Consider the following 57,671-nt stretch of genomic DNA (forward strand, 5'->3'; position numbering starts at 1 on the left):
TAAATATTTGTTAATGCTCTCATTAGTTATATTTACATAATGATTAATCTTTGATTTTAACATCCTAAAAACCTCCAAATAATTTATAGTTATTTGGAGGTTTTCACATCTAATTCATTCCGATAATTAAAGCTATTCAAAACATATTTTTTCCGTTCAATCGAAACTTCTGTATAAATCTGTGTCGTCACAATACTGGAATGCCCCAAAAGTTCCTGAACCTCTCGAATATTTGCGCCATTATTCAATAACTCAGTGGCAAAGGTATGCCGTAAGTAATGAGGAGTTGCGTGGGTATCAATGTTTGCTAAGTCAATATATTTTGCAAAAATATTCTCAATTCCGTAAATAGACAATCGTTCACCATATTTATTCAGAAAAAAGCTTTGATCGCTAGGATGAAATTGCTCACGGATGGCTAAGTAAGTTAGTAAAGCTTGGCGCGTTTCTGTGCTTGAAAGGTAAATCATGCGTTCTTTCCGATTTTTACCGTAAATCAGCAGGGAGTTTTCAATTTGATCGTAGTCGGATAAATTGATCGAACTAGCTTCGCTGATTCGAATACCTGTCGAAATCAGCAACTCCAACAAGGCAATATCACGAATGCAGTTTCTTTTTTGATACAGGCTGGTCCTAGAATCGGACAAACGTTGGTACATATAATTAAGCAACTGATTGATTTCTCTGATTTTTAATGTTCGCGGCATCTTTTTTGGTATGATGTAACTCGCTCGATAGTGTTCAAATTCGATATCAGGTTCAATTTGCTTTTTTGTGACTAAAAATTTATAAAACATTCGATAAGTAATCATTTTTCGTTTTAGGCTTGTTGGCTTTAATTGTGCGTTTTGGTGCAGTTGCTCCATTAATTCTAAGATCCCTTGAGTTAAATCAACCTTATGTTCACAACAATGTTCTTGCAAGGTTGTTAAGTCTGATTGATAGGCTTTGATTGTTCGTAATGATACGTTATGATAGTTTTTCTTATAGGTTAAAAATTGTTGGATCTCTTTATTCATTCTGTCTCCCCTTTTCCCATTAGAATTAAAGTATAACTTGTTTTGATTTAAAAAGGCTGTTTATTTTTGTTGGGAGACAGGTTGTCTTGAAGTATATCAACTCTTATAATTAAGAGAAAGATGAACGTATTGAGAGGGGAGAAAAAGTTGAAAAAGGGATTAATTGCGTTAGCAAGTCTATTAGTTATTGGGGGTATAGGCTTTGCTTTATATGTAAAAACTGAAGGTTCTAAAGATGTAGCACTGAAACAATCAGAATCTACAGATTATATATAAAGAAAAATAACGGAAAATTTTCTGGTGAGGACGGTCGTTTTGTTCAAAATAAGGCAGAAAATAGGACAAATTTTAGAATTAAATAAAAAGAAGTCAATAGATGATAGACTAAATTTTTTCACTTGTTACACTAAATATGGTCGCTTTTCCTCTTGCGGTACAAAGCAAGCAAAGGAGGTGCGAAGCATGTTTGATTTGCAAACAACAATTGTAGCTCCGATCATCGTTGGGATAGTTTTAGCACTATTCAAACATTGGCTTGATCATCGGAAGCGTTAGAAAGCGACTACAAGCCAAAAATAACCCCCATCACTCCATGAAAGTGATGGGGGTTTTGGTGCAAGCACACCTGATTTGCATCTACAGTTAGCTTAGCTTATAGAGAAGTACGAGTCAAGGATAAGAAATAGAAAATTTGGTTTTGTCAGATAGTTCTTTAAAAGGAGACAATTTTGAGAAGTTGTTATAACTATTGAAAAAAGGACTTTAGTATTTTAGTAACAATGTTAAACTGCTTTCTCTTTTGCGATATGAAGGATGTTAGAGATGCGTAAATATTATTTTTCTACAATTTTATCATTATATCTATTGTCAAAGGTGGGGCACAAAATAATGGTAATAGCAGGTACTCTAAACTTACCAGCCTAAATTTTAGGCTGGTATGCTCATTTAAATATTAAAAACACAAAAATTTCAATCCACACATAGAGATGTGACGTATATATTAAGACTGTTATAGTATAACAAATAAAAGTTTTATTGTACATATTGAAAATTATTTATATTTGTGGTAAAATAATTTTATTGTTCTTTTGAGTTTTAAATATATATAAAGTTTCTTAGTTAAGGAGAGTATGATGGAATATAAAATGTTATTAGAAAAACTGTTGTTGTTGGTGCTTATCGCTGTGACTATTTTGTTTTTGATACATAAACTATGGAATGCTAAGATTGATGGAGCTGTTCTCGTAGTAATTTTTTTGAGTTTTTTAATAGCTTTGTACTTTCGAAAATCAAAAAGATAACTATCTCGAAAAAGGGGTAGTTCTTTTTATTTAAAATGTTATAATTAATTCATACTATTAGACTGGAAATAAGGTGGTAAAGTATGTATATCGCTCACATCAGAAAATCAGATAATAAAAAACAGTTATTAAAAGATCATCTCATCGAAAGTGCTGTTTTAAGCAGAAGCTGGGGCAAAACAATCGGATTAGAAAAGACCTGTTATTTAGCAGGACTACTTCACGATCTAGGAAAGTATAGTGACGAATTTCAAGTGTATCTAAAACAAGCAGTTATTGATCCTACAAGTGTCAGAAAAGGAAGTGTCGATCACTCCACTGCAGGGGGGAAATTATTATTCGACCTTTGTCATAAGGAGCCGCACGATCCATTTTCCATGATCCTTGCTGAATTAGTTGGCAATGCAATTATTTCTCACCATAGCAGTCGTGGGCTACAAGATTTCTTTACACCAGAAGGCGAAGCAAAATCTGATTATTTAGAACGAGTAGTCAAAAAAGAAATCAAGGAATACGATACGATAAAACAACGTTTTTTTGAAGAAGTAATGACAGAAGAAGAATTTAGCGTTGCAATTAAACAAGCAGTAGAGGAAATGAAAGGGCTTTATTTGACGGGTGGGAAAATGTCGATGAAGCTAAATACGACGTTTTTCCTATTAAAGGTTGTTTATAGCTGCTTATTAGATGCTGATCGAACCAATACAATGCTTTTTGAGGAACATCGTGAATATAAGCAGATCCAAAATAAGGAATTATTGGAACGATATTGTCATCTCCTAGAAGCAAAAGTTAATTCATTTAAGGCTGATACACCAATCAATGAACTTCGAGCACAACTGTCAAATCAATGTAAAGCCTTTGCTCAAAGAGAAACAGGTATTTATTCACTTTCGATACCAACCGGCGGCGGAAAAACGCTGGCTTCTCTTAGGTTTGGCTTAAATCATGCGATCAAACATGGAAAAGAACGTGTGATTTATGTAGTTCCCTATACAACAATCATCGAACAGAATGCTGCAACAGTAAAAGAAATACTGCAAGATAGCGAAAATATTCTTGAACATCATTCCAATGTTTTCAGTGAAGCAATCTACACAAAAGAGCAAGAAGAAATCGAGCGTAAACAAGCGTTACTTAAAGATAATTGGGAAGCGCCAGTGATTTTTACCACAATGGTTCAATTTTTAAATACCATTTACAGCAAAGGAACGAGAAATCCGCGTCGTTTTCACCATTTAATGAATGCTGTCATTGTGTTTGATGAAACGCAGGGAGTACCAACAAATTGTACCTATCTTTTCAATGAGTGCCTTAATTTTCTGAAGAACTATGGGCAGACAACGAGCGTTTTATGCACCGCTACTCAACCGTCATTAGAATACGTAGGACGAAAACTGGAAAAAGCTGAAGACGGCGAAATGATAGCCGATTTAACCACAATAGAACAGCAGTTTAAACGAGTAGCAGTTATCGACAAAACGATTCTCGAAACTTGGTCTTTAGAAGCTATAGCGGAATTTGGGCAAGATATTTTAGCAGAAAAAGCTAATTTGCTGATCATTCTGAATACCAAAACGGCTGTCCGCCGCTTGTATCGATACCTAGTAGAACAAACAGAGGATGTTCAACTATATCATTTGAGTACCTCCATGTGTGCGGCTCATCGAAAAAGATTATTGAAAGAAATTAAAGAAAAGCTGAAAAACAAGGAGCGTATTCTTTGTATCACGACTCAGTTGATAGAAGCAGGAGTTGATATTAGTTTTCAAGCTGTGATTCGTTCTGTTGCTGGTTTAGACTCAATCGCTCAGGCTGCAGGTCGTTGTAATCGAAATGGTGAAGCTGAACAGCAAGCTGTCTATTTAGTCAATCCGTCACCTGAACTCGAAAGCTTAACGAAACTACCTGAAATTGCACAAGGAAAAGAAATTACGATGCAGCTGCTTAAAGAACGGCAAGCAGGAGAGATAGAAGCGGCTGATTTATTGTCTCATCAGAGTCAAGAAATGTATTTTCAGCGTTATTATAAATGTTTTGAACATATCTTAGGCTATCCAGTAAAAGGGGAACCACTGATTCTTTTCGACTTACTTGGCAAAAATACGCAAGCTGTCGACCACTTTAAACGAGCTCGTGGCAAGCTTCCAACATTAGCATTCAAAAGTAGCCCAAAAACAATTGCAGAATATTTTAAGGTGATTGATAGTCCAGCCACATCTGTTTTAGTTCCTTACGATCAAGGCGCAGAATTGATTGCAGATCTTAATGGAGAATTAAAACCAGAAGAATATGCACCAATCTTAAAAAAGGCGCAACAATATATGGTCAATTTATTTAGCTATGAAAAGGATGAGCTTCAAAAAAGCGGCGCGATATATCCTTTGCTGAACGGAGAGGTTTTAGCGTTGAGTCAAAATGCCTATTCCAAAGAATTTGGCGTTGATTTATCAGCACTATCAGAAAATGATGCATTACTATTTTAAATAAAAGGAGGAAAAAGCAGTGAAATGGAAAAATCAGCTCTCGTTTAAAGTTTACGGCGATTATGGTTTGTTTACCGACCCGTTGACAAAAATGGGGGGAGAAAAGATGACGTATCAGGTACCAACCTATCAAGCGTTAAAGGGAATTACTGAATCGATTTATTGGAAACCATCGATTATGTACTATATCGATGAGGTTCGAATCATGCATTCGATTCAAATGGAATCAAAAGGGATTCGTCCGATGAAATATAACGATAGTAGTGCTAGTGATTTAGCCTATTATACGTATTTGAAAAATCCTTGTTATGAGGTCAAAGTTCATTTTGAGTTTAACCCATATCGTCCAGATTTAAAAGGGGATTGGAATGAAGATAAGCATTTTCAAATTTTAAAAAGAGCCATCAAAGCTGGCGGTCGGCGGGATATTTTTTTAGGCACGAGAGAATGCCAGGGATATGTTGAGCCGGTAAAATTTGGTGAAGCAGCAGGTCACTATGATGATTACGAAGGTGAACTGCATTTTGGTACGATGGTTCACGGTTTGTCTTATCCAGATGAAACAGGGAAAAATGAACTAACTGCTCGTTTATGGCAGCCAGTCATGGAAAAAGGCATCATCAAATTTATTCGTCCGGAGGAATGCACATTTGTTCGACCTTTGCGACCAATGCAGCCTAAAGCTTTTGAACAATCAAGCTTTGAATCTGTCGAAGATTTGTTTGATTCACTAGAGTTGGAGGAACGATTATGAGTTGGTTAGGTGAACTATATAAAACCTATGAAGAAAATGCAGACTTAGCAGGAAAAATCCAGCGGACAAATACTGGAAAAGACGTCGTTTTATTGCCTGTCTCTCATGCTTATCAAAATGCTCAAATCGAAGTTGCGGTAACACCTGATGGGGCGTTTTATTCAGCAAAAGTGATTCCTAAAGAAGAAGCTCCAACGGTTATTCCTGTGACAATCAATTCAGCTGGAAGGACGAGTAAACCTAGTCCTCATGGTCTACATGACGGACTTCAATATGTAGCAGGTGATTATGAAGCATATGGCGGTGTATATAAAAAGGATAATGCGTATCATCAATACATCGAGCAACTTTCAAAGTGGTGTCACTCACCCTATGCTCATCCTTTGGTTCAAAGTATATTAGCTTATCTTGAAAAGGGAACACTGATCGAAGATTTAGTACGAGAGAAAATCATGGTTGAAAAAGATCATGTCCTTATTCCAAAGTGGACAAAAGAACTGGAAGCAGAAGTTGGAGAGAAGCCATTACTTTTCAATGTGTTGAGCGGTGATCAAACAACAGCTTTTATTCGATTTTCGATTCATGAAGCGGGAAAAGAAGCGCGGCCGCTTTGGGGTGACCTTGAAGTGATCGACTCATTTATCAACTATTATAGTGGTGAATTGCCAGAGTCAGGGCTTGATTATGTCACAGGAAAAGTTTTGCCGTTGACCGAAAATCATCCATCAAAAGTTCGTTATGGTGGTGATATGGCAAAAATTATTTCTGGAAATGATACAGTAAATTTTACCTATCGTGGTCGTTTTACAGATAAAAACCAAGTGGCTTCAATCAGTTATGAAGCATCTCAAAAAGGACACAACGCGTTAAAATGGCTGATTGCCAAACAAGGCTATACTATTGACGGACGAGTATTTTTAACCTGGGGAAATGCAGAAATCCCTAGCCCGGAAGAGTCAAGCTACGATATCTTTGCGGATTTTTACGCTGAAGATGAAGAAGCCGATAATTTAGCAACAACAGACACTACTCATCAGCAGTTTTCAGCATTATTTACGAAAGCATTGAAAGGTTATAGTGCAAAACTTGCCTATCACGAACCCATTCACATCATGATTTTAGATGCAGCTACACCAGGGAGAATGGGCATCTTGTACGAGCGTTCGATTGAAAAAGAACTGTACTTTAGCAAAATCGAAAAATGGCATCAAACTTGTTTTTGGCGACACACCTATGGAATGAAAAATAAACAGCGTTATACTTTTTGGGGTGCGCCTTCTTTACGAGATATTGCAGAAGCAGCTTATGGATCAAGAGCAAACGATACTTTAGTAAAAAATACGATCCATGAATTATTTCCTTGTGTTGTGGATGGCAAAAAAATTCCGTTAACTATTGTTAGAAGTCTACTACAACGAGCATCCAATCCGGTTAGTATGGAAAATTGGGAATGGCAAAAAACATTAACTATCGCCTGTGCGGTGATGAAAAAACATTTTCACTATAAAGAGGAGGAAAGAAATGTGGCATTAGATAAAAGAGAAACTGACCGCAATTACTTATTTGGACGAATGTTGGCGGTGGCGGATGTTTTAGAAGAAAGAGCGTTGTATAAAGCGGGGATTAAAAGAAGTACTAATGCTATTCGTTATATGAATGCTTTTAGTTCACACCCAGAAACAACGTGGAAAATTATTCAAGCAAACTTAGTTCCGTATCAAGCAAGATTAAGAGGACAAGGCAGTTATTATCAACTGTTGTTGGATGAGATCGGATCGACGTTTAAAATCGATGAATACTCAGACAAAGCATTAAATGGAAAGTATTTGTTAGGCTACTATAGTCAACGAGCAGAACTAAATAAAAAACCAGAAGAGAAAATGGAGGACTAAAACATGACAACTTTAACACACAAAATCGATTTTAAAGTAATTACTTCAGTGACAAATGCTAATCCTAATGGTGATCCCTTAAACGGAAATCGTCCGCGCCAAAATTTTGATGGGTATGGAGAAATTTCTGATGTGGCAATTAAACGTAAACTTCGTAATCGCCTGCAAGATATGGGCGAACGAGTTTTTGTACAATCAGATGATCGTGCAGATGATGGACTGAAAAGTTTGAAAGATCGTGTAGATTCAGTAGAAGAATTGAAAAAAATTGCTGGAGATAAAAAGAAAGCAGATGTTACTCGCTTTAGTGAAATCGCCTGTGAGACTTGGATCGATACGCGTAGCTTTGGGCAAGTATTTGCTTTTAAAGGGTTAGAATTATCAGTGGGTGTGCGTGGACCTGTCTCTATTCAGACAGCAGTCAGTGTTGATCCAATCGATATTAATAGCATGCAAATCACTAAAAGTGTTAATTCGGTCAGTGAAGGCGGAGGGAAAAGCTCAGACACCATGGGAACCAAACATTTCGTTGATTTCGGACTCTATGTATTCAACGGTAGTATCAACGTTCAACTTGCTGAAAAAACTGGTTTTACGGTGGAAGATGCTGACAAGATCAAAGAAGCACTTATTACTTTATTTGAAAACGACGCTTCTTCTGCACGACCAGACGGCAGTATGACTGTCGAAAAAGTATACTGGTGGGAACATCCAACCAAAATGGGAAAAGCATCTTCAGCGAAAGTGCATCGTTCTGTAAAAATCGAAAAAATTCCAGAAGTGGATCGGGCAAAATCATTCGATGATTATAAAGTAACGATCGAGCCTTTAGAAGGGATTGAATTTACTGAAATCGATGGCTTGTAGCATGTATGATGAACAAGATTATCTAATGATTTCTGGTATTCAGCATTTTCTCTTTTGTCGCCGGCAGTGGGCGCTGATTCATATTGAACAGCAGTGGCAAGAAAATGTGTTAACGCTGGAAGGGCAATATCTCCATGAAAAAGCGGATCAGCCGATGATCCGTGAAAAGCGGCACGATCGGTTGATCGTTCGAGGCTTACCCATTCATTCGCCAACTTATGGTTTGTCTGGAATTTGTGATGTGGTTGAGTTTATTCAAGATCCAAACGGCGTTACTTTAGCTGGTGAAACAGGTACTTTTCTACCTGTTCCAGTGGAATATAAGCATGGAAAACCGAAGCAGGAACTTAGTGATATTCTACAACTGACTGCTCAAGCTGTTTGCTTAGAAGAGATGTTGGTTTGCGATGTACCAAAAGGGTATTTATATTATCATGGAACAAAGCGGCGAGAAGAAATTGAAATCACAACTTCTTTACGAAACGAGTTAAAAACAAAAGTCGCTGAAATGCATCAGTATTGGGAAAGACGTTACACACCAAAAGTTAAAACTGGTAATTTTTGTAAAAAGTGCTCGTTACAAAATATTTGTCTGCCTAAACTAATGAATGTTCAAACAGTCAAAGGCTATTTGGATCGGAGGTTACGTGAATGAGAAAATTATTGAACACCTTGTTTGTGACAACCCCAGATACTTATTTAGCCTTAGATGGAGAGAACATCGTCATTTTAAAAGATGATGCAAAATTAGGACGAGTGCCTCTCCACAATTTGGAAGGTATCGTTACTTCAGGTTATTTAGGCGCAAGCCCTGCGTTGATGCGTAAGTGTGGAGAAAAAAATATTAGTTTGACCTTTTTGACTTCTAGTGGGAAATTCGGCAGTCGTGTAACAGGCGGAACGACAGGAAACGTCACATTAAGGAAAAAACAATACCGAATTTCTGATAACGAGGTGGAAAGTGTAGCAATCGCTCGTCACTTTATCATCGGTAAGTTGTATAATCAACGGTGGATGCTGGAGCGAATCACGAGAGATAATCCTATGAGGGTAAATGTAGAGCAATTTAAACAAATTTCCGGAGAGTTGAAAAAATATATCGAAGAAGTTCGACAAGTAGAAGATTTAGAGCTTCTAAGAGGCATTGAAGGCCAAGCTGCCAATCGTTATTTTCTATTATTCGATCAGATGATCTTACAGCAAAAAACGGATTTTGGTTTTTATGGGCGAAATCGCAGACCGCCTTTGGATAATGTCAATGCATTGTTGTCTTTAGCGTATACTTTGCTGGCACAAGAATGTGCAGCGGCTCTTGAAACAGTAGGCTTAGATCCTTATGTGGGATTTATGCATCAAGATCGTCCAGGAAGAACTTCGCTGGCTCTTGATTTAATGGAAGAACTCCGGGGGCTTTATGCGGATCGTTTCGTTCTGACATTGATCAATAAAAAGATTGTTACAGCGAAAGACTTCGTCAAAAAAGAAAGTGGAGCGGTACTTTTGACAGATGAAGGTAGAAGAACGTTTTTCCAAAACTGGCAAGAGAAAAAACAAGAGCAGATTCAACATCCGTTTTTAGGCGAGAAAATCAACTGGGGGTTAGTACCTTATGTACAGGCATTATTGCTTAGTCGTTATTTGAGAGAAGATTTGGATGGGTATCCGCCATTTTTATGGAAGTAGGTGAGAAGCATCTTAGTATTGATTACCTATGATGTTGCAACAAGTTCTGAAAATGGTCCGCGCCGTTTGCGTAAAGTAGCGAAAAAATGTCAGGACTATGGTCAACGAGTGCAAAATTCTGTTTTTGAATGTGTTGTGGATGCGACAGAATTGACGAAACTAAAAAAAGAACTCATTGATTTGATCGATGAAGAAGTAGATAGTCTGCGAATTTATCGTTTAGGAAACAACTATCAAAATAAAATCGAACATATTGGCGCAAAGGAAAGCTTTGATGTAGAAGCACCGTTAATCTTTTAAAGATAAATTTGGTGCGAACCCCAAGTGCACATGAAAACACTGGGGGATTCGCACCAAATTTAGGGTAGTTTTAACGCTTAATCAAGCTTTTTTCTAATTGAAATTTAATGTAGTGGTATAATATACTAGTAATTAGGTGAAATAGTTAAGAAATGTATAGTTAATTTGACTAATTTCACAGTCTAGCTCTGTTTAGAGCTAGTGGATTGAAATTGACGTTACTGTAGAGAACGATGAAACATTATTGTCTAGCTCTGTTTAGAGCTAGTGGATTGAAATTCTAAAAACTTTAAATAAAAATCCAGTGTAAGCCCGTCTAGCTCTGTTTAGAGCTAGTGGATTGAAATCAACTACAAAGCGTGAACTAGCTTTACTAGCAGTCTAGCTCTGTTTAGAGCTAGTGGATTGAAATTTAATTTCGAATGACACATTACAACTCGGAGCTCGGTCTAGCTCTGTTTAGAGCTAGTGGATTGAAATTTTACGGGAGGGAAAGACCAAAAATTATAAATTGTCTAGCTCTGTTTAGAGCTAGTGGATTGAAATATTTATTTCTCCTCCTCCACTGGCTCAATCCCCATCGTCTAGCTCTGTTTAGAGCTAGTGGATTGAAATTTATTATTTTAACAGTGGTGTGCAGTGCGATTATAGTCTAGCTCTGTTTAGAGCTAGTGGATTGAAATTCCTAGTCTAGAATATGAGAAATGCTATCTGCATGTCTAGCTCTGTTTAGAGCTAGTGGATTGAAATGCATCAACTCCATAACCACCATACCTAGCGATTATGTCTAGCTCTGTTTAGAGCTAGTGGATTGAAATCAAATATAAGACTTCGCAAGTCCTGTGACATAATGTCTAGCTCTGTTTAGAGCTAGTGGATTGAAATTAGTCTAGTTGGCTTGTTAGGTGGTCCAGTGGTCGTGTCTAGCTCTGTTTAGAGCTAGTGGATTGAAATGCGAATGCCAATCTTTTTAAACTTTAATAGGAGGGTCTAGCTCTGTTTAGAGCTAGTGGATTGAAATTTTAGTTGATTTTTGATAATTTGATCAGTGTCTAGTCTAGCTCTGTTTAGAGCTAGTGGATTGAAATTTTAGTTGATTTTTGATAATTTGATCAGTGTCTAGTCTAGCTCTGTTTAGAGCTAGTGGATTGAAATTTTAGTTGATTTTTGATAATTTGATCAGTGTCTAGTCTAGCTCTGTTTAGAGCTAGTGGATTGAAATTTTAGTTGATTTTTGATAATTTGATCAGTGTCTAGTCTAGCTCTGTTTAGAGCTAGTGGATTGAAATTTTAATAGTCACAAAATTAAAATAAAGACAAATGTCTAGCTCTGTTTAGAGCTAGTGGATTGAAATCCAGTGCCAGCAGTACTGGCTATAATTACGGCGTGTCTAGCTCTATTTAGAGCTAGTGGATTGAAATAGGTGGTGTACGTATGGCGTACGTCAATCTGGAGTCTAGCTCTGTTTAAAGCTAGTAAATTGATTCGATGGTTCTAATCACTTCTACCACTTTTTATATTAATTAAATTTCAAACAAAACAGGAGAATCAAATGCGTTATTTATGGTTATCTATAATCTTCTTGGTCTTACTTTCTTTTCATCGAGGATGGTATGTTCTTTTAAATAAAAAAATGAAAACTAATTATTTTTTAGTGAAAATCATCTTATCTAGCTTTTTAGCCTGTTTGGCTGTTATTCTTTTTGTGATGCTTTTATTCGGCAGTTTTATTGCCCTCTATATTCAGGACATAAATATGTTGGCAGGAATAATATACGGAATCACGTTATTGAGTTTGAAAATCTATTTACTATATATCATTTTATCCGTTTTAGTGTGCAGCCTTGTAGAAATGAAAAATAAGAGAAAAACTACAAGAAGCAACAAGTAGTTATTGTGGCTGGTACATTGATGATGTAGCCAGCTTCTTCTTATCTGCCAGCATTAAAATGAAGATTTTTTCATGATGATTTGATTGACCTCTTCTAAAATACTGGGTACTCTATAAAAAAGGTGGTGGGAAAATGAATGATATAGTCATTTTATTAGTTGAAGATGAAGCAAGCTTAGCGAATTTTATTTCAGAAGAGCTTCGTTTTGAGGGATATGAGGTTTTACATGCTGCTGATGGTGAGCAGGCATTGACCTTGTATGAAGAAAATCAAGAAAGAATCACGATGCTTTTATTAGACTGGATGCTGCCCAAGTATGATGGAATCACCGTTGCGCGAAGAATTAGACGAACAAGTCAAGTGCCAATCATTATGATGACAGCAAGAGATCAGTTGACGGATAAAGTGGTTGGCTTAGATGCTGGAACAGATGATTACATTACGAAACCTTTTGAAATAGAAGAGTTATTAGCACGGATTCGAGTGGTGATCCGACGTGCATCTCAATTACAGCAACAGCCAATGGTGTATAGCTACGGTGATCTGACCTTAGATTTAACAAAACGAGTAGTAGAGCGCTTTGACGAGGTCATTCAATTGACTCAAAAAGAATTTGAACTTTTAGCTGAACTGATCAAACGCCCAGAAGAAGTCTTGACACGTGATGAACTGCTTAATGCGGTATGGGGCTATGATTATTTTGGCCAAACGAATGTTGTCGATGTATATATCCGTTCCCTTCGAAATAAAATGGATTATGAAGCAGAGTCACGCTTGATCCAAACGGTTCGTGGTGTGGGGTATGTGTTGAGGAAAAGCCATGAAAAAAATTAAAGCAGCATTTCAGGAAAGAAAAAATACGACTCAGTTTCAACTAACTGCTCGCTTTATTGGGTTACTTGTTTCTGCGGTCTTTATCTTGAGTTTTTTGATTATGGGCATTACGATTGCAGAGCTTTATGAGTCAACAGAAGAGCAGTCTGTTTTGTTGGAAGAGTCGCTAAAAAATACTGAGGCGGATGATGCAGCGCAGTGGGAACAAGTCCTTAGCAATTATGCCTCTAAAGACAATTCCCCTTACCTCGTTCGCGTAGCATTGAAATCAGGTACGGTTATTCATTCTTCAGGAGAGGCTGAGGAGCTTTATGAGGAATTTCCTCGTTTAAAGCAATTATTCTTTTTAGATCGGGTATTATGGACAAGTGATATGGAGCCTTTTTATTATAGAAGCTTTGAAAAGGGAAATGCTCAAGTAACGATCCTCGTTGATATGGAGGACCAGTTTGAGGTGATTGGCAGAATTTTTTCTTTCACCCTGTTACTGACCATCGTCGTTATTGGAATTGGTTCATTTATGACATATCGCTTTTCTAAAAAGCTGACTGGCTCGTTAGCTGTGATGAATGAAGAGATTACAAAGCTGGAAGGCTCTGGCGAGGAGCAGGTTTTAACTGTTCCGAAAACACCGCAGGAAGTGCGTAATATTTCGCGATCCTTTAATCAACTATTGGACAGACAACGTTTATCGTTGAAACGTGAACAGCAGTTTGTGACAGATGCTTCTCATGAACTAAGGACACCACTTGCAGCGATTCGCGGTCATGTTAATCTAATCAAGCGACGTGGGGAAAAACATCCGGAAGTGATTCCGACCTCTCTTGCGTATATCGATAAAGAATCGAAACGGATGGAATTGTTAGTGGAACAATTACTGACTTTAGGACGGTTGGAAACCTTGGCAGAGGCTGAAGCATTCGATTTATCCTTATTGATCCAACAAACACTTGATGAATTAAGTGTAATGATGAATCAAGAGTTAAACGTTCAAATCAAAGCAGGGATCATGATTAAGGGTCAAAAGGAACATTTTTATCAGATTACTCGCAATTTGGTTGAAAATGCCATGAAATATACAGAAACGAGTGGAACGATCACAGTATCGTTAGATTCAAATGAACATCAGCTGGTATTTAGTGTAGAAGATTCTGGTGTGGGCATTCCAGATGAAGATAAAGCGAAAGTTTTTGAACGGTTTTATCGTGTGGATCAATCACGTTCGAGTGAGATTGCCGGTACTGGAATTGGTTTAGCAATCGTCAAGGGGTTAGTGGAACACTATCATGGCACGATTACGATCACAGATGCTCAGCCAAAGGGAACATGTTTTACAGTTTCTTTTTCTAAGAAAATTGAAAATGAAGATTTCTTCATTTAGCTTTCACGTTGATTTATTTTTTTTAGCACAACGACCTGATAAGATACTAATATAAAGAAAAACAAAAAAAGTGAATTGAGAGGAATGAATGATATGAATAAAAAGGTTATGATCGCAACAGTAGGTTTAGGGGTTCTTTTAGCAGGATGCACCAGCAATAATAAAACATTAGAAAGCAATGGTCAAAGTAAAACGAGTACGGAGGTTAGCCAAACAATCACATTTGATTCAAGTACAGCTGAATCAAGCACAACAACGGTTAACTCGAATGGCAATCAAGTACAAGTTAAGGTCACTCTTGAAGAAGCGATCAAAGCGTATCAAGAAGCTTACCCAGACACGGTGATAACATCTTTGGATTTAGACCCTTCTTTTGGTACGTATTATTATGAAATAAAAGGAGTCGATGATTCTAAAGAATACGAAGTCAAAATCAATGCTGAAACGAAAGAGTTGAAAAAAGAGCGAGAAGAAACATTAGATCGTGATGAACAAAATGGTGTGGAAAAGGAAAATGAAGCACTAGATTTAACTAAGCTTAAATCACTAGATGATATCTCGAAAATTGCTGTGGATAACGTAGGTGAAGGACAGGCAGTTGAATGGTCATTAGAAAAAGAACTGTCAACGACTTACTGGGAAGTGAAAGTTCAATCTGGTAAACAGGAAGTTTCTGTTAAAATCAATGCCCAAACAGGTGTTGTATTGGAAAAAGAATTGGATGACTAATTCAATAGTGTAAAATTTGAAAGAATGTAAGAAAGCTTTTCTATGTTTTCTTATGTTCTTTTTTTATAATCTGTTTTTTGTTATACTATTTTTTGAAATTGGAACCTTATCACTCGTTTTATTTGAAGAAATTCTATACAATTAAGAAGAAAATAAGTTAATTATCTATGGAGGGATCAAAATGAATAATGTTATGGAACAATTAAGAAAATATGCGCTTTTAAGAGGAATTGTTTATATTATTTTTGGGTTATTGATTTTGTTTGATCCAAGAAGTGTGTTTCAATTAGCAGTATATTTTATTTCTGCTTATATTGCTCTGATGGGCGTACTCAATTTGTACGACGGATTTAAGGTGAAAAAAGCAACAGGAACGTACGGTATGAGTTTTCTTGGCGGGATCATCCTATTAGTGCTTGCAGGAATCATTCTTGTTTTTGCGAAAGGGATCGTAAGTATTTTGCCGATTTTCTTGGGCTTAGTGATCGTTATCATCGGTGCCAGTCGTGCAATGCAGGCTGTGAATTTACGAAGCTATGTGAATGTTAATTGGTTGCCAATGTTGATTTACAGTGGCATATTGATCGTTGCTGGTTTGGTTTTGATTTTTAATCCTTTCAGCAGTCTATTAGTACTTTTCCAATTATTCGGCGGTATTCTGGTCTTCATGGGGATCGGGGAAATCGTAGCCTTTTTCCAATTACGCAACATTGATTAGAATGGATATGAAGCTAAGAAAAAGATGATTACTTCTATTCAGATGCTAGGTAACTAAAGTTTAACTCTTAGAGTTAGACCTTGGTTACCTCTTTTTACATTATTATTCATTGAAACAGTGAAAAAAATGGAAGGGCGAAGTTGGAACATTAAGATGTTTTCTTACATGAAAATAACATATAATTTTACTATATTTTAAAGGAAAGAGGCTGTTTTATGAAACATGAGATGATTTCTCCGAATGAACACTATCCGTTTAAGCTTTTTTCATTTACTTCGAGGAATCCAGATCGTTTGATTAGTACGCATTGGCATGAAAGTGCAGAGCTTTTATATTGTTTAAAAGGAAATTTAGAAGTGCGTTTTCCTCAAGTAACGTATCTTTTAGAGCCGGGGGATACGTTGTTTATTAATTCAAATATGATTCATTCGTCTAGAAGTCCATTGCCTAATGAGGTATTTGTGATGCAATTTCCACTTCATTTTTTACAGGAAATGACTCAAGAACAGTATAATGAGCACTTTTTATTTAATCTAATTCCGTTAAAGCAAAAGGATCACCGAATCCAACAAATGCTAGATCAGATTTTTGATGATTATCAGAAAGATACGCTAGCGGCAAATCTTTTGGTTAAGAGTCGTACCTTGGCGTTGCTTGCCCTTTTAGTAGAGGAGTACCGTATTCCTTTAGCTTCTCAAAAGTCGATCAAAAGCTTAAAGCATTTGGAACGGCTAAAGCAGGTGAATGAGTATGTGCAAAAAAATTATCATCAGCCATTGAAGTTGGAGCAAGTAGCGGAAGTTTTTAACTATGATCCTGCTTATTTTTCTCGTTTTTTCAAAAAATATATGGGTATTTCTTTCTCTGAATATGTAAATACAGTCCGGTTGGAAAAAGCCTATTATCAATTAAGAGATACGGATATGACCGTTTTAGCGATTGCTATGGCAAATGGTTTTTTCTCTGTAAAGTCCTTCTACAATGTGTTTAAAAAGAATTACAACTTATCGCCCCAACAATATCGGAAAAAATATTTTCATTAAAAAAGTCATTATTTTTCCGATTTTATGACGAATTGAGCACAGAAATAACTAGAGACGATCAGTATACTAGGTGTAAGTAAAGCGCTTACTGTATTTTGAGAGGAGAAAAAAAGATGAAAAAGAAGCTAGTGGATTTTTTTGATAAAGTCAGTCCATTTTTTGATAAGATGGGGAACAATCCCTATTTACAAGCAATTTCAGGAGCAATGATGTCAACACTAGGGCCTGTTTTTATTGGGTCTGTGGCTGTGTTGCTTGTTGTGTTTATGAACATGTCAAAAACGTTGCAGGGCTTTACCCAGGTGATTTCTTTATTAGGAAAAGTCAATACGTTCACGATCGGTTCTCTAGCATTATATATTTCCGTTTTAATGGCAATCAATTTGGTTCGGAAATTAGATGAAAAAGAGGATTATGTAGCAGCAGGTATTATTTCACTTATGAGTTTTTTATTGATTACACCACTGGATAAAACAGCAGATGATGTAGCCGCATTACCAACAACCTGGTTAAGTGCACAAGGTGTTTTTTCTGCCATGATCGTAGGATTAGTTGTGGGACGTTTGTTTTTAGCCATCAAACGCAAAGGCTGGACGATCAAAATGCCGGAAGGTGTTCCACCAATGGTGACACGTTTGTTTGAATCGTTGATACCGACCGTTTTGATCGGGATTTTGTTTATTTTAGTCGATCTTGGGTTTAGCTTAACTCCGTTTGAAAACATGCATCAATTTGTGTATACGATTATTCAAGAGCCGTTAAAAGGAATTGGCGGTTCGATCGGTGCAATGATCATTTTGAGTTTGTTACAGCAGATCTTGTGGTTCTTCGGAATTCATGGGACGAATGTGATTTTGCCGTTAGTCACACCATTATGGATGGCAATGGATGTAGAAAACATGAACGCAGTAACAGCAGGTCAAACACCTCCAAATATTGTGGGATTAGCCTTTTTTAATATTATTACTTTTGGTGGTATGGCGTTAGGATTGGTGTTATTGATGTTGCGGGCCAAAAGTAAACAGTATCGAGAAGTGGGAAAAATTTCAATTGTACCTGCGTTATTCGGTATTACAGAACCCGTGATTTTTGGTTCACCGTTAGTGTTGAATTTTGATTTAGCAATCCCGTTCATTTTTAATAATAGTATTGGGTTGATTTTAGCCTATGTTTTGACGAAAATCGGATTAGTATCAAGATTTGTTGGTGTTCAGGCGATTTTTGGGTTGCCAGTAGGGTTTCACGCAGCTGTTCAAGGAAGTATTTCTGTCATTATTTTACAGTTAGTGATCCAACTAGTGCTATCACCAATTTTATGGTATCCATGGTTTAAACGTTTGGATAATAAAACCTATCTGCAAGAACAAAGAGGAGAGGTGTAAATATGGAAGAAAGAGCATTAAAAGCCTTACTCGACTCTTTAACATGGGAAGAAAAAGTTGGTCAGTTAGTGCAATTATCGGGAGATTTTTTCCACGCCGATCAACTGGCAGTTGGGCCACAAAAAAAATTAGGGATCGATCAAGCGATTGTTGATCAGGTTGGCTCAGTCTTAAATGTGACTGGTGCAGAAAAAACGAAAGAAATTCAAGATCGCCATATGGCAAAAAGTAGACATAAGATTCCATTATTATTTATGGCAGATATTATCTATGGTTATCGGACGATTTTTCCGATTCCGTTAGGCTTAGGTGCTACCTGGAATCCGAAGTTGATCGAATCCGCTTATCAGCAAACGGCAGAAGAATCTAAGGCTGCTGGTGCTCATGTGACCTTTGCGCCGATGGTCGATTTAGTGCGGGATGCGCGTTGGGGCAGAACATTAGAATCAACAGGAGAAGATCCAGTCTTGAATTCGGCATTTGCGAAAGCGATGGTCACAGGTCTTCAAAAAGACTTACTGAACGGCGGCGGTATTGCTTCTTGTGTGAAACACTTTGCTGCATATGGTGCGGCAGAAGGCGGTCGCGAATACAATACAGTGGATATGTCAGAGCGACGATTACGTCAGGACTATTTACCTGCCTATAAAGCAGCTGTGGATGCTGGTTGTCAGCTAGTAATGACTTCGTTCAACACATATGACGGAATGCCTGTGACAGGAAATAAATTTTTACTGGAAGATATTTTACGGAACGAGTGGGGCTTTGACGGTGTGATCATTTCAGATTACGCAGCGATTCAAGAGTTGATTGCTCATGGTGTTGCGGCAAATGATCGGGAAGCCGCGAAACTTGCAATCGAGGCAACAACGGATATCGATATGAAAACGCCTTGTTATGCCAAAGAATTGGAGCCATTGATCAAAGCGGGAGAAATTAGCGAGGAATTAGTAAATCAATCTGTTTATCGTGTGTTGAAGCTAAAAAATGACTTAGGTCTATTTGAAGATCCATACAGAGGTGCTAGCTCAGAACAGGAAGAAAAAGTCTTTTTAACAGCTGAAAAACGTAGTTTAGCGAAAAAAGTATCTGCCGAGTCTGTTGTCTTACTTCAAAATAAAAACAATGTCTTACCTCTTACACCTAATAAGGAAAAAGTGTTGCTAGTAGGACCTTATGGCGATAATCAAGAGTTGATCGGTTTATGGGCTGTCCATGGTCAAAGAGAAGATGTAGTGACAATCAAAAAAGGTTTTGAACGGTATCTTGATGCGGAGCATTTACTCTATACTCAAGGCTGCGATATGCTGGAAGATTACACTTTCCTCGGTGAATTTGGGGCGACAAAAGATCAAATTGAACAATTAGGACTGAATGAAGCAATGAAAGAAAAAGAGCTTGATCATGCGTTGTCGTTGGCCAAACAAGCGGATACGATTGTTTTTGCACTAGGCGAACATACGATGCAAAGTGGAGAAGCTGGCAGTCGGACTGATATCACATTACCTAAAATCCAACAGGACTTTTTAGAAAAGTTGGTTGCGTTAAATAAGAAAACCGTCTTGCTTGTGATTAGTGGACGTCCGCTTGTTTTGACTAAAGAAGTTGAACAAGTAGATGCGATCATTCAGGCATGGTTCCCAGGAACGGAAGGCGGAAATGCGCTGGCGGATATTATTTTTGGCCAAACGAATCCTTCTGGACGTTTAAGCATGAGTTTCCCTTATTCGGTAGGACAGCTACCGCTCTATTATAGCGAGTTTAAAACAGGTCGGCCATTAACAAGTTCTACACATAAAGGACGTTTTGTTTCAAAATACTTGGATAGTCCAAATGAACCGTTGTTTTCTTTTGGCTATGGCTTATCCTATAGCAAGGTCGACTATTCGGAGTTAAGACTAAGCCATGAACAAATGGAGGAAACCTTGGATATCTCTGTAATGATCGAAAACAGTTCAGATCGTTCAACGCTGGAAACAGTTCAGCTGTATGTTCAAGATGTAACTGGTTCAGTCGTTCGTCCAGTCAAAGAACTAAAGGACTTTCAAAAAGTAGTGTTAGCAGCCGGTGAGAAGCGAAAGGTCGAGTTTCAATTAAATAGAAATGACTTGAAATTTTACACAAAAGAGATGAAGTTTTCGGAAGAAGCGGGCACTTTTATCGTCTTTGTTGGTCCAAATGTGAAAGAAACACAAACAGCAGAATTTGAGCTGGTCTAAAAATAGTAAACGCAGTGAAAATCGAAGCATAGCCGCAAGGTTGTGTTTCGATTTTTTTATTCGAATTAAACTTGCAAAAATAATAGTGGAATGGTACTCTTAATTTCTAATTGAGAATGATTTTCATTCGCGATTAATGCGAATAGTTACAATAGATGAATGGGGGAAGAAAATGATCAATCCATCGATTGAAGAAGTGATAAAAGAACGCCGAACGATCCGAACTTTATCGGATCAGACTGTTTCTATTGAAAAGATCAAAAAAATATTGGAAGTTGCTAGTTATGCGCCTTACCATTCTAAGGAAGAACCGTGGTCTGTTGTCATCGTGTCTACAGATGAGGAGCGCCGTTTTTTTGTTGAAAAAATCATGGACAGCTATGAACGTTTGGATATTTGGGCTCGATATGATCAGCAGCATTTAGCCGCTTCAAAAAAGAGAACAGAAAGATATTTTCTTGATGTTCCTGTCACGCTGATTGTTACTGCACCAATCAGCGAAAAGAAAAAGGCGAATTTAGAAGCAATCAGTGCAGTTTCAGCTTTTATCCAAAACTTCCAGCTGGCAGCTTGGACACACAAAATCGGGGTAACGTGGCGAACAGTGCCGATCATCTTTGATGAAGTGTTTAAACAAGCTGTTGGAGTTGAGGCAGATCGACAAATTATTGGCTTGTTGGACATCAGTATGATCGATGAAACAATCAAGCAGCCGACAGCTAAACGAACGTCAGTCGATCAATGGGTATGGGACTTGTCGGAAAAGCGGTTGGTTGAGGAATAAATGAGTAGATGTTTAAGTATTTAGGAGGCGCATTTTTTTGCAGGGAATTAAAACAATGGAGCATAAAATCAATGAGAAAAGCAAACAATACTATCCTTTGGTCCTCATTGGATTAGTAGTCGCTATTTTCTTTTCGATCATTTATTCTTTGCTCAATGGACAGGCTGATATTTCTGTTGAAGAGGTTAGTCAAATTTTATTAACAAAAATATCTGGAGGCAAGGTCGGCTCATTGGATGGTGTAGCTAGTAATTCAGCGGTCAACATTATTTGGTTCGTGCGAACGCCGCGGGTGATTTTAGCTGTATTTGTAGGAATGGGCTTAGCTGTTACTGGAGCGGTCATGCAGGCGGTTGTTCAAAATCCGTTAGCTGATCCATATATTTTAGGAATTTCATCGGGCGCATCACTAGGTGCAACCTTCGCTATTTTGATCGGTTTTGGTACAGCTAGCGTTTTTTCACAGTTTGGCCTGGCTTTTGGCGCATTTATAGGAGCAATGGCTGCGGCATTTGGTGTGTTGATTTTATCGGGGATAGGCGGTCGCATGACTTCTGTCAAATTAGTGCTGTCTGGTTCAGTCATTGGTGCGCTATGCAGCTCGGTATCTAGCTTTATTGTTTATCTTGCAAATAATGCTGAAGGAATGAAAACAGTCACGTTTTGGGCGATGGGTAGCTTAGCTTCTGCAAGCTGGAACAAACTAGGCGTACTTTCAATCGTTGTTGTTGTGATTACGGGCTTTTTTTTGTTTCAGCATCGAATCTTAAATGTGATGCTCTTAGGTGACGAAGCAGCAATTACACTAGGGGTTCCTTTGAGTAAATATCGAAAGTTTTACTTGATATTAGCAGCGTTATTGACAGGTGTAATTGTGGCTTATTCTGGTATGATCGGATTTGTAGGTTTGATTGTTCCTCATATTGTTCGTGGATTGACAGGCTCAGATCACAAGCGACTTTTACCGGCAGCAGCCTTGTCAGGTTCGTTGTTTATGATTTGGGCGGATGTACTTTCCCGCACATTGATTTCTACCGTGGAATTGCCGATCGGTATCATAACCTCTGTGATCGGTGCGCCATTATTTATCTATATTATTGTAAAAAAAGGCTATAATTTCGGAGGCTGAAAAATGGAATTACATGTAAAAGATCTGGCAATTACAATTGGACAAGAAAACATCGTCAAAAGTATTTCCTTTCAAACGCAAAAGCAGCAGTTCGTGGGGATCATAGGAGCAAATGGATGTGGGAAATCGACGATGCTCAAAGGGATTTATAAAGGGATCAAACCGCAGGCAGGTAAAGTTTTCTTAGATGATTTAGACCTTTTATCAGCTTCTGAAAAGAAAGTAGCGCAGCAATTAGGTGTAGTGAATCAATTCAATGAACTGAACTTTGATTTAAGTGTGTTTCAAATGGTGCTCTTAGGACGAACCCCCCATAAGAAATTGCTTGAATCAGATACACAAGCAGATCTAGATATTGTTCATGATGCTTTGGCTAAAACCAATTTGACGGGTTATGCAAATCGGAGTTTTCTGTCGCTGTCTGGTGGAGAAAAACAACGGGTGATTTTAGCGCGGACGATTGCCCAACAACCACAGTATATGATTTTAGACGAGCCAACCAATCATTTGGATATTCGTTATCAATTGGAAATATTGACGTGTGTGAAAAATTTGGGGATCGGTGTGCTGGCAGCGCTCCATGATTTAGAATTAGCGGCGCATTATTGTGATTATGTTTATGCGATGAAAGCTGGAAAAATTATCGCAGAAGGGAAACCGGAAGCCTTATTTACTGCAGAGCTGATTGAAGAAATTTATGAAGTGAAATGTACGATCTATACAAATCCAGTGACAAAGCGTTTAGGCTTTGCCTATTCGTTGGATTAATTTGATTCGTTAAACTATAGATGAAGAGGAAGTTGAAAATGAAGAAGATAGTTATGATTAGTTTGTTAAGTCTAGCGATTGTTACAGGTTGTGGTCAAAAGGAGCAACAATCGTCAACGAAAGAAGCGACTACCGGTTATCCGGTAACCGTCCAAAATTTTTCTAAAGCAGAAGGAGCGGAAACCTGGCAGAAGAAGGAACAAACCTTTGAAAAAGCGCCTGAAAAAGTGTTGGCAAATACTAGACCAGCGGCAGAATTATTACTGCACTTAGGCTTAAAGGATAAAATCACAGGTGTCGGTGCAGTATTTGGGGCACCAGATGCATCAGTTGAAAAAGAATTTGACCAGTTAAATCACTTGTCGACGGATTATATTGGCAAAGAAATGGCATTGAGTGTCGATCCGGATCTTATTTATGGACGCGGTGGTTTGTTTGACAATCAAGACTGGGGTGTGGGTACAGTTGCTGACCTAAATGATATGGGAATCAAGACCTTTGTTTTAAGTTCATCTGTTACAGGAGGCACCTTCGATTCTGTTTATGATGATATTGACCAGTTAGGAAAAGTATTCAACGTTTCAGAAAAAGCAGAGGCATTCAAAAAAGAACTGAAAGATCGCCAAGCAGTGATCGATACGAAAGTAGAAAAAATCAAAGAAAATCGTACTTTTGCCTACATTCACACAACCGATCCCAATGATCTTTATGTATATCCAGCTCATAATGAAACATTTTTCAATGATATTTTTGAGAGGATAAAATTAGAGAATGTTTTTAAAGAGGAAAAGGGCGACGTCAGCATAGAAAAATTAATCGAAACCGATCCAGAAGTATTGATCTTGGCAGATTGGAGTTCTATGAAAGATGGGGTCTCTAGGGAAAAGATGGTGGAAGGAATTTTGAAAAGTCCTAAATTATCAAGTATGCAGGCAATCAAAAATAAACAGGTTTACGCTGTAGATTATAATTATATGTTTGGCTACGGATACCAGTCACTAGATGGTATTGAACAATTAGTTGATGAGATGTATCCAGAAAAATAGACATATGATAAATCGCTATCAAAGAGTTTAGCCAAGAGCTAGGCTCTTTTTTAGTATAAAAATCAGCAACTTTTATTCAATGAAGACTGCTCAATGATAGGGAAAAATGGTTGTAAACTGGGTTTTATAGATAACTGTTGATCGCTAGAAAAGCGGTTGTTATCCATACCATAAAATTACAAAATCAGTCTATAATTTAGAGGATAAGCTAAAAAAAAGGAGTTGAACAAATGGCACATCAGTGTTGTTTGTTCAGCTCCTTAAGTCCGCAGAAATCAGACTTGTGTAATTACCTAAATTATGTAGGGGAAATATTACTGTAAAGATAGTACTTGACCGATATAAACAGTTGCATCTGTCAAATTATTTTTGGCCATTAACTCTTGAAGTGATAGGTTGTTCTTTTCTGCGATTACAGAAAGTGTGTCGCCAGATTGCACCGTATACGTGCTCGCAACTGGTTCTGCTGCTTGTGCGGTAGTCGTTGACGAAGGCGTTGTTTGTGTTTGGTTTTGCTGCGTCGAGCTTTCTGTGGTAGAAGAGCTTGATTGCTGTGTTTGGCTTTCTTGAGTAGTGCTTGGTCTTGTTAGGACGTTCTCTTCTGTATTGTCAGAGATAATAGTTGCTCTGTTTGAGTTTTGATCAAGTTGGCTAACTTGTTTTTCGATACTGCTGAATCGTTCTTCATTTTTTGAATTTTCCTGAAAATTCATAAACAACAAAATTGCCAATGCGGCTGTATTTATGAATAATAATAAAATAACAAAGGATAGCCATTTTTTCGAGGTTGGATTTGGTCGTTGTTGTTTACGTCGTGTGTATTCTTCTTCCAAGTTACGTTCATTCCTTTCAGCATTTGATTAATTTAAAAAGCGTAAAACAAAGCAATAATAGTATATCATACTATTGTGACAGGCTCAAAGCAGATTTTTTTCTTTTATGAGCATAGCTAATTAAAAAGATCATCAACGAAAAATAAAAAAACGAATAATTTGAAAAAAAGTTCATTTTTATTTTGTTAAAAATCTGTTTTTGTCCATTTAATTTTAATGATTGTCATTTAATTGTTTTTAATCATTTTTTAGTTGGGTTTATTTTCTTTATGAAAAATAAAATAAAAGATTGTTCGCCAGAAAAATATCAACACTGTACATGATGAGATCGTTCTGAAAAGCAATCTTTTATTCTAGTTAACAGGTTTTATGAATGAAACTTCAACTCTTTGATGTTTAAGAAATTCTGACAACATAAGGCAATACCGCCATAAAGTGTTGCTTGACTGCCTAAATCACTATTTTGAATCAATACTTTTCTAGCAATGCGACTGGTTAAGTGTTTTTCGATCACAGAAAGTAAGGCGGGGCTATTGCGATAAATAGAACTGTTGATAACGACAACTTCAGGATCGTAAACAGCGATGATATTATTAATACCCACACTTAATAGAAATGCATTGTTTTTAAGTTCTTGTAAGGTTTCTTCATCGTTGTTGTCGATTAATTCCTTCACAATAGCGGAATCTACATAATCGAGCTTTTTAACAGCGGCTAAGGTTTCATATAACACAGAGTTTGAGGCATATTGCTCTAAGCAGCCATGATTGCCGCAGGGACATTGTTTGCCATTTGGATATAAAATCGAATGACCGATTTCACCCGCTTCACCATATTGCCCCTTACTTAACACCCCATGATCCACGATGCCTGCGCCGATACCGCTATGAATACTTAAACTGACCAATGTTTTTGAGTCTAAGGAAAAAACATATTCGCCTAGAGCTGCAAGGTTTGCTTCATTTTCTATAAAAATTGGATACTCATAACGGGCAGTAAGTTCTTGATAAAGGTCGAGCGTGTCCAGATCATAGTATGGAGTAAAAACAATTTTATTTTCATTGACGATGCCATGAACAGCAACGCATAATCCTACCACCTCAACAGCGACAGCCTTACTTAATTCATTGATTGCTTGTTCTAATAAAGGCAGAACGGTTTTGGCATCAACTGTGATTCGCTTTTTCTGTAAGGATACAACTTCTGTTCCATCAAGATATGCAAGAGTGCCCTTTAAATAATCGATCCCAATATCAAAGGATAAAATCCCAGCAGCTTTTGGGTTGAACTGAAGCATGATCGGCTTACGTCCACCTTGAGTACCGGCAGAACCGATCCCAGTTTCAAAAATCAAGCCATCATCCAACAGTGTTTTCGTAATGGAAGAAACGGAGGCTTTGTTTAAGCCAGTCAACGTGGACAGTTCCGCTCGGGAGATATTCTTATGATCAATGATGCCTTTTAAAATGAGTGATTCATTTTGTTCTCTTATTTTATATTTGTTTATAATCAATGGATCCACCTCTTTAGTAAATATAATAATTTTTTTGAAAGCGCTTGACAACTAATTTCGAATGTTTTATATTCTTTATGTAAGTTAGTTTAACTTACTAACTAACTATAAGCAAGTCATTTATTGGGAGGAATTTGAATGAATTATTTTCCACAAGTAGAAAAAGTTGCCTATGAAGGTCCTGAAACAAAGAATATGTTTGCCTTTCGTCATTATCAAGCAGATGAAATGGTTATGGGAAAAACAATGAAAGAACAATTACGTTTTGCTGTTGCATACTGGCATACAATGACACAAGATGGTGCAGATCCTTTTGGGAAACCTGTGAATATTCGGACTTGGGAAACCAGCGATCCAATGGAAACTGCTAAAAACAGAGTGGAGGCGTTTTTCGAATTACTCGTGAAATTAGATGTAGAATACTTCTGTTTCCATGATGTTGATATTGCTCCAACTGGTAATTCATTGGAAGAATTTTTCGCCAATATTGACGAGATTACCGATTTGATTCAAGTGAAAATGAAGGAAACAGGAATTAAATTATTGTGGAACACAGCAAATATGTTTTCTGATCCCCGGTACACAAATGGCGCAGCTTCATCGAATAATGCTGAGGTTTTTGCCTATGCTGCAGCCCAAGTCAAAAAAGGCTTGGACATCAGTAAAAAACTTGGTGGAGAAAACTATGTCTTCTGGGGCGGACGTGAAGGCTATGAATCATTATTAAATACAGATATGAAGCTGGAACAAGATAATATTGCTCGTCTATTTAAAATGGCGATTGCCTATACAAAAGAAATCGATCATAAGGTTCAATTTTTGATCGAGCCAAAACCAAAAGAGCCGACCAAACATCAATATGATTTTGATGCAGCAACAGCGATGGCCTTTTTACAAAAGTATGATTTAACCAATGACTTTAAGCTAAATCTGGAAGCAAACCATGCCACACTTGCTGGTCACACCTTTGAACATGAATTAACAGTTGCACGTTGTTATGATGCGCTCGGCTCGATCGATGCCAATCAAGGCGATATGCTTTTAGGTTGGGACACAGATGAGTTTCCGACAAATATCTATGATACAACCTTAGCGATGTACGAAATTTTGGAAAATGGTGGGATTGCACCTGGCGGCATCAACTTTGATTCAAAAGTGCGCCGTTCTTCCTTTGAAATGGAAGACCTTTTATTAGCGCATATCGCTGGTATGGATACATTTGCTCGTGGGTTGAAAGCGGCGGCGAAGTTAAAAGAAGATCGTTTCTTCGATGATTTAAAAGAACAACGCTATGCTTCTTATCAATCAGGTATCGGAGCCAAAATCCTTGATGATCAAGAAACACTTGAAAGTTTAACTGAATATGCACTGGCACATGATGATGTTCGTTTGGAGTCTAGTCACTTGGAGTATGTGAAATCACGTTTGAATGACTATTTAGTCTAAAAAAGAGGGAGCGAGATAAAATGAAAGCTAGTAAACGTATTCTTTCAGTAACTGTTTTGACAGCGGTCGGTTTATTGTTAGGGGCATGTGGCGGCGGCAGTAGCTCGGGATCAAAAGATGCTACAACAGTGGACGTTTTTAATATTAAAGTAGAAACAAAAGATCAGTTAGATGAATTGGCGAAAAAATATGAAGAAACGCATGATGGTGTCAAAATCAATGTGACAACAGTAGGTGGCGGCCAGGATGCGAATGCTGCACTGCAATCGAAGTTTTCTTCTGGAGATGAACCCAGTGTTTTTCTTTTAGGCGGTTTAGCTGATGTGGAAAAATGGGGAGATAGTTTAGCTGACTTAAGTGATACAAAACTTGCTGAAAATGCGATCGAAGGAACGTTAGACGGTGCAACAAAAGATGGAAAAGTCTATGGCTTACCAATGAATATTGAAGGATTCGGCTTCTTGATCAATAAGGAATTGTTCAAAAAAGCGGGCGTTGATGTAGATGAAATCAAGTCCTATCAAGATTTTGAAAAAGCGGTCAAAACCTTAGATAGTAAAAAAGATGACTTAGAAATGAAAGCGGTTTTTGGATTTAGTGCAAAAGAATTCTGGGTCGTTAGTCAATACAGTGCGCATTTTACATCACCTGAGTTTGACGATAGTCTGCAAACAATTTATGATGCAAAAACGATCGATTTCACCTATGGCGATCAATTTCAAAAATACACAGATTTAATCAATAAATATAATGTACAACCGATTTTATCATTGGATTATAGTACTTCTGTTGAAGAAGATTTTGCCAATGACCAAGTAGCGATCGTGCATCAGGGAAACTGGATCGTTCCAACGTTAAATAGTTTAGATCCAGAATTTACACAAGATAAATTAGGCATTCTACCTTTATATGTAAAAGACGATACGGATGGGAAAATCGCAGCGGGTGCTCCGTGGTATTGGGGTGTGAATAAAAACAAAGACGAGAAAGTTGTAGAAGCGAGTAAGGACTTCTTAGAATGGTTATATACCGATAAAGAGGCAATGAAAGCCGTGACAGATGAAATGGAATTTATTCCAGCCTATACAAACTTCTCTTCGGATGCAATCAGTGATCCGACGTCGAAACAGATTTTTGATTATCTTTCTGATGGAAAAGTCGTTCCGTGGGCGCATAATCAATATCCAGATGGCTTCTCTCAAACGCAATTTTACCCAGAGTTCCAAAAATATTTGAATGGTGATATTAGTTGGGATGAAGTGTTAACAAAAGGCAAAGAAGCGTGGGCAAGTGATCGTAAATAGAAACTAGTCAGCTAGGTCAAGTTTAGATAGTAAGTACGACAAAAGTCATTTATCCGGCTTTTGTCAGTACTTCTTATCGCATAGGGAGGGAAATCGTTATGAGCAATAAGTCAAAATCTTTTTGGCTATTTTTAGCTCCCAGTTTAATAGGAATGGCAGTCGTTTTATTTATTCCGTTGATTACTGGGGCGTATTATTCAATGACTGACTGGAATGGAATCAAAGTCGATCAATTTTTGGGTTTAGATAATTATATTCGAGCATTTCAAGATGAACGTTTTCTTAGCAGTATTTGGTTTACGACTAAATTTTCTGTAGTAGCTATCTTGTTAGTGAATGTGATTGGTTTGGGTCTGGCGTTGTTGGTGACTCAAAAAGCAGATAAATTGAATAACCTGTTTCGAACGGTTTTCTTTATGCCGAATTTGATTGGCGGGATTATTTTAGGATTTATTTGGCAGTTTATTTTTATCAAGGCTTTTTCTGCGATCGGAGATGCAACGGGGATCGAGTTTTTCAAAGGCTGGCTGTCAACAACGAACACTGGTTTTTGGGGCTTGGTGATTCTATTTGTCTGGCAAATGAGCGGATATATCATGATCATCTATATTTCGTTTATCAACAATATTCCAGATGAAATGATCGAAGCCGCAGAGATCGATGGTGCGACAGCTTGGCAAACATTTTGGAAAATCAAATTTCCGATGCTGGCTCCAGCGTTTACAGTTAGCTTATTTTTAACGCTGTCTAATGCATTTAAGATTTATGACCAAAATTTGGCTTTGACTGCAGGCGGTCCATTTGATTCAACACAAATGGTGGCAATGAATATCGTTAACGAAGCGTTTGCTGTAAGAAATATGGGCTATGCGCAAGCGAAGGCAGTCATTTTCTTGGTAATCATCGCTGTGATTTCAGTTGTTCAAATCAGTATCACTAGAAAGCGGGAGGTTGACCTATGAGAAAGCAAAAACAAAGAAAAGCACTTTGGATCAAGCTTATCGGTATTGGGCTGACGCTTTTATGGTTGTATCCATTTTATTTGATCGTAGTGAATTCATTCAAAACAAAATCAGAAATCTTTAAAAACACGTTGAGTGTTCCGCAGAATTTTACAACAGAAAATTATCCAGTTGCTTTTGAAAAATTGGACTTTTTCAGAAGCGCATTGAATTCTGTTTTGATTACAGGGATTTCATTATTTGTGATTGTCGTTTGTACGTCGATGGCAGCCTATGCGTTATCTCGCAATAAAAGTAAGCTAAGCAATTCCTTGTATTTTGTGATTGCGATCGGTTTATTGATTCCGTTTCAAGCGATCATGATTCCACTGGTTTCTTTCTTTGGCAAGGCAAATATGCTGAACCGTCCTGGACTGGTTATCATGTATCTTGGGTTAGCCAGTAGTATGGCGATTTTCCTATATTTTGGCGCATTGAGGAGCATACCGCAGTCGTTAGATGAAGCGGCGACGATCGATGGTGCGTCTAAATTTCAAATCTATTGGTATATTATTTTGCCCTTGTTAAAACCAACCACAGTGACAGTAATCGTTTTAAATGCGATCTGGTTCTGGAATGACTACTTACTGCCATCATTGGTGATCAATAAAGAAGGGATGTACACGATTCCGTTGAAGATGTTCTATTTCTTCGGACAATATTCAAAACAATGGCACTTAGCACTAGCAGCATTGTTTATTGCGATCATTCCGATTATCATTCTTTACGTGTTCTTGCAAAAGTATATCATCAAAGGAATTTCGGATGGTGCGGTGAAATAGAGAGAGTTTTGCTGAGAAACATGCCAAGAAATACAACGAAGTGATGAGTTGCTATTGATTGGTACAAGATGACTGAAAGGAAAGTTGCTTCCATTCGGTCCGTTAGCTGATGTTGAACAGTACAAGATTTTCGCAAGAAAGTGTTGCTCATTAGTATTATCTAGTTGCATGAGCCAGTCTCTCGGAAAAAAGATAAAAATGAATTGTGACAAAAAGCGTCACCCTTCATTTTTCCTATTTTTCAGTCGAGACTAAGCAGGCTCATTCCGCTATTGCTGTGAAACACAGTGAAAGAATTTGAGCTGATGTAGAACAGTACAAGGTGGAGTGAAACGGAACGTTGTTACCTATTAATTATCCAGCTGCACAAATCAATCCTTAGGAAAATAGAGAAATTGTCAGTGAGACAAAGAACGTCACAATGACAATTTCCTAATTTTCTACAGGATTAAACGATTTGTTCCGCTTTTATAGTCAGGAGGAAATTATGAAGTTTACAGATGGTTATTGGATGACAAAAGAGGGGTTTACGATTCAGTCTCCTAAGGAAGTTTTTTCCGTTCAAAAGAATCGTGAGTCACTTGTTTTATATGCGCCGTATAAAAAAATCGAACGGCGTGGAGATACATTGAATTTAGGCATGAGTACAGTCACGTTATCTAGTCCTCAATCGGATATGATTTCAGTGAAAATTGTTCATCATGAAAAAAATGATCCTGGACCAAATTTTGAATTGACAAAGACAGAGGTTCAGCCAATTATTGAGGAAACGACTGAACAAGTCACGTTTACTTCTGGTAAGCTGCGTGTATCAGCTGCTTTGAATGATAAATTTAGTTTGCGCTTTTTTGGCGATGAACAGTTATTAACAGAATCAAAATTCGGTGCCCAAGGAGAGATTACTCATGTAGAAGGTAAGCATTATATGAGAGAGCAATTGTCTTTAGGGATTGATGAACAGCTTTATGGGCTGGGTGAACGTTTTACGCCATTTATAAAAAATGGACAGACAGTCGATATATGGAACGAAGATGGAGGCACTGGCAGTGAGCAGGCGTACAAAAATATTCCTTTTTACTTAAGCAGTAATGGGTATGGTGTCTTCGTCAATCATCCTGAAAAAGTTTCCTTTGAAATGGCATCTGAAAATGTATCAAGAGCACAGTTTAGCGTAGAAGGGGAAGCGCTGGAATATATCATTATTTATGGTCCAACACCCAAAGAAATTTTAGAGAAATATACAAACTTGACAGGAAAACCAGCATTACCGCCAGCATGGTCGTTTGGCTTGTGGTTGTCGACATCGTTCACAACGGACTATAGTGAACAAACAGTAATGAAGTTTATCGATGGCATGTTGGAACGAGATATCCCTCTAGAAGTGTTTCATTTCGATTGCTTTTGGATGAAGGCTTTCGAATGGTGTAATTTCAAATGGGATGAAGAATTATTCCCAGATCCTAAAGGCATGCTGCAGCGAATTCATGAAAAAGGGATCAACGTATGTGTGTGGATCAATCCTTATATTGGTCAAAAATCTCCGTTGTTTGAGGAAGGAAGAAAAAATGGTTACTTCTTAAAACAGGCAGATGGCAATGTGTGGCAATGGGATATGTGGCAGGCTGGTCAAGGGATCGTTGATTTTACAAATCCAGAAGCAGTCAAATGGTATCAAGGCTACTTATCAGAATTGTTGGATATGGGTGTTGACAGTTTTAAAACAGATTTCGGGGAACGTATACCGACAGATGCCGTTTACTATGATGGATCAGATCCTGAAAAAGCCCATAATTATTACAGTTATTTATACAATGAAGCGGTTTTCTCACTATTAGAAGAAAAAAGAGGGAAAAATGAGGCTGTTTTATTCGCTCGTTCTGGCACTGTAGGTTCACAAAAATTCCCAGTACATTGGGGTGGCGATAATTTATCAGAGTACGTATCGATGACAGAAACGTTGCGCGGCGGGTTATCCTTCTTGTTATCCGGCTTTGGCTTTTGGAGTCATGATATTGGCGGTTTTGAAGAAAATGCTTCTGCAGATATTTATAAGCGCTGGACACAGTTTGGTTTACTTTCAACGCATAGCCGTTACCACGGAAATATCGAATACCGGGTTCCTTGGAATTACGATGAAGAAGCAGTTTCAGTGACAAGAAAATTCACGAAGCTGAAAGTTCAATTGATGCCTTATCTTTATCAACAAGCAGTGTATACTGCAACAACAGGCATACCGATGATGCGTCCTGTCTTTATGGAATATCCAGAAGATCGCAACAGTTATTTTGTCGATAAACAATACTTTTTAGGTGATAATTTACTAGTAGCTCCTGTTTTTACAGAAACTGGTGAAGTCTCTTATTATCTGCCAGAGGGAAAATGGACTCAGTTGTTGGATCATTCGTTTAAAGCAGTTGATAAACATGGCCAATGGCAAACAGAGCAGCATGATTATTTAAGTCTGCCGGTTTGGGTCAAAGAAAATACCATTTTAGTCATTGCCAAAAATGAACATCAAAGTGTCGTTTATGACTATAACAAGGATCTTGAGATTCATTGTTATCAACTAACAAATGGAACCCATGAACAACTTATTGTAAATAGTAGTGGAAATCCTCTTGCTAAGATTATAATAGAGAAGGATAATAAACATGTGATGATTCGTACCGAAGGATTGATCGGAGAAAATGACGTGTACATCCACGACAATGACCGCGTGATCCAGCATAAGCTAGAACAGTCTGAGCAAAAACTGGTGATCGACGCGGAATAAAACTGGAGGCAATAAGATGGAGCATAAACAACTAGATCAGTTTCCAACAAATTTTTTATGGGGATCCGCATCCGCCGCGTATCAAGTAGAAGGCGCTTGGCAGGAAGATGGCAAAGGCGTTTCTGTGTGGGATGAATTCGTTCGTATTCCTGGCAAAACGTTTAAAGGAACGAACGGCGATGTTGCAGTCGATCATTACCATCGTTATAAAGAAGATGTTGCGTTGATGAAAGAGCAAGGCTTGAAAGCGTATCGTTTTTCTGTAGCTTGGACACGGATTTTCCCTAATGGACGGGGGGAAATCAATCAAAAAGGACTGCAATTTTATATCGATTTGGTCGATGAATTGATCGCTAATCAGATCGAGCCGGTTTTGACATTGTATCATTGGGATTTACCGCAAGCACTGCAAGATGAATACAAAGGCTGGGAATCAAGAAAAATTGTGGACGATTTTACTAATTATGCAGTGACATTGTTTGAAGCGTTACGCGGCAAAGTCAAGTATTGGGTTAGTTTAAATGAACAGAATATCTTTATCAGTCATGGCTATTTAATGGCGTCACATCCGCCTGCAGTCAGTGATCCTAAACGAATGTATCAGGCAAATCACTATGCCAATCTAGCAAATGCTTCTGTGATCAAAAAATTCCATGAAATGGAAATGCCAGGGCAAATTGGACCAAGCTTTGCCTATGGTCCAAACTATTCTTTCAATAGCGATCCGAAAAATGTTTTAGCTGCAGAAGATGCGGAAGATTTAAATGCTCATTTTTGGATGGATGTTTATTTGTTTGGAAAGTATCCGATTTCCGCACTGAAAATGCTGAAAGAACAAGGCATAGCCCCAGTTATAGAAGCTGGCGATGAAGAGCTGTTAGCAGCAGGAAAACCTGACTTTTTAGGAATCAATTACTATCAAACGAATACAGTCGTTTTCAATCCGCTCGACGGAGTTGGTATGGGTAAAATGAATACGACAGGCGAAAAAGGATCAACTGAAGAATCTGGCGTGCCCGGTGTCTTTAAACGTGTCGAAAATCCATTTGTTGAACGAACAAACTGGGACTGGGAAATCGATCCGCAAGGCTTGAGAGTCGGACTTAGAAGAATCACTAGTCGATACCGCATCCCAGTTCTAATCACTGAAAATGGTCTTGGTGAATACGATAAACTAACGGAAGACAAAGAAATCCATGATGATTATCGTATCGACTATTTAAATGGTCACATCCATGCGATCAAAGAGGCGATCACAGATGGCGTAGAGGTTTTAGGCTATTGCACGTGGTCATATACCGATTTATTGAGCTGGCTGAATGGCTATCAAAAACGTTATGGTTTTGTCTATGTGGAACAAGACGAGAATCAAGATGGGACTTTGAATCGTTATAAAAAAGACAGCTTCTACTGGTATCAAAAAGTAATCAGTGAAAATGGCGCAAACGTATAAACGCTGTTAGCAAATAAACAGCTAAACGAACGACTGTTGAGCGAGACAAAAGTGTTTAGCTCCGAGAAATAGCAAGAAAATCACAAAAATTTGAAGAACAAATTTGGTGAGTTTCTTGCTATTTTTACAATGAAATGTAAACGTTATTATAAAATGAGGTGAATCAAATGTCCTATGTGATCGGTATAGATTTAGGAACAGGATCAGTCAAAGGATTGGTTGTGGATCGAAACGGCAAGGTGATTTTAGAGGCCGCAGAAAATTATCCGTTGCATCATCCAGAAAAAGGCTACAGCGAGCAAGACCCAGCGGATTGGATAAAAGGAACTAAGCTTGTTTTGAAGCAGTTGATCGAAACAATGCCAGAATTGAAAGAGCGATTGAGCGGTATCAGTTTTTCGGGTCAAATGCATAGTTTAGTTTTACTTGACCAACAAGATCAGCCGCTAAGAAACGCTATTTTATGGAATGATGTAAGAACGACAAAGCAATGTGAGGAAATCTCTGAAACTTTAGGCGATCGACTGATCGATAAAACAAAAAATTTAGCTTTGGAAGGTTTTACATTGCCCAAGCTGTTGTGGGTTAAAGAACATGAACCTGATATTTGGAAGAAAGCAGCTCATTTTTTACTGCCTAAAGATTATCTTTCATTTTGGCTGACAGGGAACAAGCAGATGGAACGTTCAGATGCTGCCGGAACCTTGCTGTTAAATGTGATGGAGCAGGAGTGGGATCTTGAGATTGCAGATGCATTTGGGATTGCTCGTGAATTGTTGCCAACCTTGACGGCTTCGATTGATAAGGTTGGAACGGTCAGAAAATCAGTGTGTGAGGAATTAGGAATCGAGGGAAACGTAGCGGTTTTTGCTGGTGGAGCTGACAATGCCTGTGCAGCTCTTGGTGCGGGAATCGTTGATCAGAATCGTGGGTTGTGTAGTATTGGAACTTCAGGTGTTTTTTTGGCCTATGAAGGCACGCATGAACAAAACTATCAAGGAAAGTTACACTTTTTCAATCATGTGATTCCTAATAGTTACTATTCAATGGGCGTGACCTTGGCTGCAGGTCAAAGCCTAACGTGGTTCAAAGAGACATTCGCACCACAAATGTCTTTTGATGCATTGATCCAAGAAGCCTCAAAAAGTCCACTTGGTTCAAATGGATTATTATTTACCCCCTATATCATGGGCGAACGAACACCTCATGTGGATAGTCAAGTTAGAGGCAGCTTTATCGGATTGGATGCTGGGCAAAAGCTCAACGATTTTACGAGAGCAGTAATAGAAGGAATCACTTTTTCTTTAAAAGATGCCCAAGTATTGATGGAAGGGATTGCAGGAAAGCAATTTGAAGAAATCGTTTCTGTTGGCGGCGGTGCAAAGAGTGATCTGTGGCTGCAGATTCAAGCAGATATTTTCAATACGAAAATTAGTACGTTGAAAACCGAACAAGGTCCAGGACTTGGTGCAGCGATGATTGCGGCTGTAGGGTGCGGGTGGTTCAATACATTAGAAGAATGCGCAAAAGCTTTTGTTGTTTATGAAAAAGAATACTATCCGCAAAAATCGGCCGTAGAAAAATACCAACAGCTTTATCAGTTATACCAACAAGTTTATCCACAAACAAAAGAACTTTGTCATCAATTAAAATAACTCAGTCTGGAGATGAAAAAATGAATGTATTGGCTTTTGATATTGGTGGAAGCTCGGTAAAATATGGGCTTTGGCATAATGAGCAGTTAACCGAACAGGACGCTTTTCCACTACCAAAAACCTGGGCTGAAATGAAAATAGTGCTAAAACAGATTTTTGAGCAAAAAAGTCAATTAATGACTTTATCAGGTGTTGCATTTAGCGCACCTGGCGTTGTGGACGATCAAAAAGGAGAAGTTCGCGGCGTTAGTGCAGTTCCTTATATTCACCATTTTCCGATCAAAAAAGAATTAGAGGAATTGTTTGGTGTCCCTGTTTCGATGGAAAATGACGCAAATTGTGCTGCTCTAGCAGAAGTTTGGCAAGGCGCTGCGAAAGATGTGCCACATTCAATTTTCTTTGTGATCGGCACAGGGATTGGCGGAGCGGTGATTATTGACCGTAAACTTTTTAAAGGCAGAAATCTGTTTGGCGGTGAGTTTGGTTATATGGCATTAAACGAAAGCGCATCGTTAAGTGAGTTAGGCAGTTCAGTGAAAATCGTAAAAAAATACAATCAAATTCATGGAACAGAAATTGACGGAAAAGAATTATTTGCACGCGCTGAGCAAAAGGATCCATTGGCGTTTCAGTTAGTCGAGCAATTCTATGCAGCGATTGCAAGAGGAATTTATAATCTATTGATTTGTTTTGATCCTGGAAGAATCGTTCTTGGTGGTGGAGTTTCTAAAAATGAACAATTGCTGTCAAACATTCAACAGCATTTAGACCGCATTTTACTGGAACATGCTGTGACGGAGATGAAGTATGAAATGGTTTCTTGTCAATTTGGCAATGATGCCAACTTGATTGGTGCGGTGTATCATTTTATTGAGCAGTATTCAAAATAAAAAAATCGTTCGTCAGCAGTCATCCAAGCTGTTCGAACGATTTTTATTAGTTTAATGAACGTCCTTTTACATGTGCTCTTTTCCTCCCTCTGTTATAATCAACTCATACTATGCATGAGACTTGATGATAGAGAGAAGGAATTTTCATGGGAAAATTTGATGTAATCATTATCGGTAGTGGTCCAGGTGGAATGGCTGCGGCCTATGATCTAGCTGCAGCAGAGAAAAAAGTTGCAGTCGTTGAAGCAGATCTTTGGGGCGGAACGTGTCCAAACCGCGGCTGTGATCCTAAGAAAGTATTGTATGGAGCGGTTGAAGCACAAGATGCTGTGCGGCAACTTGAAACGCACGGTTTTTCTACTGTTCCAAAGATTAATTGGGATGAATTGATGGCATACAAAGAAACCTTCACTCAACCTGTTCCAACGCAACAAAAAGATGGCTTAAAACAAGCTGGGGTCCAAACTATTTATGGTTCTGCTGCTTTTAAAGACAAGCATACGATCATTGTTGAAAATCAAGAGTATCAAGCAGACACATTCATTTTAGCGACGGGTCAACGACCAGCAATTTTAGAAATTCCCGGTAAGGAATATTTTGATACTAGTACGGAATTCCTAAGCATGAAAGAGTTGCCTAAGACCATGATTTTTGTTGGCGGCGGTTATATTTCCTTGGAGCTGGCGAATATTGCCAATAGCTGCGGCAGCGAAGTTCATTTATTGCATCATAATGATCGACCGCTAAAAGGATTTGATGAAGAGCTGACAGCCGATTTGATCGACCAGTTAGAAGCTCGTGGCATTCATTTTCACTTTAATGAATCGGCAAAACAAATCGTGAAAAAAGAAACCCAACTTGAAGTACAGTTAACAAGTGGTAACACAATGCTTGTGGATCGTGTTTTTTGTGCCACAGGAAGAATACCCAATGTTGAAGCACTAAACTTGGAAGAAATCGGTGTGGAGTATAGCCCAAAAGGAATCATTGTCAATGACTATCTTCAAACGAGTGTAGAGAATATTTATGCTTTAGGAGATTGTCTGCAAAAAGCACTGCCCAAATTAACACCGGTTTCCAGCTTTGAAGGCAGTTACTTAGCTGATCGAATAGGGAAAAATAAAGTAGAAAAAATCGTCTACCCAGTTATACCCACGATTATTTTCAGCTCACCCAAGCTGGCTCAAGTTGGCTTGACCGATCAGAGAACGATAGATACGAATAAATTTGATGTTCAAGTTTTGGATTTATCACAATGGTTTACGTACAAACGCGTTAATGAACCATTAGTCAAAGCGAAAATGGTCATAGAAAAAGCTACAGGACTTTTAGCTGGCGCTTCCGTTCTAGGGAACGAAGCAGATCAGTTGGTCAATCTTTTCACAGTGATGATCAATCAAAAGATACCAGCAGAAAAAATCAATCAGCTGATCATGCTGTACCCAACAGTCGGAAGTGATTTAAGCTATTTATATTAGGAATAGTAACAGCTACAAGAAACAAGACGGTGCTTACTGCACTCGTAACGAGCGTGTATCCTTGACGAAAATTTAGGAACTGACTAGTATTTAAGAAAAGGACAATTGGAGGTTCAAAAATTATGAGCATTTATGAATATAGCGTGAAAGCCACAGATGACAGTACCGTTTCATTAGATCAATACAAAGGAAAAGTGTTACTGATCGTCAACACTGCGACTGGTTGCGGTTTTACTCCACAATATGAAGGGTTAGAGAAACTTTATAAAGAGTATCAAGAACAAGGATTTGAAATTTTGGATTTCCCTTGTAATCAATTTGGACATCAAGCGCCTGGATCAAATCAGGAAATTAGTGACTTTTGTCAGATGACGTATCAAACGACATTTCAAACGTTTGGAAAAATCGATGTCAATGGTGAAAATGCCGATCCCTTGTACGCCTTTTTGAAAGGTGAAAAAGGAGGGCTTTTAGGTGGCGCTATCAAATGGAATTTCACAAAATTTTTAGTCGATCGTGAAGGAAATGTCGTGAAACGTTTTGCTCCAACCGTTGAACCAGAGAAAATTGCTGGAGATATCGAAACATTACTCTAAAAGACAGTTTACATGGTTACAAAAATGTAAGAGATAACATTCTTCTTGCTATTTAGGTATTAATCATGATATACTACATTCATAAGCTAAAAGCATTAAACGCACGAAACCCCTAGAGAGTTCTGGTCTCTAGGGGTCTTTTTATACGGTCGTCTGTTTATCACTTCTTTTTTCTGGTATCTAGCCAATACTCGAAAAGAGAAAGCAAGATACCGACAAGAAGCGGACAAATAAATGCCAAAAGCATTAAACACACCTCCTTCCAGTCGCTGGACTGTAAAGATAGACGACATAATAAAATACGCATAATTAAGTAGAAATTGATTTTTTTACTTATCTACTAAGAGTTTGGGCATAACACATGACCCCAAGCTCTCTTTTTTTCGTATAAAGATTCTATAAAGAAAATGCCTCAATTTTAACACTATCTTTATATAAAAACTGATATCCTTTTCCTATCAAATAAAGGAGAGGAATTTTGATGACAATTATTTCCGGGATTATTGCAGGGTTATTACTAATCTATTTATTTTACCAACTATTTTGGGGGGATCAACAGTGAGCAGCATCTTTATACAGCAAGCGATTTTTTTGATTATTCTGATCGGTTTAGCGATTCCGCTAGGTGTTTATATTTATAAAGTGATGACTGAACAAAAAATAGTCATGACAAAAATTCTTGGACCCATCGAAACGAACATTTATCGATTTTTAGGGCCAACAGCTCAAAAGCCAATGACTGCTAAACAATATGGTGCCAGTGTGCTGTTTTTCAGTTTATTTTCATTTGTTTTATTGTTGGTCATGCTTTTAACGCAAGGCATTTTACCGTTGAATCCAGAACAACTGCCGGGAATGAGCCTTTCACTCGCCTTTAATACAGCGGCAAGCTTCGTAACGAATACGAACTGGCAGGCATACGCAGGTGAAAATTCGTTATCGATTTTTAGCCAAGCTTTTGGTTTAACCGTTCAGAATTTTGTTTCTGCTGGCGTGGGAATTGCAGTTTTGTTTGTGTTATTGAGAGGGTTTATGAATCGATCAATAAAACATTTAGGAAACTTCTGGCAAGATTTGACACGAATTATTTTATACGTGTTATTGCCGCTATCTTTTGTCGTATCCCTACTTTTGATTTCTCAAGGAGTCGTTCAAACATTTGCTGGTTCTGTGGAGACAACAAGTTTGGAACTAGGAGAGAAAATCTTTTTACCGTTGGGAACTGTTGCTAGCCAAGTGGCAATCAAACAACTAGGAACAAACGGCGGCGGTTATTTTGGTGGGAATTCTGCTTATCCTTTTGAAAACCCAAACTTAATTAGTAACTTTGTTGAAAATATTTCTATATTGTTGATTCCAGCAGCGTTGATCGTTGCGTTTGGTTTATTTGTGAAAGATTGGAAACAAGGACGGACGATTATGATCGTTTCTTTAGGGTTCTTAATTGCTGCACTGATCGGTGTGACCATAAGTGAATATTACGGTCCGCAATTCAATCATGTGCTTGGTCAAATGAACCTTGAAGGAAAAGAAACTCGTTTTGGCATCGGCTGGTCAAGTTTATGGGCAGTTAGTACTACGGCAGCTTCAAACGGCTCAATCAACGCCATGTTAGATAGCTTTACTCCGCTCGGAGGATTGATCCCAATGTTCTTGATGCAGTTGGGTGAAATCATTTTTGGTGGAGCCGGCAGTGGCTTATACGGAATGATTGTTTTCATTCTACTAGCCATTTTTATCGCCGGACTATTAGTTGGTCGGACCCCAGAGTATTTAGGGAAAAAAATCGAACCTTTCGATATGAAGATGGTTTGCTTAGTGATTTTAACACCGTTGTTACTGACATTAATTGGAACAATGCTATTTATTATGAATCCGCAAGCCATGAGTTGGCTCGGGAACCAAGGACCACACGGTTTTTCAGAAATTCTTTATGCTTTTTCTTCATTAGCGAATAACAACGGGAGTGCATTTGCTGGCTTAACAGTAGATACACCTTTCATGAATATTCTTGGCGGTAGTATTATGCTGTTATCTCGTTTTATTCCTATGCTAGCGGTGATCTATCTGGCCTCTAATTTAGGGAAAAAGAAAAGCGTTGCAACAGGATCAGGCACCTTATCAACAACGAATGCAACGTTTGTAACGATGCTGATCATTGTTATCGTGGTGATTGGTGCATTGAGCTTTTTACCAGCGATGGCCTTGGGTCCGATTGCTGAACATTTTATGACAAAATAAGATAAAGAAGGGGAAACACTTGAAAAATACACAAAGTAAACGCAGCGTCTATCTAGAGGCATTACAATCTTCTTTCAAAAAATTAGCACCAATGATCCAAATGAAAAACCCAGTGATGCTAGTGGTCTATTTAGGTGCAATCTTGACAACGATTCTTTATTTTTTAACCTTTGCAGGTTATACCGATGCAGCACCATTGTTTATTTTAGCGATTGCGATTATTTTATGGCTGACGATTCTATTTGCAAATTTTGCCGAGGCGATTGCTGAAGGTCGTGGAAAAGCACAGGCTGAAAGTTTAAAACAAGCGAAAAAAGAAGTTATTGCTCATAAAGTGGCATCAATCGAAGCTGCTGCTGCGAAACAATTCACTCAAATCAGCTCTGCAGAACTTAAAAAAGGGGATTTAGTTTATGTCAGTGCGAATGAACAAATACCTATGGATGGAGACGTGATCGATGGTGCAGCTTCTGTAGATGAAAGTGCGATTACTGGTGAATCAGCTCCTGTGATCAGAGAATCTGGCGGTGATCGTAGTGCTGTAACGGGTGGAACAACAGTAGTTTCTGACTATTTAGTGATCAAGGTAACTGCTGAAAATGGCGAATCCTTCTTGGACAAAATGATTTCTATGGTCGAAGGAACGGAGCGTAAAAAAACACCGAATGAAATTGGACTACAAATCATTTTGATCATGTTGACGATCATTTTTCTAGTCGTGTCAGCAACTTTGCTATCCTTTACCCAATTTTCCAGTATGCTTGTGGGAAACGGATCTGCTTTAGCGTTAACAACAATTATTGCATTATTAGTGTGTTTGGCGCCGACAACGATTGGAGCATTGGTTTCTTCGATCGGTATTGCAGGAATGAGCCGGTTGAATAAAGAAAATGTGATTGCTATGAGTGGACGGGCGATCGAAGCTGCTGGCGATGTGGATATTTTATTGTTGGATAAAACAGGAACGATCACTTTAGGAAATCGTCGAGCAAGTGAGTTTATCCCAGTAGCAGGTGTGTCCGAATATGATTTAGCCGATGCGGCACAGCTTTCTTCTTTGGCAGATGAGACTGCTGAAGGTCGTAGTATTGTGATTTTAGCAAAGGAAAAATTTGATATTCGCGGACGTGAACTAAATCATGCTGAAATTGAATTCATCGAGTTTACGGCTAAAACCAGAATGAGTGGGATCAATTATCTTGGCGATGAAATTCGTAAGGGCGCAGCTGATACAATGAAAAAATATGTAGAAGATAAAGGCAATCAGTATCCTGATGAATGTGATTCGATCGTACAACGAGTAGCAAACGAAGGCGGTACACCATTAGTTGTGGTTAAAAACAATCAAGTTTTTGGTGTCATTTACTTAAAAGATATCGTCAAGAATGGTGTGAAAGAAAAATTTGAAGATATGCGGAAAATGGGAATCAAAACGATTATGATCACAGGAGATAACCCAATGACTGCTGCCGCTATTGCTGCAGAAGCTGGCGTCGATGATTTCTTAGCTGAAGCAACACCAGAAAATAAAATGAGCTTGATACGTGATTATCAAGAAAAAGGACATTTAGTTGCCATGACAGGTGATGGAACCAATGATGCGCCGGCACTTGCACAAGCGGATGTAGCTGTTGCGATGAACACAGGTACGCAGGCTGCCAAAGAAGCAGGAAACATGATCGATCTGGATTCAAATCCAACTAAGCTGATCAGTATTGTTAAAATCGGCAAACAATTATTGATGACTCGCGGTGCGTTGACCACCTTTAGTATTGCCAATGATATTGCGAAATATTTTGCGATCATACCTGTTTTGTTTTTTAGTATCTATCCTTCTTTGGAAGCATTGAATATCATGAATTTAACCAATCCGACAACAGCTATTTTATCAGCGATCATCTATAATGCATTTATTATTATAGCGTTGATTCCTTTAGCATTGAAAGGCGTGTCGTATAAAGAAAAACCAGCTAGCCAAATTTTGCGGCATAATTTATTGGTCTATGGCTTGGGCGGAGTTATAGCGCCGTTTATTGCCATCAAACTAATCGATAGCTGTTTGACCTTGTTATTGTATTAGTTCCTACGTGAGTTTAAATGAGGAGAGAAGAGTTATGAAAAAAATAATGATTGCTTCACTAAAAAGTGTCCTATTATTTACTTTGATCTGTGGTGTATTTTACACAGTTGCTGTTACAGCAGTTGGGCAAGTACTCTTCCCAACCCAAGCTAATGGTAGTTTAGTGAAAGAGAAAAAAGGAGAAAAACATAGCGTTATTGGTTCGAAACTAATCGGACAAACGTTTACGTCAGATCAGTATCTGCATGGACGTCCCACACAAGTTAGTCAATTATCTCCTGTTTCTAAAGAACAACACACTTTGGTTGAGAAGAGAGTTGAGCAAGCAGACGCTGTCAATGTGCCAATCGATTTAGTCACCGCTTCAGCCAGTGGGGTCGATCCTGAACTTTCTATTACTGCTGCGATGAGCCAAGTTTCGCGAATCGCCTCAGCTAGAACCATGAAAAAAGCAGATGTCCGTGATATAATCAAACAAAATATCACTGGGCTTAAAATCGGACCAGTTGACTCAAGACGAATCAACGTGTTAGGTGTCAACCAAATGCTCGACGAGGCTGGAAAAAGGATGGAATAAACGTGAATGAGGAACGGTTGGATCCAGAATACTTATTAGAAAAATGGAAGAAAAACGAACAAAGCCTGAGGTCTGGACGACTGAAGGTTTTCTTCGGTTATGCAGCTGGGGTAGGGAAAACTTATGCAATGCTGAAAGAAGCACATGAGCAGCAGGCAGAAGGGAAAAACGTGGTAGTTGGGTATGTAGAACCTCATGCAAGACCGGAAACCGAAGCCTTGGTAGCAGGTCTACCAGTCATGCCGACAAAGAAATATACCTACAAAGGAATAACGATCCAGGAGTTTGATGTCGATGCTGCTTTAAAAGAAATGCCCGATTTGATTTTAGTCGACGAATTAGCCCATACGAATGCTGTAGGTGCTCGAAATAAGAAACGCTATCAAGATATCGAAGAGCTATTAAAGGCAGGCATCGATGTGTATACAACCGTCAATGTCCAGCATATAGAAAGTTTGAACGATGTAGTAGAACAATTAACAGGTGTGCATATCTCTGAGACTGTTCCAGATACTTTTTTTGAAACCAGTGCCTTAAAAGTAGTTGATATTGAGACGGAAGAATTATTAGAACGTCTAAAGCAAGGAAAAATCTATCATTCAGAAAATGCTAAAAAGGCCATGTCTAATTTCTTTACGACGGACAATCTAACGTTATTGCGCGGTTTGGCGATTCGTAAAGCATCGGATCATATTAATACCAGTAACCAGCAGGAAACTCAAAAAAGCACTGGAATCCATTCCAAATTACTGACAGTTATTGACGAAAAAAATCCGGATATGACAAAAAAATGTTTACGTTGGACGGCAAGGTTAGCTCAAGCACTAGGGACAGAATGGATCGCATTAGAAATTTTAGAAGATATGTCCGAGCATGCAGAGTCGGAAAATTCAAAGCTGGCAACTAAACTTGGCGGCGAGGTTGTCACGTTAGAAAGTGATAATCAGCGTGACACGATTATTCAGTACGTAAAGATGCGCGGAGTAACTGACTTGGTCATGGGAAAAGTGATCAATCGTTCTCGATTCATTCGTCTGTATCGTCCAGATTTAGAAGATGAGCTGGTCTCATTTATTCCTGATGTAGATATCCATTTAGTACCTTATCAAACCAACAAATATTTGTTGAATAAATATGCTGTAAAGAAAAAGAGCTTTACTACGACCTTTACTTGGAAAGATTTTTATATAACCTTAGGTTTATTAGGATTAGCAACACTGTTATCAGAGCTAGGCTCCTATTTTCATATTGGTGATCAAAACCTAATCTTGATATATATCTTGTTTGTTTTACTTGTAGCAAGAGTGACAACAGGCTATCTCTGGACAGCATTATCGTCGATCGCCAGTGTTTTGATGTTTAATTGGTTTTTTGTAGAGCCGCTTTATTCGTTGACCGTTTATAAACAGGGCTATCCTTTAACGCTTATTTTCATGCTATTGGTGGCTTTATTGGTCAGTAATTTAATGATGCAGATCAAAAAGCAGGCCTTTTACGCGATGAAACGTGAACATCAGTTAGAAATTTTATATGAGCTGAATAAAAAATACCTAGTCACCCATGATCAGAAAGAAATTTTGGCGACGACAGCAGAATATTTATCAAATATGCTGGATCGAGAAGTGGTTTTATATGATGAGCAAGAATTAAAAGATCCAAGTGGTGCACCGATCAAGGGACCTTTAAGAAGCTTGGAAGAACTGGCTGTGGCTAATTGGGTCTTTGTTAATCAAAAGCAAGCAGGGTATGGCACAGATACCTTGATGGGAGCCAAGGCGCTCTATTTACCTGTATTGTCAAACGGGGTCACGTTAGCCGTGATAGGTATTGAAAAAAGCAAAGAAAATCCAATCACAGATGAAATCATTAGCTTTTTAGAATTGATTTCCACACAGCTTGCTCTTGCAGTCGAACAAAATATATTGACCTCAGAACGGCAGCAGATTTTATTTGAAAGTGAAAAAGAACGGATGCGGGGAAATTTACTGCGAGCGATCTCACATGACCTGCGCACACCACTTACAGGAATCTCCGGTTCAGTAGAGACGATTTTGGCAGAAGAACAAACGGCAGGATTGTCGCCGGAAACAAAACGAAAATTACTGACAGGGATCAAAGAGGATGCAGACTGGCTGATCCGTATGGTGGAAAATTTATTATCGATCACACGAATCAATGAAGAAACGATGAAAGTAGCAAAAAGTAAGGAAGCAGCAGAAGAAGTAGTAGCTTCTGCCATTCAGCGTATAAGAAAAAGCTATCCAACAAGCGAAATCAACGTAAGCTTGCCAGAGGAATTTGTATTGGTACCAATGGATTCTATCTTAATCGAGCAGGTATTATTTAATTTGATGGAAAACGCGATTCGTCATTCTAATAGTCAGTCGGCGATATTTGTAACGGTTTCTCTCACTGACAGAACAATTACATTTGACGTTGAGGATCAAGGGCAGGGACTGACGACAGAGCAAATCAAAGGCGTGTTCAGCGGAATGAATAAACAAAGTGCACCAGTCGATTCTAAGAATGGTCTGGGGATCGGTTTGTCGATTGTAAAAACGATTATTCTTGCTCATGATGGTATACTAAATGCAGGGAACAGACCACAAGGCGGAGCCTTCTTTAGCTTTACACTGCCGCTGGAAAGAAAGGAGCAGATCTAATGGCAACGATTCTAATTATTGAAGATGATGATGTAATCGCAGAATTTATGGGCGCTGTTTTGGAAAAAGAAAAACATACAGTTCATTTAGCCCACTCAGCTTTAGAGGGATTATCAATGTATCGTATGTGGCCGCTAGAGTTGATTTTATTAGACTTAGGCTTGCCCGATCAAGATGGTATGGAAGTATTGAAAAATATTCGAGCAGTATCTTCGATCCCAATCATCATTATTTCTGCTCGAGACCATGAGGACAACAAAGTAAAAGCATTAGATTTCGGTGCTGACGATTATATCACGAAGCCATTTGGCACACCCGAACTACTGGCAAGAATCAGAACAGCTTTACGCCATGCGGCAAATCGCTCAACGAACGAGGAACTCAAACAAATCATCAACGGGGATTTGTGTATCGATATTGAACATCACCGAGTGACCAAACGAGGTCAAGTGATCCATCTGACTCCGAATGAATATAAGATCATTCAAGTATTAGGTGAAAATGTAGGCAAGGTGCTGACTCATACATATCTCTCTCAAAAAGTTTGGGGACCTTATAGCAATGAGAGTCAAACGTTAAGAGTCAACATGTCGAATATCCGCAAAAAAATCGAAGATAATCCCGTAGAGCCAGAGTATATTTTGACAGAGATAGGAATTGGCTATCGAATGCTTGAAGCAAAGAAAAGTGACTAAATCAATATGACGGAGAGAATGGGCATAAGAAGGGAGTAGTTGAATGAACATTGTAACTGCGATCGATTCAATGAAAGGATCTATGACCAGCATAGAAGCTAATCAAATCGTAGCACGTGTATTTACAGACAGCGGGCACACTGTAAAAGAAATCGCGATCGCTGACGGTGGTGAGGGAACAGTAGCTGCCGCATTAAAGAATAACAACGGACAAAAAATAACTGTATCTGTCGAAGCTTTGAATGGCGAAATAGTCTCGGCTGACATTGGCTGGTTTCCAGCAGAAAAAATGGCGGTTATCGAGTCAGCAGCAGCTTCTGGTATCCACTATTTAGACCAAACAGAAAAGACGCATCCCTTACACACATCTTCTTATGGAATCGGACAAATGATTTTAGCTGCTGCCAAAATGGGGGCTAAAACCATCGTCGTTGGTTTAGGCGGCACTGGAACCATTGATGGCGGCATAGGATTGTTACATGCCTTAGGAGTTGAATTTTTTGATAAAGACAATCGGTTATTACCTGTCAAAGGAGAAAGTTTAGAAAAAATTGCACGGATTTCAAAAGAGAAGCTCGCGGTTGAAATGACGAACATCCATTTTTATATTGCCTCTGATGTCACAAGTCCTTTGCTAGGAAATAAAGGCGCAGTCCAAATGTTTGGACGTCAAAAAGGCTTAGCTGAACATCAGATAGAAAGATATGAAAACAGTTTAAAGCATTATCAAAAAATAGTTACTGGCAAACGAGAATCCGTTGCGGGAGATGGGGCTGCAGGTGGTATCGGTTTTGCCCTTAGAACTTTTTTGAATGGAACGACTCATTCCGGTTTGACTTTTATTGCAGAACAGGCTCAGCTTGAAAAAAAGATCAGTCAGGCAGATTTAGTGATCACTGGTGAAGGGAAAATGGATAACCAAAGTCTACAGGGAAAAGTACCTGTGGGAATTGCTCGAATCGCGAAAAAGCGTGATGTACCGGTCCTTGCATTTGTTGGCAGTTTTGAAGGAGAACCACAATTATTTCAAGAAGAAGGCCTGTCTGTGATTGTACCGATCATTGACCGGATAACGACATTAGATGAGGCAATCAAATCAGGAAAACAAAATTTAGAGAATGCTGCAAAGCGTTCTCTTGAATTATTGACCTTGTTTCAAAAGTGAAATGTGTTATTAAATGAAAACCTAAACAACGCCACTTAAACAGATCGTTTAAGTGGCGTTGTTTTTCAATCTCCATCTAAAGTCTCTTTTTTTATAGGGCTAAGGTACCATGACAAGAAATACAACTTCATTCAAAATAGTAAGAGTAGTAGGAGGTTGTAGGTATAAAAGGAGAATGCTTGAAAAATCACTATTTATTAAAGTAAGTAGCAAGCGGATAAAAATGGAGGGATAACATGTCTGTAATTGAAGCAAGAAATATAAAGAAAAGCTATGGACGAAACGAATCAAGGTTTGATGCCTTAAAAGGTGTGGACTTAACTGTCGAAGAAGGAGAATCTGTTGCGATTATTGGAAAAAGTGGATCAGGGAAATCAACATTTATGCATATTTTAGCATTATTAGATAAGCCATCTTCTGGAGAGATCCTATTAAATAATCAAACAGTTACGAGTATCAGTAAAAAACAATTAGACCAAACAAGGAACGAGCAGTTTGGGTTTGTGTTTCAGCAATTCTTTATGAATCCGAAAGATACGGTGCTAAACAATGTAATGCTGCCGCTAAAGATTGGTGGTGTTTCTAGCGGAAAGCGCAAAAAGATGGCCCTTGATGCGCTGAAAGCTGTTGAACTGGATGATAAAGTCAATAACAAAGCGAACAACTTATCAGGAGGACAAAAACAGCGAGTGTGTATTGCTCGAGCGTTAGTTAATAATCCTAAAATTATTTTTGCAGATGAACCCACTGGAAATCTGGATTCAGCAACAGGAGATAAGATCGAACAGCTATTATTTAATTTAAATAAAGAAAAGGGGATCACGCTGATCATCGTTACGCATGATCCAGAACTTGCGGCACGCTGTGATCGTCAGATTCATGTCCGCGATGGTTTGATTGTAGGAGGGGATGAGTAGATGAAATTCAGTGATATTTTAAAGTCAGCTAGTTCAAATTTACTGCGTAACAAAGGTCGGACGATTTTAACCATTGTCGCTATCTTTATTGGCGCATTTACGATTTCATTGACGACAGGTGTAAATATTGGTGTCAATGATTATATTGATAAACAAGTTGGTAGTGTAGGCGGCGAAAACCAAATAATCATTCAGCCTAAAGTCAGTGGCAGTTTTGGTGAAGATGGCGAACCACAAAAATATGATGCCGAAAAGAAAACCAGCACAATGCAGCAATATGAAGCTTTAGACAGCAAAGATGTTGAAAAAGTCAAAAAGATTAAAGGAATCAAAAATGTGGTTCCAATGAAGTCATTTACAATCGATTACGTTTCAGGTGCAAACAATGAAAAATATGTATTTCCAGCATCAGAAACAATGGACACGCTAAATATTGATTTAGAAGCAGGAAAAGAATTAAATCAAAAGACTTCAGATTTTGAAGTGAATTTGGCTCCGGAATATGTAAAATCTTTAGGCTTTAAGTCTAACAAAGATGCAGTAGGCAAAGTGATGAAAATTGCCGTGTCTTCTTCAGCTACAAAAGAAGAAAAAATAATCGAAGCTAAAATCGTCGGTGTCCGTAATACAAGTCTTATCCAGGGTGGGATGTCTCTAGTAAATAATGCTCTTGTGGATGAAATTACAAAAATCAATGAAGATGGCTTACCAAAAGCAATGACTGGTCAATACGGTGCTATGATCGGAGAAATGAAAAAAGACGTAACGGCGGATGACATTACGAAGATCAAAGAACGTTTAGATAAAGCAGGCTATGCAGGTCAAACGATTGAAGACCAAATTGGTATGATCAGAAATGTCATCAATGCCATTACAGGTGTTTTAACTATGTTCGGTGCCATCGCATTGTTAGCAGCAAGCTTTGGGATCATCAATACCTTGTATATGTCTGTTCAAGAACGGACAAGAGAAATTGGGTTAATGAAAGCAATGGGACTTGGCAGCGGAAAAGTCTTTACGATTTTTAGTGTAGAAGCAGCACTGATTGGCTTTTTAGGTTCATTATTAGGTATTTTAGGAGCGGTCGGTGTAGGTGGATTGATCAATCAAATCGCGGCTGACTCTTTCTTGAAGTCACTAACTGGGTTTACCTTGATTCAGTTCTCACCAATGTCCTCTGGGGTGATCATCTTAGTAATCATGGGGATTGCATTCCTAGCAGGTACATTACCAGCACGTAGAGCCGCAAAATTAGATCCAATTGAATCTCTGCGTTATGAATAGATAGACAAAGAGGGCGAGCCAAAAGTCGGTCAGGTTCGAGCAACTGGAGTAAAAATCGAACAATATGCTTTTTGTATTGCTCGGTTTTTGCGGATTTGCCGAAGAACCTGGCTTTTGACCATTGTTTATTACGTTTTAGAGTATGAAACAAACTTGATTTTTCGGTTTGTTTCGTACTTTTTTACTATTTCTGAAAGAGTTGTTTTTTCTATAATCGTTTAATTGGGATTCAGAGCACAAAGCGAAATTAATAGGTAGCTTAATTCGAGAATTTTTTATTAACTTCCTTTTAGTAAGCATATCATTTACCTAAAATGAATGAAAAGGAGTATACTCTACTTACATATTGTTGATAAATGGAGGATGAAAAATGAAAGCAGTAGTAATCAATCAATACGGTAGTAAAGAAGTATTAGAAGAACAAGAAATAACATTACCTGAATTAAAAGAGCATCAGGTCTTGGTAAAAGAATACGCGACATCAATCAATCCGATTGACTGGAAACTGAGAGAAGGCTATTTAAAACAAATGTTTGACTGGCCATTTCCGATTATTTTGGGTTGGGACGTTGCAGGTGTTATTACAGCAATGGGTAGTTCTGTAAAAGACTGGAAGGTCGGAGATAAAGTGTTTGCTCGTCCTGAAACCACTCGCTTTGGAACCTATGCGGAAGAAACGATCGTAGATGATTATTTACTAGCAAAAATACCTGAGAATGTCAGCTTTGAAGAGGCAGCTGCTGTCCCTTTAGCAGGCTTGACTGCTTGGCAGGCATTATTTGATCATGGAAGTCTAAAAAAAGGTGAAAAAGTACTGATTCATGCAGGTGCTGGCGGCGTTGGAACTTACGCGATTCAATTTGCTAAAGAAGCAGGTGCTTACGTTATTACAACAGCAAGTGAAAAAAATCATGAACTGTTAAAAAAACTCGGAGCAGATGAAGTGATCGATTATCATACCACTGATTTTACTGAAGTCTTATCTGACATCGATTTAGTCTTTGATACAATGGGCGGAGAGGTTCAAAAAAACAGTTTTTCTGTGTTGAAATCAGACACCGGACGATTGATTTCAATTGTCGGGATCGAAGACGAAAATCTAGCCAAAGAAAAGAATATCAAAGCTGAAGGCATTTGGCTTCAAACAAATGGAAAACAATTACAAGAAATTGCAGATTTAATGGCTTCAGAGAAAGTGACTTCAATCATCGGAGAAGTCTTTCCTTTTTCTAGACAAGGTGTCTACGATGCCCATGCTTTAAGTGAAACTCATCATGCTGTAGGGAAAATTGTTATAAAAGTAGCTGACTAACAAATAAATCGACTCTGAGACAAAAAACAAAAATCATTTTTGCTTTTTCCCAGAGTCGATTTATTTTTTTACCTGCTCTGCTCTATAGCGGATCAATTCAAGAAATCCAGGTAGTTCACGTTCAATATATTCTTGATTTAAAAGATAGCGTTTCGCTGTTCCTGTTTTGATCTCTTGAATCAGCTGCGCTTCTTTGAGCAATTTGATATGGTGAGATAAGGTTGATTTTACAATATGGTATTTTTCTGATGTAATTCGTTTTTCACCATCAATCAGTAAACAAGTAAGGATATTTAAGCGGATCGGATCACTAGCAGCTTGCAGTGCTTGAAGAAAAGGATCATTATTGTGAGTTCGTTTATTTTTCATAAACAAAGTATACCACAATCGTTCTTCTTTACATATTGATGAGGGCGTGCTATATTTTTAACGTTCGAAAGAAATCGAACTAAAGAAGGAAACGAGGGATATTATGGAAAACACATATAAAGAAAATAATTTCGATACGATCATGAAAGGCAGAAGATCGATTCGTAGCTACGATCCTACTGTTAAAATCAGCCGTGAAGAAATGGAGCAAATCATTAACGATACAGTGAAAGCACCTTCTTCTGTAAATATGCAGCCTTGGCGTTTTACTGTTGTTGAAAGTGAAGCAGGTAAAGAAGCGTTAGAGCCACTTATCCGTTTTAATAAACTACAAAATCAAACATCAGCCGCAATGATCGTGATTTTTGGCGATTTAAATAGCTTTGAATATGCTGAAAAAATTTACAGTACAGCGGTTGAACAAAACTTAATGCCCCAAGAAGTGAAAGATCGTCAATTAGAAGTATTAAGTCCATTATTTGAACAAATGGCAACAGAGGACAAAAAAGAAACAGCGATTATCGATGGCGCTTTAGCTGCGATGAATTTAATGCTAGTTGCTCGTGCCTATGGTTATGATACAAATCCTATTGGTGGTTTTGAGCGTGAAAAAATTGCAGAAGCATTAGGTATGGATAAAGAACGTTACTACCCAGTCATGATCGTTTCAATCGGAAAAGCCAATGAAGAGGGATATCCTTCTTACCGTTTACCAGCAACTGATATTACAACTTGGAAATAGGAGGAAACATCCATGCATATTATTCCACTCATTTTAGCTGTGATTGTGGCGCTTGAGCATTTTTATATTTTATATTTAGAGATGTTTCAGACGACATCTCCTGCAGCGCAGCGTGCTTTTGGTTTAGATAAAGAATTTTTAGCAGATCCAAGAGTGCAAACATTATTTAAAAATCAAGGATTATACAATGGTTTTTTAGGAGCGGGAATTCTATGGGGTGCTTTCTTTGCTGCGAATAGTTGGAGTGTAGTGACCTTCTTCATCGTCTGTGTGGTAGTTGCCGCAGGATATGGAGGGCTGACTTCATCCAAATCGATTTTGATAAAACAAGGTATTCCAGCAATCATTACATTTATAGCATTGTTGATTTTTAGATAGTAAAAGAAAAGTTTGAGGCAATAAAGTCTATTGTCTTAAGCTTTTTCCTTTTGTTCTAAAAAAAACTTATAAAAAGTAAGTCAAATTTCTTTACTTACTTTTAGTAAGAGGTTATACTGTGAAAGTAATCTTAAAACTAATTGAAATTGAAAAGGAGCAATACACATGACAGAATTTATTCAAGCATTAAAAAAACGCCGTTCAATCTACGCTTTAGGAGATAACCTTCCGCAATCACAAGAAGAAATCAAAGCGTTAGTAAAAGAAGTAGTTAGAGAAAGCCCATCATCATTTAACTCACAAACACAACGCGTAGTTTTCTTATTCGGTGATGCACACAAAAAATTATGGTCAATCACAGAAGAAGCTTTGAAACCTTTAACACCTGCAGAAGCTTTCCCAAATACACAAGCAAAATTACAAAGCTTTGCAGCTGGAACAGGTACATTACTTTTCTTTGAAGATATGGATATCGTTAAAAACCTACAAGAACAATTTGAACTATACGCAGATAACTTCCCAGTATGGTCAGAACAAGCAAGCGGTTTGACTCAAGCAAACGTTTGGACTGCATTAGCGCAAGAAAATATTGGTGCAAACTTACAACATTACAACCCAGTAATCGATGAAGCCGTTGCAAAAGAATGGTCAATTCCAAGCCAATGGAAATTAAGAGCACAACTTGTTTTCGGTTCAATCGAAGCTGAAGCTGGCGAAAAAGAATACATGGAAGATAGCGCACGTTTCCTAGAATTTAACTAATTAGCGCAATTGGAGGAGAGAAGCATGGTGGTCACATTACCTAAAGAAACGATTGTAAAACAAGTGAAATTAAACGTACAAAATCTGGATGAAATGACAGAATTTTATACGAAAATGATTGGTCTCGTTTTACTGAAAAAAGAGGACAACAGAGCTTTCTTAGGTGCACAAGGAACTTCTGAAGCAATCGTGATTTTGGAAGAACTTGTCGATCCTATCGTAAATGATAAAACGACAGGATTGTATCATACTGCTTTTCTCTTGCCAACGCGTAAAGATTTAGGCAATAGCTTATTATGGCTATTACAAAATAATATTGAAATCGGCGCTGCTGACCATGGTTATAGCGAAGCAATTTATCTAAGCGATCCAGAAGGAAATGGTATCGAAATCTATCGAGATAAACCGATGACCGAATGGGATATTCGGGCAGATGGAGAAATCATTGGCGTGACGGAAGAACTGGATGGCGATGCTGTCGTCGGAGCTGCTGATGGCAAATGGTTAGGTATGGCGCCAGGATCAAGAATCGGTCATGTTCATTTACAGGTCGCAGATTTAGAGGAAACGGAGAAGTTTTATGAACAACTTGGTTTTTCTTAGAAATCGAATTTTGGCAGACGCGCTAAATTCTTTGCCGCAGGAGAGTATCATCATCATATCGGGACGAATACATGGAATGGTGAGCACGTGGCTTTAATTGGGGAGAATCAGTTGGGCTTAGCATGGTATACATTCCAGTTGCCGTCTAAAAAAGCATTTGAGCTTTTTATCAAGGAACTTGATGAATCAACGGTTGAATATGCGAAGGAAAATGAGCAAATCACGATTCAAGATCCAAATGGGATGCAGATTAAGTTTGGATATTAGATTGAAAAAGTCAACTTCATAATTGAGGTTGGCTTTTTTTGTGTTGATTTTGTAAAGTAGTGATTTGTTCGGTTAGGGATAAGGGGGATATATTAAAAATGAGGGTTTTTGGGACAAAAAAAGAAAGAAGGAAAAGAAATGAATGAACAGATCGAAAAAGTGATTAACGGGTGGAAACGCCAGGGCAAAAAATGGGGAGAACAAAATCATAGCCCGTTACTTTGGTTATTGATTATCGGTGAAGATTTTGGTGAAATGTGTAAAGAAGCAAATGAATATGGTTTTAGTCCAGGTCTGTAAAGAATACAAGATTTACAACTGAAGCAATTCAATGCGCTGCTTGTTGTGTTGCTATGGTAGGGTCTTTGGATCGAATTTTGCTAAAGGATCTAACAGCATAAGAAAAATAAGACGACAGTTTTTGAAAAAGGAAATAATATTTTGAAAGTTTTAGAATTTTTGCTAGAAATAATTAGAGCTACTTTTTTCTTAATAGTATATTACCTTTTAATGAAATATAAAATGTCTAGTGTAGAGTATAGAAATGAGATTAGTTTATTTTTTTGTAGTATGTTTGCGCTTGTTATGTGGGGAATACTTGATCCAATAAAATTAAAGGAAAATAAATGACTGCTTTTGGGAAGGAAAAGAGAAAAATAAATGTTAGAAGTAATAAAAAATGAATTAAATAAGATGAAAGTTATTGATAGTTCTGCAGGTGGAGGAGAACTAGAATGTGGATTAATCAAAGATGTTGAAGACTATCGAAAGAAAATAATTATGTTGCTATGTTTAGTTAATAATTGGGTTATAGTCCCTGAACATTATGCTCCTGCAACCTATAAATTTATTGATGTATGTAAAAGGGAATGTGAAGAATAGCTTGATCTAGCTTATCTCGTTTACAATTTTTTCCAAAGCGTTCAAGCAGATCTTTTAGGGGTTAATGAAGAGAGGATAATATCACCAGATTAGAGGGTTTTTGATAAATGGAGATATAAAAAACACTATGACTTTCATTGTTTGCCATAGTGTCATTGCTAAAAAGAAGTCTCGAAAACTTACATCATAAGAATCAACCAAGTGCTGTTCAATAACTGGTATCTATAATCGTAGACAACATTTATAGAATAGCGTTGCATATGGTGGTAAAACTATTCATTTTATAGCCAAAGAATTTGAATAAATTGATCAAACAGACATCTGCTTTTTCATTTGAAAATAACGAGAAAAAAGAAAAACAGATTAGAATATGATGAATATTTGCTTGACATATCATTGGAACTTATTATATAGTTGGATTGTTAATGTTACAAAATGATAGTGCTATTTTCCATAGTGCTATTTAAAAACTAGAAGCGAGGAAATGATTTTTGGAAGAAAAAATATTAGAGATAGCAAATTATGCTAAGAACAAATCACTTTATTATGCTGAAAAATATTTGAACTATGAAATAAAAAATATTGATGATTTTTACAAATTACCACTTTCTGATTCCAAGATGTTTTTGGAAGCACAAGAAAATTTACTAACAACTCAACCAAATCCAAAAAATTCTTATGTTTTTTCAACTGGAGGAAGTTTAGGTAAACCCAAGAATGTGCATGTGTCTTTTGAGGAGTTCCATAGAAATATATCTTTTCATGGGCTTTCTTATAATAAG

At 38.0% G+C, this 57,671-nt stretch carries 51 protein-coding genes, 1 pseudogene and 1 CRISPR repeat array (1 of these 53 running past the window's edge); of the genes and pseudogenes, 47 read left to right on the top strand and 5 right to left on the bottom strand.

Going from position 1 to position 57,671, the window contains the following annotated elements; genetic code table 11:
- Positions 1 to 89 precede the first annotated feature (89 nt).
- Entirely contained in the window at positions 90 to 1,019 is a 930-nt protein-coding gene (locus BCR25_RS16680; protein ID WP_069664745.1) for a tyrosine-type recombinase/integrase, read from the bottom strand.
- Between the two features lie 147 nt (positions 1,020 to 1,166).
- Between BCR25_RS16680 and BCR25_RS20865 the strand changes: the two genes are divergently transcribed.
- The 21 genes from BCR25_RS20865 to BCR25_RS16775 all read left to right on the top strand — a co-directional run bounded on the left by BCR25_RS20865 (position 1,167) and on the right by BCR25_RS16775 (position 24,228).
- A complete protein-coding gene (locus BCR25_RS20865) occupies positions 1,167 to 1,295 on the top strand; it encodes a hypothetical protein (RefSeq protein ID WP_281247178.1) in 129 nt (42 codons plus the stop codon).
- A gap of 186 nt (positions 1,296 to 1,481) precedes the next feature.
- Positions 1,482 to 1,574, top strand: a complete 93-nt coding sequence (locus BCR25_RS20225; protein ID WP_139124614.1) for a type I toxin-antitoxin system Fst family toxin — start codon at positions 1,482 to 1,484, stop codon at positions 1,572 to 1,574.
- Between the two features lie 829 nt (positions 1,575 to 2,403).
- A complete protein-coding gene (locus BCR25_RS16685) occupies positions 2,404 to 4,806 on the top strand; it encodes a CRISPR-associated helicase/endonuclease Cas3 (RefSeq protein ID WP_069664746.1) in 2,403 nt (800 codons plus the stop codon).
- Positions 4,807 to 4,825: 19 nt separating this feature from the next.
- Positions 4,826 to 5,560, top strand: coding sequence for a type I-C CRISPR-associated protein Cas5c (cas5c, locus tag BCR25_RS16690; protein ID WP_069664747.1), 735 nt, complete (start codon positions 4,826 to 4,828; stop codon positions 5,558 to 5,560).
- Positions 5,557 to 7,452, top strand: a complete 1,896-nt coding sequence (gene cas8c, locus BCR25_RS16695; protein ID WP_069664748.1) for a type I-C CRISPR-associated protein Cas8c/Csd1 — start codon at positions 5,557 to 5,559, stop codon at positions 7,450 to 7,452. The genes cas5c and cas8c overlap by 4 nt, the downstream gene beginning before the upstream one ends.
- A gap of 3 nt (positions 7,453 to 7,455) precedes the next feature.
- Complete coding sequence (cas7c, locus tag BCR25_RS16700) at positions 7,456 to 8,319, top strand: type I-C CRISPR-associated protein Cas7/Csd2 (protein WP_069664749.1); 864 nt, start codon at positions 7,456 to 7,458, stop codon at positions 8,317 to 8,319.
- A gap of 1 nt (position 8,320) precedes the next feature.
- Complete coding sequence (cas4, locus tag BCR25_RS16705) at positions 8,321 to 8,974, top strand: CRISPR-associated protein Cas4 (protein WP_069664750.1); 654 nt, start codon at positions 8,321 to 8,323, stop codon at positions 8,972 to 8,974.
- The gene (gene cas1c / locus BCR25_RS16710) at positions 8,971 to 10,002 is read left to right on the top strand and encodes a type I-C CRISPR-associated endonuclease Cas1c (RefSeq protein WP_069664751.1); all 1,032 of its coding nucleotides are present in this window, start codon (positions 8,971 to 8,973) and stop codon (positions 10,000 to 10,002) included. Before cas4 ends, cas1c begins: the two co-directional genes overlap by 4 nt.
- Positions 10,003 to 10,011: 9 nt before the next feature.
- Positions 10,012 to 10,302 (top strand): CRISPR-associated endonuclease Cas2, encoded by a 291-nt coding sequence (gene cas2 / locus BCR25_RS16715; protein ID WP_069664960.1) that lies wholly within the window; start codon positions 10,012 to 10,014, stop codon positions 10,300 to 10,302.
- 180 nt (positions 10,303 to 10,482) lie between these two features.
- A CRISPR array of direct repeats spans positions 10,483 to 11,790; the repeat unit is 33 nt; unit sequence GTCTAGCTCTGTTTAGAGCTAGTGGATTGAAAT.
- A gap of 65 nt (positions 11,791 to 11,855) precedes the next feature.
- Positions 11,856 to 12,194 carry a hypothetical protein gene (locus BCR25_RS16720; RefSeq protein WP_069664752.1) on the top strand — a complete coding sequence of 113 codons (339 nt, stop codon included), beginning with the start codon at positions 11,856 to 11,858 and terminating at the stop codon, positions 12,192 to 12,194.
- A gap of 133 nt (positions 12,195 to 12,327) precedes the next feature.
- Positions 12,328 to 13,029, top strand: coding sequence for a response regulator transcription factor (locus BCR25_RS16725; protein WP_069664753.1), 702 nt, complete (start codon positions 12,328 to 12,330; stop codon positions 13,027 to 13,029).
- On the top strand, positions 13,016 to 14,410 hold the full coding sequence (locus tag BCR25_RS16730) for a sensor histidine kinase (RefSeq protein ID WP_069664754.1): 1,395 nt from the start codon (positions 13,016 to 13,018) through the stop codon (positions 14,408 to 14,410). Before BCR25_RS16725 ends, BCR25_RS16730 begins: the two co-directional genes overlap by 14 nt.
- A 93-nt stretch (positions 14,411 to 14,503) precedes the next feature.
- Complete coding sequence (locus tag BCR25_RS16735; RefSeq protein WP_069664755.1) at positions 14,504 to 15,139, top strand: PepSY domain-containing protein; 636 nt, start codon at positions 14,504 to 14,506, stop codon at positions 15,137 to 15,139.
- Positions 15,140 to 15,320: 181 nt separating this feature from the next.
- Positions 15,321 to 15,857 carry an HdeD family acid-resistance protein gene (locus BCR25_RS16740; RefSeq protein WP_069664756.1) on the top strand — a complete coding sequence of 179 codons (537 nt, stop codon included), beginning with the start codon at positions 15,321 to 15,323 and terminating at the stop codon, positions 15,855 to 15,857.
- Positions 15,858 to 16,072: 215 nt separating this feature from the next.
- Positions 16,073 to 16,900, top strand: coding sequence for an AraC family transcriptional regulator (locus BCR25_RS16745; RefSeq protein WP_069664757.1), 828 nt, complete (start codon positions 16,073 to 16,075; stop codon positions 16,898 to 16,900).
- 113 nt (positions 16,901 to 17,013) lie between these two features.
- The gene (locus BCR25_RS16750) at positions 17,014 to 18,282 is read left to right on the top strand and encodes a PTS sugar transporter subunit IIC (protein WP_069664758.1); all 1,269 of its coding nucleotides are present in this window, start codon (positions 17,014 to 17,016) and stop codon (positions 18,280 to 18,282) included.
- A gap of 2 nt (positions 18,283 to 18,284) precedes the next feature.
- Positions 18,285 to 20,501 carry a beta-glucosidase BglX gene (gene bglX / locus BCR25_RS16755; RefSeq protein WP_069664759.1) on the top strand — a complete coding sequence of 739 codons (2,217 nt, stop codon included), beginning with the start codon at positions 18,285 to 18,287 and terminating at the stop codon, positions 20,499 to 20,501.
- Between the two features lie 172 nt (positions 20,502 to 20,673).
- The gene (locus BCR25_RS16760) at positions 20,674 to 21,285 is read left to right on the top strand and encodes a nitroreductase family protein (RefSeq protein WP_069664760.1); all 612 of its coding nucleotides are present in this window, start codon (positions 20,674 to 20,676) and stop codon (positions 21,283 to 21,285) included.
- A 55-nt stretch (positions 21,286 to 21,340) separates the two neighbouring features.
- A complete protein-coding gene (locus BCR25_RS16765; protein WP_069664961.1) occupies positions 21,341 to 22,414 on the top strand; it encodes a FecCD family ABC transporter permease in 1,074 nt (357 codons plus the stop codon).
- A gap of 3 nt (positions 22,415 to 22,417) precedes the next feature.
- Complete coding sequence (locus tag BCR25_RS16770; protein WP_069664761.1) at positions 22,418 to 23,182, top strand: ABC transporter ATP-binding protein; 765 nt, start codon at positions 22,418 to 22,420, stop codon at positions 23,180 to 23,182.
- Between the two features lie 38 nt (positions 23,183 to 23,220).
- Entirely contained in the window at positions 23,221 to 24,228 is a 1,008-nt protein-coding gene (locus tag BCR25_RS16775; RefSeq protein WP_069664762.1) for an ABC transporter substrate-binding protein, read from the top strand.
- A 314-nt stretch (positions 24,229 to 24,542) separates the two neighbouring features.
- Here the strand turns inward: BCR25_RS16775 and BCR25_RS16780 are convergent, their stop codons facing one another.
- Both BCR25_RS16780 and BCR25_RS16785 read right to left on the bottom strand, forming a co-directional pair.
- Positions 24,543 to 25,061: a LysM peptidoglycan-binding domain-containing protein gene (locus BCR25_RS16780; RefSeq protein ID WP_069664763.1), complete on the bottom strand. Its 519-nt coding sequence runs from the start codon at positions 25,059 to 25,061 to the stop codon at positions 24,543 to 24,545.
- A gap of 367 nt (positions 25,062 to 25,428) precedes the next feature.
- Positions 25,429 to 26,574 carry an ROK family transcriptional regulator gene (locus BCR25_RS16785; protein ID WP_069664764.1) on the bottom strand — a complete coding sequence of 382 codons (1,146 nt, stop codon included), beginning with the start codon at positions 26,572 to 26,574 and terminating at the stop codon, positions 25,429 to 25,431.
- Between the two features lie 138 nt (positions 26,575 to 26,712).
- Between BCR25_RS16785 and xylA the strand changes: the two genes are divergently transcribed.
- From xylA to BCR25_RS16835, 10 genes are all read left to right on the top strand, one after another.
- Positions 26,713 to 28,020: a xylose isomerase gene (xylA, locus tag BCR25_RS16790; protein WP_069664765.1), complete on the top strand. Its 1,308-nt coding sequence runs from the start codon at positions 26,713 to 26,715 to the stop codon at positions 28,018 to 28,020.
- Positions 28,021 to 28,040: 20 nt separating this feature from the next.
- Positions 28,041 to 29,324, top strand: coding sequence for an ABC transporter substrate-binding protein (locus BCR25_RS16795; RefSeq protein ID WP_069664766.1), 1,284 nt, complete (start codon positions 28,041 to 28,043; stop codon positions 29,322 to 29,324).
- Between the two features lie 98 nt (positions 29,325 to 29,422).
- On the top strand, positions 29,423 to 30,286 hold the full coding sequence (locus BCR25_RS16800; protein WP_069664767.1) for a carbohydrate ABC transporter permease: 864 nt from the start codon (positions 29,423 to 29,425) through the stop codon (positions 30,284 to 30,286).
- The gene (locus BCR25_RS16805) at positions 30,283 to 31,107 is read left to right on the top strand and encodes a carbohydrate ABC transporter permease (protein WP_069664768.1); all 825 of its coding nucleotides are present in this window, start codon (positions 30,283 to 30,285) and stop codon (positions 31,105 to 31,107) included. The genes BCR25_RS16800 and BCR25_RS16805 overlap by 4 nt, the downstream gene beginning before the upstream one ends.
- A gap of 487 nt (positions 31,108 to 31,594) precedes the next feature.
- Positions 31,595 to 33,880, top strand: a complete 2,286-nt coding sequence (gene yicI / locus BCR25_RS16810; protein WP_069664769.1) for an alpha-xylosidase — start codon at positions 31,595 to 31,597, stop codon at positions 33,878 to 33,880.
- Positions 33,881 to 33,896: 16 nt separating this feature from the next.
- Entirely contained in the window at positions 33,897 to 35,333 is a 1,437-nt protein-coding gene (locus BCR25_RS16815) for a glycoside hydrolase family 1 protein (protein WP_069664770.1), read from the top strand.
- A gap of 167 nt (positions 35,334 to 35,500) precedes the next feature.
- Positions 35,501 to 36,988 (top strand): xylulokinase, encoded by a 1,488-nt coding sequence (gene xylB / locus BCR25_RS16820; RefSeq protein ID WP_069664771.1) that lies wholly within the window; start codon positions 35,501 to 35,503, stop codon positions 36,986 to 36,988.
- 20 nt (positions 36,989 to 37,008) lie between these two features.
- Positions 37,009 to 37,878 (top strand): ROK family protein, encoded by an 870-nt coding sequence (locus BCR25_RS16825; protein ID WP_069664772.1) that lies wholly within the window; start codon positions 37,009 to 37,011, stop codon positions 37,876 to 37,878.
- Between the two features lie 146 nt (positions 37,879 to 38,024).
- A complete protein-coding gene (locus BCR25_RS16830) occupies positions 38,025 to 39,356 on the top strand; it encodes a dihydrolipoyl dehydrogenase family protein (RefSeq protein ID WP_069664773.1) in 1,332 nt (443 codons plus the stop codon).
- 122 nt (positions 39,357 to 39,478) lie between these two features.
- A complete protein-coding gene (locus tag BCR25_RS16835; protein WP_069664774.1) occupies positions 39,479 to 39,952 on the top strand; it encodes a glutathione peroxidase in 474 nt (157 codons plus the stop codon).
- A gap of 160 nt (positions 39,953 to 40,112) precedes the next feature.
- Here BCR25_RS16835 and BCR25_RS20910 read toward each other — a convergent pair whose 3' ends face one another.
- The gene (locus BCR25_RS20910) at positions 40,113 to 40,259 is read right to left on the bottom strand and encodes a type I toxin-antitoxin system Fst family toxin (RefSeq protein ID WP_342715845.1); all 147 of its coding nucleotides are present in this window, start codon (positions 40,257 to 40,259) and stop codon (positions 40,113 to 40,115) included.
- A gap of 251 nt (positions 40,260 to 40,510) precedes the next feature.
- Between BCR25_RS20910 and kdpA the strand changes: the two genes are divergently transcribed.
- The 9 genes from kdpA (at position 40,511) to BCR25_RS16880 (ending at position 52,886) form a co-directional block, all read left to right on the top strand.
- Positions 40,511 to 42,193, top strand: a complete 1,683-nt coding sequence (gene kdpA / locus BCR25_RS16840; RefSeq protein ID WP_069664775.1) for a potassium-transporting ATPase subunit KdpA — start codon at positions 40,511 to 40,513, stop codon at positions 42,191 to 42,193.
- Positions 42,194 to 42,284: 91 nt separating this feature from the next.
- Positions 42,285 to 44,273, top strand: coding sequence for a potassium-transporting ATPase subunit KdpB (gene kdpB, locus BCR25_RS16845; protein WP_069664962.1), 1,989 nt, complete (start codon positions 42,285 to 42,287; stop codon positions 44,271 to 44,273).
- Between the two features lie 34 nt (positions 44,274 to 44,307).
- Positions 44,308 to 44,850, top strand: a complete 543-nt coding sequence (locus tag BCR25_RS16850; protein WP_069664776.1) for a potassium-transporting ATPase subunit C — start codon at positions 44,308 to 44,310, stop codon at positions 44,848 to 44,850.
- Between the two features lie 2 nt (positions 44,851 to 44,852).
- Complete coding sequence (locus tag BCR25_RS16855) at positions 44,853 to 47,513, top strand: sensor histidine kinase (protein ID WP_069664777.1); 2,661 nt, start codon at positions 44,853 to 44,855, stop codon at positions 47,511 to 47,513.
- Positions 47,513 to 48,208, top strand: a complete 696-nt coding sequence (locus tag BCR25_RS16860; RefSeq protein WP_069664778.1) for a response regulator — start codon at positions 47,513 to 47,515, stop codon at positions 48,206 to 48,208. Before BCR25_RS16855 ends, BCR25_RS16860 begins: the two co-directional genes overlap by 1 nt.
- Before the next feature lie 43 nt (positions 48,209 to 48,251).
- Positions 48,252 to 49,373, top strand: coding sequence for a glycerate kinase (locus BCR25_RS16865; protein WP_069664779.1), 1,122 nt, complete (start codon positions 48,252 to 48,254; stop codon positions 49,371 to 49,373).
- A 236-nt stretch (positions 49,374 to 49,609) separates the two neighbouring features.
- Entirely contained in the window at positions 49,610 to 50,290 is a 681-nt protein-coding gene (locus tag BCR25_RS16870; RefSeq protein WP_069664780.1) for an ABC transporter ATP-binding protein, read from the top strand.
- Entirely contained in the window at positions 50,291 to 51,574 is a 1,284-nt protein-coding gene (locus BCR25_RS16875; RefSeq protein ID WP_069664781.1) for an ABC transporter permease, read from the top strand.
- Between the two features lie 370 nt (positions 51,575 to 51,944).
- Positions 51,945 to 52,886, top strand: a complete 942-nt coding sequence (locus BCR25_RS16880) for an NADP-dependent oxidoreductase (RefSeq protein WP_069664782.1) — start codon at positions 51,945 to 51,947, stop codon at positions 52,884 to 52,886.
- A gap of 60 nt (positions 52,887 to 52,946) precedes the next feature.
- Here the strand turns inward: BCR25_RS16880 and BCR25_RS16885 are convergent, their stop codons facing one another.
- A complete protein-coding gene (locus BCR25_RS16885) occupies positions 52,947 to 53,255 on the bottom strand; it encodes an ArsR/SmtB family transcription factor (RefSeq protein ID WP_069664783.1) in 309 nt (102 codons plus the stop codon).
- Between the two features lie 103 nt (positions 53,256 to 53,358).
- Between BCR25_RS16885 and BCR25_RS16890 the strand changes: the two genes are divergently transcribed.
- From BCR25_RS16890 to BCR25_RS16925, 7 genes and pseudogenes are all read left to right on the top strand, one after another.
- Positions 53,359 to 53,997 (top strand): nitroreductase family protein, encoded by a 639-nt coding sequence (locus tag BCR25_RS16890; RefSeq protein ID WP_069664784.1) that lies wholly within the window; start codon positions 53,359 to 53,361, stop codon positions 53,995 to 53,997.
- Between the two features lie 12 nt (positions 53,998 to 54,009).
- Entirely contained in the window at positions 54,010 to 54,375 is a 366-nt protein-coding gene (locus BCR25_RS16895; RefSeq protein ID WP_069664785.1) for a DUF1304 domain-containing protein, read from the top strand.
- Between the two features lie 165 nt (positions 54,376 to 54,540).
- On the top strand, positions 54,541 to 55,137 hold the full coding sequence (locus BCR25_RS16900; protein WP_069664786.1) for a nitroreductase family protein: 597 nt from the start codon (positions 54,541 to 54,543) through the stop codon (positions 55,135 to 55,137).
- A 24-nt stretch (positions 55,138 to 55,161) separates the two neighbouring features.
- Positions 55,162 to 56,007: pseudogene (locus BCR25_RS16905) on the top strand (VOC family protein).
- Positions 56,008 to 56,145: 138 nt separating this feature from the next.
- Positions 56,146 to 56,307 (top strand): hypothetical protein, encoded by a 162-nt coding sequence (locus BCR25_RS20495; protein WP_169819035.1) that lies wholly within the window; start codon positions 56,146 to 56,148, stop codon positions 56,305 to 56,307.
- 360 nt (positions 56,308 to 56,667) lie between these two features.
- Positions 56,668 to 56,889 (top strand): hypothetical protein, encoded by a 222-nt coding sequence (locus BCR25_RS16920; RefSeq protein WP_069664788.1) that lies wholly within the window; start codon positions 56,668 to 56,670, stop codon positions 56,887 to 56,889.
- A 491-nt stretch (positions 56,890 to 57,380) separates the two neighbouring features.
- Positions 57,381 to 57,671 carry the 5' portion of an AMP-binding protein gene (locus BCR25_RS16925; protein ID WP_069664789.1) on the top strand. The gene runs 936 nt beyond the window's last position, so 291 of the gene's 1,227 nt are visible here — the first part of the coding sequence; its start codon is at positions 57,381 to 57,383; its stop codon lies beyond the right edge, outside the window.

The sequence above is a fragment of the Enterococcus termitis genome, assembly GCF_001730305.1.
Lineage (GTDB): Bacteria > Bacillota > Bacilli > Lactobacillales > Enterococcaceae > Enterococcus_L > Enterococcus_L termitis.

Coding starts and splice junctions, on each gene's coding strand:
- BCR25_RS16680 (WP_069664745.1), bottom strand. CDS start 1,019: ATGAATAAAGAGATCCAACAATTTTTAACCTATAAGAAAAACTATCAT.
- BCR25_RS20225 (WP_139124614.1), top strand. CDS start 1,482: ATGTTTGATTTGCAAACAACAATTGTAGCTCCGATCATCGTTGGGATA.
- BCR25_RS16685 (WP_069664746.1), top strand. CDS start 2,404: ATGTATATCGCTCACATCAGAAAATCAGATAATAAAAAACAGTTATTA.
- cas8c (WP_069664748.1), top strand. CDS start 5,557: ATGAGTTGGTTAGGTGAACTATATAAAACCTATGAAGAAAATGCAGAC.
- cas7c (WP_069664749.1), top strand. CDS start 7,456: ATGACAACTTTAACACACAAAATCGATTTTAAAGTAATTACTTCAGTG.
- cas4 (WP_069664750.1), top strand. CDS start 8,321: ATGTATGATGAACAAGATTATCTAATGATTTCTGGTATTCAGCATTTT.
- cas1c (WP_069664751.1), top strand. CDS start 8,971: ATGAGAAAATTATTGAACACCTTGTTTGTGACAACCCCAGATACTTAT.
- BCR25_RS16720 (WP_069664752.1), top strand. CDS start 11,856: ATGCGTTATTTATGGTTATCTATAATCTTCTTGGTCTTACTTTCTTTT.
- BCR25_RS16725 (WP_069664753.1), top strand. CDS start 12,328: ATGAATGATATAGTCATTTTATTAGTTGAAGATGAAGCAAGCTTAGCG.
- BCR25_RS16730 (WP_069664754.1), top strand. CDS start 13,016: ATGAAAAAAATTAAAGCAGCATTTCAGGAAAGAAAAAATACGACTCAG.
- BCR25_RS16735 (WP_069664755.1), top strand. CDS start 14,504: ATGAATAAAAAGGTTATGATCGCAACAGTAGGTTTAGGGGTTCTTTTA.
- BCR25_RS16740 (WP_069664756.1), top strand. CDS start 15,321: ATGAATAATGTTATGGAACAATTAAGAAAATATGCGCTTTTAAGAGGA.
- BCR25_RS16745 (WP_069664757.1), top strand. CDS start 16,073: ATGAAACATGAGATGATTTCTCCGAATGAACACTATCCGTTTAAGCTT.
- BCR25_RS16750 (WP_069664758.1), top strand. CDS start 17,014: ATGAAAAAGAAGCTAGTGGATTTTTTTGATAAAGTCAGTCCATTTTTT.
- bglX (WP_069664759.1), top strand. CDS start 18,285: ATGGAAGAAAGAGCATTAAAAGCCTTACTCGACTCTTTAACATGGGAA.
- BCR25_RS16760 (WP_069664760.1), top strand. CDS start 20,674: ATGATCAATCCATCGATTGAAGAAGTGATAAAAGAACGCCGAACGATC.
- BCR25_RS16765 (WP_069664961.1), top strand. CDS start 21,341: ATGGAGCATAAAATCAATGAGAAAAGCAAACAATACTATCCTTTGGTC.
- BCR25_RS16770 (WP_069664761.1), top strand. CDS start 22,418: ATGGAATTACATGTAAAAGATCTGGCAATTACAATTGGACAAGAAAAC.
- BCR25_RS16775 (WP_069664762.1), top strand. CDS start 23,221: ATGAAGAAGATAGTTATGATTAGTTTGTTAAGTCTAGCGATTGTTACA.
- xylA (WP_069664765.1), top strand. CDS start 26,713: ATGAATTATTTTCCACAAGTAGAAAAAGTTGCCTATGAAGGTCCTGAA.
- BCR25_RS16795 (WP_069664766.1), top strand. CDS start 28,041: ATGAAAGCTAGTAAACGTATTCTTTCAGTAACTGTTTTGACAGCGGTC.
- BCR25_RS16800 (WP_069664767.1), top strand. CDS start 29,423: ATGAGCAATAAGTCAAAATCTTTTTGGCTATTTTTAGCTCCCAGTTTA.
- BCR25_RS16805 (WP_069664768.1), top strand. CDS start 30,283: ATGAGAAAGCAAAAACAAAGAAAAGCACTTTGGATCAAGCTTATCGGT.
- yicI (WP_069664769.1), top strand. CDS start 31,595: ATGAAGTTTACAGATGGTTATTGGATGACAAAAGAGGGGTTTACGATT.
- BCR25_RS16815 (WP_069664770.1), top strand. CDS start 33,897: ATGGAGCATAAACAACTAGATCAGTTTCCAACAAATTTTTTATGGGGA.
- xylB (WP_069664771.1), top strand. CDS start 35,501: ATGTCCTATGTGATCGGTATAGATTTAGGAACAGGATCAGTCAAAGGA.
- BCR25_RS16825 (WP_069664772.1), top strand. CDS start 37,009: ATGAATGTATTGGCTTTTGATATTGGTGGAAGCTCGGTAAAATATGGG.
- BCR25_RS16830 (WP_069664773.1), top strand. CDS start 38,025: ATGGGAAAATTTGATGTAATCATTATCGGTAGTGGTCCAGGTGGAATG.
- BCR25_RS16835 (WP_069664774.1), top strand. CDS start 39,479: ATGAGCATTTATGAATATAGCGTGAAAGCCACAGATGACAGTACCGTT.
- BCR25_RS20910 (WP_342715845.1), bottom strand. CDS start 40,259: ATGCGTATTTTATTATGTCGTCTATCTTTACAGTCCAGCGACTGGAAG.
- kdpB (WP_069664962.1), top strand. CDS start 42,285: ATGATCCAAATGAAAAACCCAGTGATGCTAGTGGTCTATTTAGGTGCA.
- BCR25_RS16850 (WP_069664776.1), top strand. CDS start 44,308: ATGAAAAAAATAATGATTGCTTCACTAAAAAGTGTCCTATTATTTACT.
- BCR25_RS16860 (WP_069664778.1), top strand. CDS start 47,513: ATGGCAACGATTCTAATTATTGAAGATGATGATGTAATCGCAGAATTT.
- BCR25_RS16865 (WP_069664779.1), top strand. CDS start 48,252: ATGAACATTGTAACTGCGATCGATTCAATGAAAGGATCTATGACCAGC.
- BCR25_RS16870 (WP_069664780.1), top strand. CDS start 49,610: ATGTCTGTAATTGAAGCAAGAAATATAAAGAAAAGCTATGGACGAAAC.
- BCR25_RS16875 (WP_069664781.1), top strand. CDS start 50,291: ATGAAATTCAGTGATATTTTAAAGTCAGCTAGTTCAAATTTACTGCGT.
- BCR25_RS16880 (WP_069664782.1), top strand. CDS start 51,945: ATGAAAGCAGTAGTAATCAATCAATACGGTAGTAAAGAAGTATTAGAA.
- BCR25_RS16885 (WP_069664783.1), bottom strand. CDS start 53,255: ATGAAAAATAAACGAACTCACAATAATGATCCTTTTCTTCAAGCACTG.
- BCR25_RS16890 (WP_069664784.1), top strand. CDS start 53,359: ATGGAAAACACATATAAAGAAAATAATTTCGATACGATCATGAAAGGC.
- BCR25_RS16895 (WP_069664785.1), top strand. CDS start 54,010: ATGCATATTATTCCACTCATTTTAGCTGTGATTGTGGCGCTTGAGCAT.
- BCR25_RS16900 (WP_069664786.1), top strand. CDS start 54,541: ATGACAGAATTTATTCAAGCATTAAAAAAACGCCGTTCAATCTACGCT.
- BCR25_RS20495 (WP_169819035.1), top strand. CDS start 56,146: ATGAATGAACAGATCGAAAAAGTGATTAACGGGTGGAAACGCCAGGGC.
- BCR25_RS16920 (WP_069664788.1), top strand. CDS start 56,668: ATGTTAGAAGTAATAAAAAATGAATTAAATAAGATGAAAGTTATTGAT.